This is a genomic window from Kitasatospora sp. NPDC052868 (assembly GCF_044547105.1).
Lineage (GTDB): Bacteria > Actinomycetota > Actinomycetes > Streptomycetales > Streptomycetaceae > Kitasatospora.
Genome location: NZ_JBITZW010000008.1, coordinates 63,793 through 121,055 on the forward strand (window position 1 = coordinate 63,793; position 57,263 = coordinate 121,055).

The window sequence follows — 57,263 nt, forward strand, 5'->3', positions numbered from 1 at the left end:
TACGGCGCTGGCTGCGCCGCAGCCCGATTCCCCTGTTCGGCGACCGCAGTGGAAGCGGTCCGGCCTCCCCTCGGGCAATTAGGCAAGGTTTACCTTACATCCCTACTTCGACCCCGTCACGACCGCTGCCCCGACGAACCGGCCCGGCCGCGCGGGGGACGACGGAGGCCCCCGCCCGACCGGTCACCCGGTCGGACGGAGGCCTCCACCGGGCTCGGCCCGGGTTCGGTGCGGGGTTCGGTGCGGCCGGGCGTCAGCCCCAGTTGCCCACCAGCGGGCGGTCGCCGGTGTTGCCGAAGGTCGCGCGGTAGACGGTCAGGCCGCCGCCGGCGTCCGACCCGAAGAAGGTCCGGTCATCCGGCCGGTAGACGCCGACGGTGTCGATGCCGGTGCCGTCCCAGTCGCCCTTGATCGGGGTGTCCCCCGGGTTGCCGTACTTGACGGCCCGGACGTTCTCGGTCCGGTTGGAGTCGTTGAGGTAGAAGTACTGCGTCGTCGGGTCGTAGACGGCCACGGTCGTCGTGCCGTTGCCGTCCCAGTCGCCGACCAGCGGGGTCCAGCCGGGATTGCCCAGCTTGATCCAGTCCGTGACGGAGGCGTTGTCGTCGCTGAGGTAGAAGGTCTGGTCGCTCTTCCGGTAGACCCCGATCGTGGTCCGCCCGTCCCCGTTCCAGTCGCCGGCCAGCGGGACGTCGCCGACGTCGCCGAACGTCACCGGGGCGGCCGGGGTGCCGTCGGCGTTCGCCAGCACGAACTCCCGGGTGTCCGGCCGGTAGACGCCGACCGTGTCGACGCCCGGTCCGTTCCAGTGGCCGGTGAGCGGGATGTCTCCGGCGCGGCCGAAGACGGCCCGGGCGATCGTGGCCCCGTTGTGCGAGCCCTCGGCGAAGAGCTGCTCGGACGGGCGGTAGACGCCGACCGAGGAGGGGCGCCGGGTGGGCGTGGCGTTGACGACCTCCCTGCCGGTCGCCTGCTGGTGGGCGACGGTCAGCGGCACCCGGGCCGGTATCGCCGCACCCGTCCAGCGGAAGGGGTGCAGGTAGACGAGGCGCGGGTCCTGCGCGGCGGCGGCCCGGTACTCGGCGTTGAGCTTCACCAGCGGCCCGTCGGTGACGGCCTCGCAGTTGTCCGAGCCCCCCGGCCCGACGAGCGTCTCCGGGTAGAGCATCAGGTGCTGGTCGGGCGAGGCGAGCTTGGTCTTCAGCAGGGCCAGCAGGTCCTGGACGTTGCCCCGGCCCAGGCAGTACTGGTTGGCGCTGATGATGTCGACGCCCCGGGGGGCGGGGTTGGTGCCCGTGCCTGCGGCCCGCAGGCTCCCCGCGTCGTAGTCGAAGATGAGCAGCTTGCCGGGGAAGGCCGCCCGGATCTGGTCGGCCTGGGTCTGGACCTGCTGGGGGGTCATCTGGCGCCAGTAGGCCTCGTCGGTCAGGTAGACCGCGCCGATCTTGTCCAGGTTGGACCCGATCCTGTCGACCAGCCCGGCGAGGTTGGCCGCGGCGTCCGGCTTCGGCTCGACCCGCTGCCAGTCGACCTTCGAGACGACCTCGTGGTTGACGTCGATGACGCAGGAGGCGGGCAGGCAGCGGTCCAGGAAGTCCAGCCGGGGGTCGTCGCCGCGCAGGTAGCCGTTGAAGTTGGTCCAGGAGGCCACCTCGGCGGTGTGGTCGGCGCCGTTGTCCTCATCCGGGTCCCGGATGTCGTAGTACCCGTAGTAGCCGAGCCCGCCGAGCATCGACACCCGCAGGTCGTCCACGGTCGTGACCTGGCCGGCCGCCGACTGGTGCGAGCCCAGCACGACGTACCCGTCGCGCGGCAGCTCGGCCGCGGTCGGACCGGAGAACACCGTCGTCCCGTTGACCGTCACGGTCGCCCGCTCGGCCGACCCGCTCGCCACCGCGACGGACACCGCGTAGGAGGGGGCCGCCGGGACACCCGGCAGCGCGGTCGCGGCGCCGCCCTGGTAGAGCGCCAGCCCGCCGTCGGCCCGCACCCGCAGGCCGAGCGCAACGTCGGGCGCGTCCACCGCGCCCGTCCCGTTGGAGGCGCGGCTGACGGCCAGCGAGGCCCAGTCGGCGCTGGTGGTGCTCCCGACCACCGGCGTCAGCACCGCGTGCACGGTGTAGCGGCCGTCGAGGTCCGCGGTGGCCGGCTTGGTGAGGCGCACCGCGGCGGTGCCCCGGGGGAAGGAGAGCACGTTCGGGTGCGCGGGGGTGTTCACCTGCACCGCGCCCGGCGCGGGGTCGGCGACCAGGCCGTCGATGCCCGACTCCGCGGAGTAGTTCGCCGAGACCAGGCTCGGCTGACGTGCGCTGAGGCCCTGGTTCAGCCCGAAGTCCGCGGCCGTGGCGGACGCGCCGTCGAAGGTGTCGACCAGCGGCTTGGCGCTCGCGCCGACGGCGGTGTCGACCCGGCTGACCGACAGGCCGTTCCCGGCGCCGTCGCCGAAGGTGGTCACCTTGGCGGTGCCGGCGTCGAGGTAGGCGCCGAGGTACAGGAACGCGCTGCTCGGCCAGCGGGTGACCCCGGCCGGGGCGGTGGCGTTCAGGGTGGTGCCGTTCACGGTCAGCGCCACCGAGCGGTCCGCGCCGGTGGAGACGGTGAGGGAGACCGCGTAGTCGGCGGCCGGGGCGACGGTGCCGCTCCAGAACGGGGTCTCCCCGCCTCCCCCGTGAAAGAGGCTCAGCCTGCCGCCCGAGGTGACGGTCAGTCCGAGGTCCACGTCGGCGCCGGTCACGTAGCCGGTGCCGCGGTGGCCGCGGCTGAGCACGATCGAGGCCCAGTCCTGGCTGGTGGTGTCGCCCACCGAGGGGTCGACCACCGTGGAGACGGTGTAGTGGCCGGAGTCGTCCGCGACGGCGGGCGCGCCGAGCATGACGGCCGACAGCCCCTTCGCGAACACCATCCGGTCGGGGTGGTTCGGGTGGCTGACCTGGACGCACCACGGGTCCGCCGGAGCGGCGTCGTACCAGTTGCCGGAGACCCGGGTGTAGGAGATCGGCCGCTGTCCGGCCGGCGGCGACTGCCGGGCCTGCAGGCCGACGTTGAGCCCGTAGAACGGGTCGGTGTCGAGCGAGGGGTCCTGGTGGAAGGTGTCGGTGAAGGCGCGGGCGGCGGTCAGGTCCGCCGGTACCGGTCCGTCGGCGGCGGCGGCGGCCGAGGCGGTGCCCGGTCCCGCGGGTATCAGGGCCAGGGTCAGTGCCGAGGCCGCGGCGGCGAGCACGCGGCGGGCACGTTGGGCGAGGATCACCGAGTCTGTCTCCCGATCATCGGAGCGTCCGGTCGGCGACGCACCCGCGCCGCCGACGGGGGCGGGCACGCTGGCGCACCACGACGCGCCCCTCCCCCGCGCCGGATCATAGAGGATGGACGCGAACGGCCCTTGCCACCAAAGCAATCCGGGCCCTTGGCGCACCGGCATCGGTCCAACGGGAGGCACCTCCGACGGGTCGTCGGCCGCCTGCTGCGGAGCCCGGCCGCCACTGCCCCGGCCGGCTCACCCCCGGCCGGTGGGCGGCGCTCCGGGGCCGCCGCCCGAGGCCCAGGCCCGGTAGGCGGCCACGGCGGTGGGCAGGGTGGGGTAGATCCGGTCCGCGCCGACCGAGTCGGTCAGCCCGTACGCGTCGAGCTCGCTCCGCAGGTCCTGCTTGACCCGGGCCAGCGCGAAGACCACGCCGCGGGCGGACAGTTCGGCCCGGAGCTCCTCCACCGCGTCCAGCGCGGTGATGTCGACCTCCACGTTGGCCTCCGCGTTGAGGACGAACCAGCGGACCGGGTCCACCTGTTCGGCGACCGCGGCCAGCGCCCGGGTGCGGAAGTCCGCCGCGTTGGCGAAGAACAGCGGCGAGTCGTAGCGGTAGACGACCAGCCCGGGGATGGTCCGGGCCTGCGGGAAGTCGTCGACGTCGTGCATTCCGGCGACACCGGGCACCAGGCCCTGGACGGCGTCGTGCGGGCGGGCCACCCGGCTCAGCAGCTCCGCCACCGACAGCCCGACGGCCACCAGCACCCCGTACAGGATGTCCAGCGCCAGCACCCCGACCAGGCAGCCGATCGCCAGCAGGAACTCCCGGCGCCGGAAGGCCTTCAGCCGGCGCAGCCCCGCCAGGTCGATCATCCGGAGCGCGGCGAAGACCACCAGCGCGCCCAGCACCGCGGACGGCGTGTACGTCAGCAGCGGGCCGAGGAACAGCAGCACGGCGAGCACGGCCACCCCGGCGGCCAGCGCGTACACCTGGGTGCGGCCGCCGGCCGACTGGGCGAGCGCGGTGCGGCTGGCGCTGCTGCTGACCGGGAACCCGTGCAGGAGTCCGGCGCCGAGGTTGGCCCCGCCGAGGGCGAGCAGCTCCTGGTTGGCGTCCAGCTGCTCGCCCTCGTCGCGGGACTCGAAGGCCCGCGCGGTGAGGATCACGTCGGTGTAGCCGACGAGCAGCACCCCGAGGGCGGGCAGCGCCAGTCGGCGCACCTCGCCGAGGTCCGGCAGGGAGGGGCTGGGCAGTCCGGCCGGGATCTCGCCGATCACCGCGATGCCGTGGTCCTGGAGCCCGAACGCCGCCACCACGGCCGTGCCGGCGACCAGGGCCAGCAGGGGGCCCGGGAGCCCTGGACGGAAGCGGTGGAGGGCGAACAGGAAGAGCAGCGCCGCCGCGCTGAGGACCATGGTGGCGGTGTCCGCCTGCGACAGGTGCCGCACGAAGTACCCCAGCTGCGGGCCGAACCCCTCGCCCTCCACCTCGACGCCGGTGAGCTTGGACAGCTGGTCCACCATCATGATCAGTGCCACCCCGGCCAGGTAGCCGATCAGGACGGGGCGTGAGAGCAGGTCGGCGACGAATCCCAGCCGGGCCAGCCAGGCCAGCACGAACAGCACGCCGACCACCACCGCGAGTGTGGCGGCGAGCACCGCGTAGCGCTCGGCGTCCCCTCCGGCCAGCGGCCCGACCACGGTGGCGGTCATCAGCGCCGTCGTCGACTCCGGCCCCACCGACAGCAGCCGGGAGGATCCGACGAAGGCGTACACGGCCAGCGCCGGGAGGATCGCCCAGAGCCCCGCGACCGGCGGCAGGCCCGCAACGCCCGCGTAGGCCATGACCTGCGGAACGAGGTACGCCGCGACGGTCCCGCCGGCCAGCAGGTCACCGCGCAGCCAGGCCTTCCGGTAGCCCCTGAGCACGGTGAGCCCGGGGAGTGCGGGAACGGAGGGGCGCCATCCGCCGCTCCGCGGGACAGGCTGCGGCACGAGTCTCCTTCCGTCCCCCCGGCCCATGATGCGCCAGCACCCCCCGCCCCCCGGGGAGGCCCCGCCCGGCGCGTCCGCACCGGGCTCTCCTGGCCGGGCTCCTTCGGACGGGCGGGTGCCGGCCCCGGCGTGATCCGGTGGGGCCGGCACCCACCCCCACCGGAGCGGCCCGTCAGGCCGCCGTCAGTTGGCCAGGCTGAAGACGATGGGCCACCGAGCAGGAGGTGGAGCATCACCAGCCGTCGGCTTCACCCCATGCCATCACCGCGGCATGACCACAGAGCGGATCTCTCGGATGCGTCGCACCCGGCGCCGCGCCCCCACGGGTCGGCGCCCCCGGACGCGCACCGCCGGCCGTACCCGGGGAGGTACAGCCGACGGCTCGTCGGGCGGTGTCGCGGCAGTGCTCAGTCGCCGGGGGCGCTGAAGCGCTGCGCGTCGCCGCCGTTGCACTGGTACATCTGCAGCTGCCGCTGGTCGGTGGTGTCACCGTTCGGGATGTCCAGGCAGTACGACCACTGCGCGTTCCGCAGCTGGCCGTTCTCGTAGTACCACTGCTGCGGGGGGGTGCCGTTGCAGTCCCACAGCCACACCAGCGCGCCGGCCGAGGCGCCGTTGGCGTCGAGGCACTTGCCGAGGGCCTTCAGGGCGAGCCCGTCCCGGTTCCACCACTGGGCGTTGGTGTTGTTGCAGTGGTAGATCTGGACGGGCGTCCCGTTGCCCGTGCCGCTCGCGCGGACGTCCAGGCACTTGCCGTCCTTGCCGATCACCGGCCCGCCGGGCAGGCGGTAGAAGTTGACGTTGCCCCCCGAGCTGTTGAAGCGTCCGTAGAAGCCCCAGTTCGTCCATCCGCCGTCGCTGCGCAGCGTGAACGTGCCCTGGTCGAAGATCCAGAGGTTGTAGCGGATGCCGCTGCTGTAGGTGAGGATCGCGGAGGCCCGGACCGTGCTGAAGTTCATGGAGAACTGGGCGTCGGCGCGGACCAGGAGCAGGTTGTAGTGACCGCCGGTCAGGTCGGCGCCGTGTGCCACGAAGCCCTGGACGAGTTGGTCCGGCGGAAAGATGAAGGACGGGTACTGGTCGAACAGGGACTGGATGGCGCCGCCCACCGAGATGTCGTCCTTGGTGATCTGGACGCCGGACGAGGCGAGCTGCGCGCGCGGCGCCGCGTGCGCGGGTGTGGACGGGGACGCGGACGGGTGAGCGGTGGGTGCGGCGAGCGGGATGCTGCCTTGGTCGCTCGCGGCGGCGATCGCGGGCAACGGTGCCCGGTCCGGTGACTGCGCGGCCGCGGTCGGCCCGAGGGCGAGGACGGTTCCCGCGGCGAACAGCAGGGCGGAGCCCAGGAGGGTTCTCTTCATGGGGGTGCACCTAGAGTCGAAGTCGGTGGTGGCCGGGCCGGGCCGGGGCGGCCGGGCCGGTGCGAGCCCTCGTCAGGGGAGGGTGAAATGCTGCGTGCTGCTGCCGTTGCAGGGGTACATCTGCAGCCGGTTGCCGTTGCCCAGGTTGCTGTTGGGGATGTCGAGGCAGTACTGCCACTTGGCGTTGCGCAGCGAGCCGTTGTCGTAGGACCACTGCTGCGGCGGGGTGCCGTTGCAGTCCCAGAGCTGGACCTTGTCGGTCCAGCCGCCACCGCCCGCGTCGAGGCACTTGGTGACGCCGCTGATGCTGACCTTGAGCGCCGGCCCGTCGCGGTACCACCACTGCGGGTCGGTGGTGTTGCAGTCGTAGACCTGGATGGGGTTGCCGTTGCCCAGGCCGCCCTGCTGGTCGTCGACGCACTTGGCGTCGTTGGCGGCGCTCCTCATGCTGTCGCCGGGGGACTTGTAGAACGTGAGTTCGCCCGAGCTGGAGCTGTAGCGGCCGTAGAAGCCCCAGTTGCTCCAGCCGCCGTCGCTGTGCAGGGTGAAGTGTCCCGAGTCGAAGATGAAGAGGCGGAAGAGCTGGCCGTCCTTGTACTTGATACGGCCGTCCCAGACGGTGTGCGCGAAGGAGGCGTCGAAGTGGGCGTCGTCGGCGACCAGCATGATGTTGTAGTGGCCGCCGGTGCGTGCGGCGGTGTCGTTGACGACCGCCTGTACGAAGGATCCCCGGTCCGGCTTCTCCATCGCCTTCTGGATGATGTCGATGAGCTTCTCGACGATGTCGATGAGGGACGAGATGATGTCGGTCACCGGGTTGCCGACCCGTGGTTGGACGGCCTTCGGGGCCACGCCCGCCTTGGAGTTCGGCTTCAGGTCCGTGCTCGGCGGCGCCGGCGGCTGAAGCGGGACCTCCTGGTCCCCGGAGGCCAGGCGGGGCGGCGGGAGGTGCAGCGGTGCGGCGGGGGCGGGAGCCCCCTGCGCCGTGATGCGGGGGCCGGTGGCGTGCTCGTCGAGGGCGGGCGCGGCGAACGCCGTGCCGGCCGCCACGAGGAGGGCGCCGGCCGCCAGCAGGGCTGTGGAGCCGAGGCGGTGTACTCGTGTCATGTCGTACCGGTTCTCCTTCCGGGAGGCCGGGCTGGTCCCGACCTCGCGGACACGCTCCGGCAGTCCGATACACATCGCGTAGACGGCGCGTGTACACGCCGGCTGAGCGGCCCCGGGCGGAAGTCCGTACGCGCCTGTGGGCTCCGTCCGCACGGACGGAGCCCACAGGCGCGGACCGGCCAGGGACGGTCAGGTCAGGGTCAGGTCAGCTTCACCGACGCTTCGTCGACCAGGAAGGCGGTCTTCTCGGTCAGAGCACCCGAAGGAGGAGGAAGCCCCTGGCCACGGCCTCGGTCACTCAGCGGGGCTCAGGAGAACTCGCGGGATGTCGCACAGCCTGGCGGGTCAACAGCATTGCCTCCAACGCCGGCGACCGGACCGCCCGCACCTCGTCACGGGCCGCCTGCGCGGCGATGACGGCGTCGCGCAGGCGGCCGGCGCCGCGGGCGGTATCGTCCGGACGGCCTCGGGTGAGGCGGCGGCGCTCGAGACGGCACAGGGATCAGCATGGGCAACCCACTTCAGGACCCGGGGTTCTTCCGGGACCCGTACCCCGCCTTCGCGGCGCTCCGAAGCGTCTCGCCGGTCCAGGAGGTACCCGGCGCAGGAGGGCGGTCGAGCTATCTCGTCACCGGGTACGCCGAAGCGCGGGAGGCGTTCACCGATCCGCGGCTGTCCAAGGACACGGCGGCGTTCTTCGCCGGCAAGGACACCGGTCGCAACCTGCACCCCGCCGTGTCCCGGAGCATGCTGGCCACCGACCCGCCGCAGCACACCCGGCTGCGGAGCCTGGTGACGAAGGCGTTCACACCGGGCGCCGTTGCGCGGCTCCGCCCCTACATCGCCACCGTGACGGACGAGCTGCTCGACGCGTGGGTGCCCGGAGAGCCGGTCGACGCCATCGAGGGGCTCGCCGTCCCGCTGCCCGTCACCGTCATCTGCCAACTGCTCGGGGTCCCCGACGCCGACCGCGCGGCGGTGCGCACCTGGTCCAACGAGCTCTTCGCGGCCGGGCAGCCCGACCGGATCGACTCCGCCTCGCACGCCGTCGCCGGATTCATGGCCGACCTCATCGCGGCCAAGCGCCGCACCCCCGACGACAGCCTGCTCGACGACCTGATCCGAGCCCGCGACGGCGAGGACCGGCTCGGCGAGGACGAGCTCGTCTCCCTCGCCGTGCTCCTTCTGGTGGCCGGGCACGAGACCACCACCAACCTGATCGGCAACGGCCTCCTCGCCCTGCTGCGGACGCCGGATTCCCTGCAGCGCCTGCGCGATGAGCCCGGCCTGGTCGACCCGGCCGTGGACGAGCTGCTCCGCCTCGACCCGCCGGTGAGCACGGCCACCTTCCGGTTCACCACCGAGGCCGTCAGTCTCGGCGGCACCGAGATCCCCGCGGGCTGCCCGGTGCTCATCGCGCCCGGCGCCGCGAACCGCGACCCCGCGCGCTTCCCCGACCCGGACCGGCTCGACCTCGACCGGGACGCCAGGGGCCAGCTCGCCTTCGGGCACGGCATCCACCGGTGCCTGGGGGCGCCCCTCGCCCGCGCCGAGGGCGAGATCGCGTTGCGGCGCATCGCCACCCGCTTTCCGCGGCTTCGCCTGGCGGTGCCCGGTGCCGAACTGCACTGGCGCCACACCCGGCTGATGCGGGGGCTTGAGTCGCTGCCCGTCCTGCCGTAGGGGATCCGCAGGCGGGGGCTTGAAGGCGGGCGGGGGGCTTGAAGGCGCGCAGCGGCTTCAGGGCCGACCGGCGGTGGACGCCCGGAGGTTCAGCGCCCAGTCGTGGCGGCGGACGACACCGGGTTCGGCCGTCCCGGCCAGCAGGTCGCTCAACAGGGCCGCGCACGCGCGCCCGTACTCCGCCGCCCGCAGGTCGACCGCGGTGACCTGCGGGCTCGCACCGCGCGCCGCCGCACCGTCCACGCAGGCGGCCACCAGCAGGTCGGTCCCGGCCCGCAGGCCCGCCCGGGCGGCGCCCGCCAGGACGCCGGAGACGGCGCCGTCGGGGGCGCACACCACCGCGTCCAGGCCCGGGACTCCGGCGATCAGCTCCGCGGTGGCGGCCTCGGCCTCGGTCGGCGTGGCGGCGAACGGGACCGTCCGCACGATCACCTCCACGCCCCGGGCCCGGCTCCAGGTCTCGGCGGCCTCCCGCAGCGCGCCGGCCCAGTCGGAGCCCGGGCCGGGGGCCAGGAGGGCGGGGCGCCGGGCGCCGCGATCGGCGAGGTGGTCCAGCAGCGCGGCCAGCGAGGCCGCGTTGTCGCACACCACCGCGCCGCTCGGCGCGACGCCCCCGCCGAGGTAGCGCTCGCCGGTGACCACCGGCACGCCCGCGTCCAGGAGGTCCGGGACCTCCGGGTCGTCGACCTCGGGGTCGATCACCAGCAGGCCGTCCACCCGGGAGGCGAGTCCGCCGCCGGAGGCGGTGCCGGGGGCCAGCAGGACGAGGTCCAGGCCGTCCTCCCGGGCCCGTTCGACCGCGCCGAACGCCAGGTTCATGTAGTAGTCCAGACGGGTCGCGGTGCGCGGCAGGTGCAGCCCGATCGCACCGGTGCTGGACCGCCGCAGGCTGCGTGCCGCGGTGTTCGGCCGGTAGCCGAGCTCCCGGGCCACGTCCTGGATGCGCTCGCGGGTCGCCTCGGACACCCGGCCGGAGCCGCCGAGCGCGTTGGAGGCGGTGCTCTTGGACACCCCGGCCGCCCGGGCGACGTCGATCAGGGTCACGGAGCGGCTGGTCACAGCCCGGAAGTCTAGACGCAGCCCGGCGCCGATCTCCCGGTCCGGTCCCGCGGTCTCTTGCTGGAACGTTCCAGCACTGTTTAAGGTGCACGTGCTGGAACGTTCCAGCACCACCGTTCCAGCATCAGCTGCCCGACCACCTGCCCGACCACCCAGGAGACAGCCGCATGACACGCGGATTCGATGTTGTGGAGACCGGTATCGCCGACCTGCGCGCGGCGCTGGAGAAGGGCGAGACCACCGCGGTCGGGCTGCTCGACGCCTACCTCGCGCGGATCGCCGCCTACGACGGGCCCGGCACCGCCACCGCCCTCAACGCGATGGTCGTGATGAACCCGGACGCCCGTGCCGAGGCGGAGGCCTCCGACGCCCGCCGCGCCCGTGGCGAGAGCCTCGGCCCGCTGGACGGCATCCCCTACACGGCGAAGGACAGCTACCTCGCCAAGGGCCTGACGGCCGCCGCCGGCTCGCCCGCCTTCGAACACCTCGTCGCCCAGCGCGACGCCTTCGCCGTCGAGCGGCTGCGCGCGGGCGGCGCCGTCCTCATCGGCCTGACCAACATGCCGCCGATGGCGAACGGCGGCATGCAGCGCGGCGTGTACGGCCGCGCGGAGAGCCCGTACAGCGCCGACTGGCTCACCAGCGCCTACGGCTCCGGCTCCTCCAACGGCTCCGGCACCGCGACGGCCGCCTCGTTCGGCGCGTTCGGCCTCGGCGAGGAGACCTGGTCCTCGGGCCGGGCCCCCGCGTCCAACAACGCGCTGTGCGCCTACACCCCCAGCCGCGGAGTGATCTCGGTGCGCGGCAACTGGCCGCTCGTCCCGACCATGGACGTCGTGGTCCCGCACACCCGCACCATGGCCGACCTGCTCGAACTGCTCGACGTCGTGGTCGCCGACGACCCGGAGACGCGCGGCGACCTCTGGCGCGCCCAGCCGTGGGTGGAGCTGCCCGCGCCGTCCCAGGTGCGGCCCGCCTCCTACCCGGCGCTCGCCCCCGCCGACGCGCCGGCGGCGCGCGCCGCACTCGTCGGCAAGCGCGTCGGCGTGCCGCGGATGTACATCAACGCCGACCCGGCGGCCGGCACGAACCCCGAGGGCGGCATCGGGGGCCAGACCGGTCAGCGGATCGAGACCCGCGCCTCGGTGATCGCCCTGTGGGAGGCCGCGCGCCGCGACCTGGAGGCGGCCGGCGCCGAGGTGGTCGAGGTCGACTTCCCCGTCGTGTCGAACTACGAGTCCGACCGCCCCGGCGCGCCGTCCCTGTTCACCCGGGGGCTGGTCGGCCGCGACTTCCTCACCGTCGAGATCGAGGACCTCTCCGCCTGGGCCTGGGACGACTTCCTGCGCGCCAACGGCGACCCGGAGCTCGGCACCCTGGCCGAGGTCGACGCCGACCGCATCTGGCCCAAGCAGCAGGGTGAACTCCCGGACCGCTACGCCGGTTTCGACGACACCATCGGCGACTACCCGCGCCTGGTGCGCGAGCGGCCGTACGCCTCCTTCACCGACATGCCGCACCTCGAGGCGGGCCTGCGCGGGCTGGAGGAGACCCGCCGGGTCGACCTGGAGGAGTGGATGGACGGACTCGGCCTGGACGCCGTGGTCTTCCCCGCCGTCGCCGACGTGGGCCCGGCCGACATGGACGTCTCCGAGCCGTCCGCCGACCTCGGCTGGCGCAACGGCGTCTGGGTCGCCAACGGCAACCTGGTGCCGCGCCACCTCGGCATCCCGACCGTGACCGTGCCGATGGGCACCATGGCCGACATCGGCATGCCGGTCGGCCTGACCTTCGCCGGCCGCGCCTACGGCGACAACGCCCTGCTCACCCTCGCCGCGGCCTTCGAGGCCACCGGCACCCGGCGGACGGCGCCCCCGCGCACCCCGCGACTGACCGCCGAGTAGCGCGCTGCACGTCGCGGCACCGCCCAAGGGGGGTGCCGCGACGTGCCGGTGCGGCCTCCCGCGGCGTGCCGGTGCGGCTTCGCCGGGGACCGCGCCTGGCCAGGTGGCCGACGCCCATACCGCGGCGCCCGGGGTATGGGCCGCCGACATAGGGAGGACACTGCGCCGTCCATAGGGTGTCACGCACTGATACCTCGGTGTGGAGGAGTGACGGCGGCATGTGGGGAAGCGGACGTGGTAGGCGGAAGGGCTTCGGCTGGCTGCTCGCGAGCGTGCTCGTGCTGATCGGCGCGGTCGTCCCGGCGGGGTCGGCCTCGGCGGCGGTGCCGTCCAATCTGACGCTGGAGGCGACCTACAACACCGTCGCCAACGGCTGGGACCGCGTCGAGCGGTACGTCGACACCACCACCGGCTTCAAGCAGGAGCAGTACCCGCCGGACGGCCGCGGGAACCAGGACGGCCAGCGGCTCACCTTCTTCGGCGGCGTCAAGCAGCCCTTCTCCGGCCGCTTCCTGCTCTACTCGGCCCCGGGCTGGAACACCGGCGCGCACCAGGTCCCGGTGCTGCTGGTGCACGGCGCCAACGACAACCCCGACCGGGCCTGGGCCAACCCCGGTGAGTCCGGCGGCTACGGCTGCGGCTCCGTCTCCTGCCCGAACACCGGTCTGATGCAGTACCTCTCCAGCCGGGGCTACCGGGTCTTCGCCATCGGCTTCGCGCACAAGCAGGGCGACAACCTGATGCAGGCCCAGGCGGTCGGCGACGCCGTCGCGCTGATCCGCGCCAAGCTCGGCGTCCCCCAGGTGGACGTGGCGGGCTGGAGCAAGGGCGAGATGTCCGCGCGCTCCTACGTGTCCTCGGTCAAGCCCTCCTGGGGCCGCCCGTACGCGGGCGACGTCCGCAAGCTGATCACCATCGGCGGCCCGAACGGCGGCTACGACTACCCCTTCGCCCACGGCTGGGCGCACGACTTCTCCATCTGGCCGCAGTGCGGCGGCCAGGTCAACGCCCCCTCGCCGCACCTTCGGATGACCTGCTACGGCACCTACACCGCGCACCCGGAGTTCTCCTTCACCCCCTCGGGCGGCTACGACGTCTACCCCGGGCAGCGGCAGATGCTGGCCCGCTGGGACTCGGTGTTCGGCCTCGACCAGTCCCAGCAGGACTGGTACACCACCTACTACGGCGGGCAGGGCTTCTACACCGACGGCGGCGGCATCCAGCCCGCGATCAACGCCGGCTCGCTGATCGCCCCACTGCACCAGGCCGGGGTGCCCGCCTCGGTGACGACCTACCTCCTGGCGGGCGGCACGCCGAGCATCGTCGGCATCTTCAACGAGAACCGCGGCCCCAGCGACGGCGTGGTCTTCGTGGCCAGCGCACTGGACACCACCGGCATCGCCACCGTCGGCGGCACCGCGCTGATCCCCCTCGCCAACCACCTGCAACTCGGCTGGGACAGCGCGGCCAACGCGCAGGTCGCCGGCTGGCTGAACTAAGAGGACAGGTCCGATGATCACCGATCGACCGATAGCCACCGACCGGCTGACCGTGAACCACGCCGAGATCGAGGGCCGCACGGGCGAGCCCGTGGTCCTGGTGCACGGCAACGTCTCCTCCGGTGTCTTCTGGCACCCGACCATGGCCGACCTGCCCGACCGCTACCGCCCGCTGGCACCCGACCTGCGCGGCTTCGGCGGCACCGAGCCGCTGCCGGTGGACGCCACCCGCGGCCTGCGCGACCACAGCGAGGACCTGCTCTCCTACCTCCAGGCGCTCGGCCTGGGCCCGGTGCACCTGGTCGGCTGGAGCATGGGCGGCGGGGTGGTGCTGCAACTGCTGCGCGACCACCCGGAGCTGGTCCGCTCGCTCACCCTGGTCAACCCGGTCTCCCCGTACGGCTTCGGCGGCACCCACGGGGTGGACGGGAGGCTCAACTCGCCCGACGGCGCGGGCTCCGGCGCCGGCGGCGCGGCTCCCGAGTTCGTCCGCCTGCTGAGCGAGGGCGAGTCGGGTGCCGACTCACCGTTCGCACCGCGCTCGGTGCTGGACACCGCCTACGTCAGCAAGCCGCTGGCCGAGCCGGACCGCTACGTGGCCGCCATGCTGACCACCCGGACCGGGGACGACCACTACCCCGGCGACACCCGCCCGAGCGACACCTGGCCGGGCTCCGCACCCGGCGACCGGGGCGTCCTCAACTCCCTGGCGCCGACCCACTTCCGGATCGACGACCTGGAACTGGTCGACCCGAAGCCGCCGATCCTGTGGATCCGCGGCTCGGCCGACGTCATCGTCTCCGACACCTCGCTCTTCGACCTCGCCCACCTGGGGGCCCTCGGCGCCATCCCGGGCTGGCCCGGCGAGGCCGCCTGCCCCGCACAGCCGATGGTCTCCCAGACCCGCGCCGCCCTCGCCCGCTACACCGCCGCCGGCGGCCGGGTCCGCGAGGTCGTCATCGAGGACGCCGGCCACAGCGTCCACCTGGAGCAGCCGAAGCAGTTCCTGGCCGCACTGCTGGAAACCCTGGACGGAGCCTGACGGCACCCGCCCAGGCCTGAACGGCGTGTCGGGTAGGTGCGGCCCACCTACCCGACACGCCGTCCCGCATTTCCGCGCAGGGCGGCGTCGTTGCCGTCCTCAACAACCGCCACGCGGTTGGTCCCGACGCCTGGACCCCTGACGATCAACCGCCGGCCTCCGGCCCGTCCCCGAAGGGGAAGCTCACGGCGAACCCCACGACCGGGGTTCCCGGGGCATCGGCCTCGGGGATCGGCGATTCGAGCAGGTAGATGGTCAGCAGTGGTTGGTCGGGGCGCCGTACCGCTCTGACGGCTGGTCCGGCAGGTACCTCGGGAACACTGACAGCACCGCGGTACTCCGCGTTCTCCCGGGTCATCCTCAGTGCGTCGAGGTACTGCTGCTGGTCGAGGTCCCGACTTTCGTCACGCGGGTTCATCAGGGCGTTTACCCTGTAGGAGGCGGCAGCTGCGGGGGGATCCACAGCTCTGCGTGTCACGAGGCCGATGCGATGGCCGGCGATGTCGTGCTCGTGTGATGCCGCCGCCTTACTGATGAGCTGGACGTTCCAGGCTAGGAGCTCGCCCCGGGGCACGCGTCGCCGGATGTAGGCGGCGACGCGTTCAGCCGGCACCAAGGTGCTTTCGGCGCCGGGCAGATAGGTGTCGAAGAAGCGCGAGAGGACCAGCTCGTGCGGCACACCCCGCCACATCACGCTCCCGTTGGTGGGCTCGGCGGTGTGGTGTCCGATCTCGTCGAGCGACCTGACGAAGTCCTCCAGTGTGCGGAGGTTCTGCTGCAGCACCGCGGGCAACAGGCTGAACCGCAGGGTGTCGACACGGGAACCGGCGAAGTCCTGGGGGGTTCTCACCGCGGGCGGTTCGGAGCCGGTCGGCTGACGGGCTTGGCGAACGGGCGCATCGGCCGACGAGCGCGTACTCGAGTAACTGTTCGCCGCGTCCATGGTGGTGTAGTGACGACAGAGCTCTTGATCCCCTTGGAGGGCCCTGAACACCAGCGCCCTCCTCATGTTGTGCGGCAGGAGGTTGTAGCTGATGGCCAAGCCTTCGGGTGCCGGGCCCTGTGCGAGTTTCGTGCCACCGACCACTACCACGCTGAGGACGCCAAGGTGGTAGTCGAGCCGGTCGTCGGAAGCACTGTTCAGCGCCACTACACGAATTCTTGCGGCCTCCGCCGCCAGATGCTCCGCCACCTCGCTCCATGACGTCTCCGTCTGTGCGAAGACGGACAGCCACATCGCTCTGAGGTAGGTCGTCAACTGGGCCGCCCCTTGTGTGCGGTGGTCACGCAGAGCGGATGCGATGAAGTCCAGGCGTGCCGTCACCTGCTCACGCACCAGCGCCTGGACCCTGGTGAAGCGGCTGACGGAGATCGACATAGAGTTGTACAACCGAGGCCAGTTCCGGGCTCGGCGGGCGGCACAGACAAGGACGAAGGCGTTGATCGCCTCCAGCAGCGAGGGGGGCAGTTCCGCCGCCGGTACGGAGTTCGCGGTGTGCCGGTTCGGCAACCACCGCTCGTGGTCCGTGACGAGTTGCACGAGCGCGGTCGGGTCGGCGCCCGTCCGAGTTGGTTCGTCGCCCTGTGACGCGAACAGGCGTAGCTGTGCTTCGAGATCCGGCGACTGTGGAGAGGTGGAGAAGCGGCACGCGAACGTATCCGGGAACCGGTGGAACAGCGCCGGCTCATAGGGTGTGGACGGGTACGCCACCAACGCCGCCTTCTCGAACGACGACACCAGCTTGTAGACGCTGCTCTCGGCGACCAATGGGACGTTCGCCCGTCGTTTGGGCAGGTAGTCGTAGGACATGCCACCACCGTCGATGACGAGCAGCGGAAGGCCGCGGACGACGAGCTCCCCGGTAACCGGGTCGGGCGTACCTCTAGTGTGGGTGAGCCAGTCCCGCAGGGAGTCGATGATCCGGCGGTTCCTCTTGATGACGAGGACTATGGGGATGGTGCCCAGGGAAGGGTTGAGCCTCGCCGCATCCACCCCGGCGAAGTCCCCTCCCATCGTGCTGCTCGTCAACGACAGAATGCTGAGGTGCTCGGCGTGGGCCAGAGCACCGGCGCCGATTCGAAATTCCGCCGCACCGTCCCGGTCCGACCGCTGGAATCCGGTGTCGAAGCCGAGCAGGCCTTCGTCGACCCGGCGTTGGGTCTGAGCCCGAATGACATTGGTTGTACCGCTCAGGAACACGATCAGGCGGTACCCCGCATCGATGGCCTTGGCGGCCAGGCCGATGCCGTGGCTGGTACCGCCCGACCCGGGATGGGTCATGACCAGGCCCGTACGGCGCCAGTTGCCGGGCCGACGCGGATCCTCAAGTCGGCCCAGTACGTCGTCGGTAGACTCGTCGAGGGATCGAACCCAGTCGGTCCGCGCGGATCGGCTCTCTTGAAGGTATCGCAGGTAGCGCTCCCAGAAGCCCTGACTGCGGCCCTCCGTGCGGCGACCCGCCCAGGGGATGTGCGCGGTGATGTCCGGTGGCCCGGGGACAGGCTCCTGATGGATGGTCACCAATGTCTCGAGTTGCCGTAGCAGCTCGGTACGGTCCAGGCGGCCGTACACCCCCAGCTCGGCCGCGACCAGGTCCACCACGGCCGCCAGTTCGTCCGAGCTCGACCGGGCACCCGGCGGCAGCATGGCCAGCGCCAGCCGCACGGCGAAGCCTGCGAGGCCGACGCGGTCCCCGGGTGTCGCGTCGGCGGGCGTATCCGCGGCACCGGTGCTACTCGTAGCGGGGAGCCCGAGCAACTCCCGTGTCCGCTCAAGCGCCTGGCCGAACGGCACCGAGGCCGCAGATACCTCCTGTTGCCCGTTCCGGTGCTGGACCACCGCCGGCAGCCGTCCCCGGCCACCGCTCTGCAAGGAGACGGAGCGGCTCAGCACACGGTTGAGTCGCCACACCTCGTGCTCCGTGAGGTCCTGCCGCAACCGGGCCTGCGCCTGCTGCGGCACGACCACCTGCGCCGAGCCGTCTACATCCGTCTCCCAGGTGAACACGCCACTCGTCAGTACCTCGGCGAGGTCTGCCGTGGTCGCCCGGGGGACGAGTTCCTCGCGGATGGTGTGCAGCAGCCCCAGGCTCAGCCGGTCGAACTGCGAGCACAGGACGGCCAGTCGGGCGGCCGCGGGTGCCGCCGTCCGCAGGAAGCCCTCGGCCCGTTCCGCAGGCCCTCTGGATGCCGCAGGACGCACCTGGACGTGCCGACCCGGCATGCGGCCGCCGGGCGGGACGAGGACCGCGGCACAGCCTTCGGGAGCCGCGAGCACCACCGTTCGCGACCACCGATCAAGCTGGTGCGGTGACAGTGAGACGACGGGGAGGGGGAGCCAACCGCCGTCGGCGCCGTCCCGGTCGGCCTCCGGCAGCAGGAGCGGAAGACGGAAGGAGAGTTGGGAGCTGTCCGCACCCGGCGGGCCGGGAGTCACCCGTACCGTCGGCAGATCGAGGCCGCCGCGGCGCCACAGCTTGGTCGGCAGCGGGTTGAGCAGGGCGACCGGTGTCGTCCGGGCCCAGGCGCGCAGTTGACGCCAGACCTCCGGCGCCCGCCAGGCGTCGGCGGAGCAATCCGAGACGGTCAGCACCAGGCGGCGGCCGTTCGGGGAGCGCAGCTGTCCTGCGGTGCTCGATCGGCCCTGTGGGTCGCGTAGTCGGATGGTGGAGTCGGTGCCGAAGGTCAGGTCACGCACCTGGAGCGTGCGGAACGCTCCGAGGCGGTCCAGCGTCCCGGTCAGGGCGTCAACGGTCTCCCCCCAGACCTGCATCGAGGGCGACCGGTCCACGACCAGGACGAGGTCGAACCACCGCTCCGGTGCCGCGCTGAACACCGGGAGCAGCTCACCGCTGCGCGCATAGCCGTCCACCGTCGCTCCGACGTCCAGGACGTTACGCCGGCCGGTGCGCCAGAGCCGCTTCCACGGACGCAGCGCCCTGCTCACCTCCAGCGCCCGCGGCAGCGCACCCGCACGCGGAATGCTGCTCACATCGCCGCGGACCAGCGAGTCCGACCCGGGTAACCGCTCGTGGAGCGGCGCCGTGGGCGCGCCGCTCTCGGGCACGGGTAGAGGGGCACTCGGCGGTGCCGCCCGGTGTTCCGGGGTGCCCGGAACCTCAGTGCCCGGTGCGTCGGCCGGCGCTCCGTGGTCGGTGCCCACCGGCGGCGGTGTTGCCGGGCCCAGCCGCGCAGCCAGCCAGAGCGACTCCGCAACGGCCGTGGCGTCCAGCTCCGGATCCGCCGCGTGCAGCGCCGCGACAACCCGCTCCAGTGGCGTCACGGCCGGCCCCGTCCCCGGTCGGAACGGTGGTCGACCGTCGTACCAGCGGGCGGCCCTCCCGTCCGAGGCCGACCGGTCAGGCACGGGACAGCTCGTTGAGGACCAGGTCCAGGACGGCCTGAACGTCCTCGTCGGTCGGAGCGCTCGCGCTGGTCACCAGGTGGACGGCGTTCAGCAGTTGGTCCACGGCGAGGCTTTCGCCGGCCGCCAGCCGCTCCACGAAGCCTGTGACGACCGTGTCGACGGAGTCGGACAGGTCGTCGGGGATCTCCAGGTGCGCGGCCACGATCTGGTGCAGCGACTCGGCCGTCGGCTCCGGCATCGTGTAGCGGATGCAGCGGCGCAGGAACGCGGCCGGGAAGTCCCGTTCGCCGTTACTCGTCATCACGATGAACGGGAACCCGCTGCAGCGGACCCGGCCTTTGGTCACGGGATGGCGGGCCTCGCCACCCCACTCGCGGACGTGGACGACCTCCTCGCGGTACCTGGCCAGCTCGGGGACCTCGAACTCGCCCCGTTCCAGCACGTCGAGCAGGTCGCTGGGCAGGTCGAGGTCGCTCTTGTCGATCTCGTCGATCAGCAGTGCACGAGGTCGTTCGGCGGGCAACAGCGCCGTCCCCAGCGGCCCCATCTGCAGGAAGGGGGCGATGTCGTCGCTACCCGTGCCGCCCTCGAGCCGCTGGGCGTGGATCCGGCCGAGCGCGTCGTAGCGGTAGAGCGCCTCCGCAAGCGTGCTGCGGGAGGTGATGTGCCAGCGCAGCACGTCGCCGAGCGTCAACTCGGCTGCCACCTGCTCGATGACCGTGGACTTGCCGGAGCCGGGAGCACCGGTGAGGAGCAGTGGACGACGCAGTGCGAGTGCCGCGTTGACCGCCTCGATGAGGCCCGCCGGCGGTCGGAACTGGCGGTGCAGTGCCGGACGGGGAAAGCTGCGCCACGGCGGCGGGTCTCCGAGGTGCACACTCCGGGGTTCCCCGTCGCCGACATAGAAGGGGCTCCAGGTCATAGCGCGTTCTCTCCATCGGTTGGGCGGGTGTCGAACCAGTCGCAGAAGTCCAGCCAGTCGGTGTCATGCCACACGGACCGGATCCGCGCCAGCGCGGCAGGCCCCTCCGCGCACTCCTGCTCGGCGCGTTCCTTCCAGGTGCTGCGATAGGCGGCGCTGAACTCGTTCGGGAGCCTGCTCCAGTAGCGTTCCACGCTCTCACGGGCTGCTGCGGCCAGTTCGCCCTTGTGCCCGGGCCAGAGCACGATCGGTGCCAGGGCGAGCAGCAGCGGCATGGACTCCTCCATCCGGTTCGGCAAGTGACTGATCGCCAGTGCCCGCGCATGGGCACCGTCCCGCACCCGTCTGGTCAGCTCCTCGATGTTCCCGGCCTCCGACAGGCCGAGCCAGTCCACCGGGGCGCCGTTGCCTTGCTCGGCCGTCATCGCGGCGAGCTGGTCGCGAGCGGCGACGTTGATCCACCAGAGATGGGCTGGCACGCACAGTCTGTCGCTCCACCGGAGCCCGACATCGTAGAGGGCTCCCAGCCGGACCCCGAGGTTCGTCTCCTCCGGTCGCCAGCGCAGCAGCAGGGTCGAGGAAGCCGCGATCTCGACACGCTTGAGGCCGACACCGACCTGTCGGGCATGACCATGGGCCCACGTCAGTACGGCCGCGAGCCGCTGTTCGACCCCGCGCTGGGTGGGGGAGCAGTCGAATTCCTTGTGTTCCACCAGCCGGCCGCCGTCGAGCAGCCAGGCCAGCAGGGTCTCCGGCCACTCGTCGGCAACCGCCGCATGCAGGCTGACCACCAGTCGCAGCCGGGAACCGGCCTGCTGCCTGGCCAGGTTCTCAAAGGCGTCGTTCAGCTCGATGACGGCGTCGGCTTCCTTGGCCCAGAGGGAAAGCGACGGTTCATCAGGCCTCAACCCGTCCTCGACGGCGAGCGTGGCGAGGAACGCGGCCAGCGGTGCGACACGGCTGTCCCCGACCCGCGGAGCCCGGAGCCGGAGTGATTCGACGCAGTCGCGTAAGAGCTCGCTGCCACCGGCCCCCTGGCAGGAGAGTGCGGTGCCACCGACCGCTGACACCGCGCGCCGCAACCGCTCCGACGTCAGCGCCCCGCCGGGCCAGGACCGGAGCAGAGCGGCGGTGCGCGAGGCGTCGACGAGCCCGTCGACGACCCGCAGGGCATAGGCGATGTCGTCGGGGCCTGCCGCCTCGGTTGGTGCGAGAGCCTGGAGCTTCTGCCGAAGGTCCGCCAGGTCCGCCGAACCGGAGACCGGCTTCGGGAGCAGCCTCTCCTCAAGGGGCAGCAACGCTCTGTGCAGGTCCTCCGCGCCGACCTGGCCCAGTAGCCGCTCACCACCCTGCGCGTAGCGGTTGTTGTGAGCCAGCCACAGCCGCCCCCCGAACGGATCGCCGTTCGCCCCCACCACCCGGGCGCTGGTGTTCATCGCCTGGTTGACGGCGTCCCGGAGGTCTTCCGCCGACAGGTACCTGCCGGCCCCTGGGATACCGGCGCGCAGCATTTGCGTCAGGCCTTGAGTGAACGCGAGGCCGTGTGCCCCCTCGTCGACCCCGACCGACATCAGCAGCGCCAGGTTGATCGTGCCCCTGCGGATCCCCGTGCCCAAGGCGGCGATGTCCGGGACGGCACCGCCGGCATGGCAGGTGTCCACCAGTGCGATCACCCCCTGGACCCCTTGGGTGTCCAACGCCTGGGTCAGGAGCTCGCCGACGTCCACATCCGTGGTCGGCTCGTCACGACGCGAGTCGCCCGCCATCATGAACAGCTTGGGAATCCCGCCGTGGGTCATGCCGTGGCCGATGAAGGCGAGCACGAGTTCGGCTCCGGCCGCGCCGGCACGGCGTGCCGCGCCGCGGACCGCCTCCTCGATCTGCGCCTGCGTTACCGACTGGCCGCACAGCAGCGAGGCTGCTCCGGGTACGGGCACGCAGCCGCCCACCCGGTGGTCCAACAGGGTGGCGTGCAGGGAATCCGCCTTCTCCTCCAATCCGGTCAGTAGCCCCATGTCCGGGCACTGCGGTGCGATCACCAGGAGGTGGCGAGGTGACGACAGGGCGGTCATTCGGCCGTGACTGCCTCAAGAGCCTCGAGGATGGGCCCGGCCACGCCGGGCTGTGCGAGGTACTTGAGCGCCGCGTGGGTCAACACCCCGTCGGAGTCGACCCGGCGGCTGACCGGACTGACCGAGGTCCCGTTCGCGGTAATGGATTTCTCCAGGTGAGGGTGCCCGGCGACGAGGTCGTCACGATCCCAGAAGTTCAGCCACTGAGCCACCGGCGCGGGCACCTGTAGCGGTTGCGGACGCATCCGGTGGCGCACCGCCGTACGCATCCCGATCGGCGAGCCCAGGGTGACCAACAGCGGCACGGTACCGGAGTGATCGTGCAGCGCCTCGAAGGTGACCACCGTTCCCAGGGAGTGGGCGACGACGACGGTGGGGCCCGTGGGATTCAGCTCCGTAGCGACTCGGCCGCGAATGCGCTGGTCCAGGCTGAGGCCGGCCCCGTCCTTCTCCTGACGGGCCAGATAGCGCTTGACCTGGCCGAGGTGGCTGACCATGATCGCGGCACTCGCCCAACCGCCGAACGTGCGCAGGCCGGGCAGCGCCAGCAGGGTGTTCGCCGCGTTGAGCGTCCGCCGGAACGCGTCGCCGATCCCCTGCTGCTCTCCCTCGGGAGCCAGTTGAGCCCTGGCTCGCCGCAGCACTCGCGCCTCGTGCTCACTCTGCGGGTCGACCAGCCGCGTGTCGAGTGCGTCCAGCAGCAACTCGGCCAGTGGCTCCGCCTCGGCGCCGGTCACATCCTCCGGGGTTTCCGCATGCTGGGCACCATCCGCGGTGAACAGGTCTGTGTAGTAGGCGAATCGGACATCCACCTGGTCACCCCGCAGCAGCGCTTCGGCCCGCCGGAGATGCCCAGCAGCCCGAGCACCGCTGGTCAGCGCGTCCAGCCACGCGTCCAACTCCGAGGCGGCGTCCCGCGGTTTGCCGATCCCATGCACGAACACCAGACGCGGCTTCATTGCTCCCCCGGACCCCCGCAAGCCTCGCCCAGGCATGTCACTGGGCGAGACGAGGATAGCAGCGGAACTCGCCGGACATCTCGCCCGCGTGAGCCGGGGGGCCCAGCGGATACCCGTCCAACTGTGTTGGTAATGAACGAAGAAGAGCCCGCTCGGGCAGCGGCGCCGTAGGTCAGCGAGCCCGTCCTCGGGCCTTCAACGGGGTGGCGGGCAGCTCCGGCGCCCGCAGGCGGGCGCCGTCGTAGCCGTGCACCTCGCCGAAGCGGGCCGTGGTCATCCAGTCCTCGCGGGCCTGGGTGATCTCCTCGCCGGTGCGGCCGATGAAGTTCCACCACATGACCAGCTTCTCCTCGAACGGCTCGCCGCCGAGGAGGAGGACGGAGGCGTTCGTGCGGGCCTGCAGGGGGAGTTCGCGGCGGCCGCAGCCGAGGTAGAGCATCGAGCCGGGCTCGACGCGGACGCCGTCGACGTCGACGCTGCCGGACATGGACAGCACGGCGTACTCGAAGCCTGGCTCCAGGGGGAGTTTGAGGTCGGCGCCCTCGGTGAGGGCGAGGTCCGCGCCGGTGAGGGGGGTGTAGGCGGTGCCGGGGGAGGTGGCGGTGTCGAGGGTGCCCATGATGACGGTGCCGCGCAGGCCGGGGGCGGTGACGACGGGCAGCTCGGCGTGGTGCTCGAAGGTCGGGGCGGTGTGCCGGTGGGCGTCCGGGAGGGCGACCCAGAGCTGGGCGCCCTCCAGGAAGCGGGCGTGCTCGCGCGGGGACTCCTCGGAGTGGGAGATCGCCCGGCCGGAGGTCATCAGGCCCAGCTCGTAGGGGCGGACGGTCTGGAGGCTGCCGAGGCTGTCGCGGTGCAGCACCTCGCCCTGGTGCAGCCAGCTGACCGTCTGCAGGCCCATGTGCGGGTGCGGCGGGACCTGCATGCCGGGCTCGTCGGCGATGTCGTCCGGGCCGTAGTGGTCGACGAAGCACCAGGCTCCGACCATCCGCCGGCCGAGGTTGGGGAGCAGCCGGCGGACGACCGTGCTCTCGCCCAGCGGGACCTGGCGGCCGGTCAGCAGTTCCTTCACCGGGCCGCTGTCGGCCTCGCCGCCGCAGCGGCTGGGTGCGGGCTTGAGGTCGAGGTTGCTCATGGCGCTGGTCCACCACCGTACGGGTCGGGGCCGGCCGGGGGCCGGGGGTCGTTCCCGATCATGCAGCACCCGGCCGCGTTCTGCGAGCCCCGCAGAACGCGGCCGGGTCAGGATCGAAGCAGGAGCAGGAGCAGGAGCAGGACGGCGCCCCCGCCCCCTCGCTCAGTGCGCGCAGCCCCAGGGCGCGTCCGTCGTGGCCGCGTCGGCGAGCGCGCGCAGGTTGCGGACGGCCTCGGCCGGGTCCGCCGCGCCGTACACCGCCGAGCCGGCCACGAAGACGTCCGCGCCGGCCTCGGCGCAGCGCTCGATGGTGCTCGCGGAGACGCCGCCGTCCACCTGCAGCCACAGCTCCAGGCCGTGCTTCTCGATCAGCTGCCGGGTGCGGCGGATCTTCGGCAGCATGATGTCCAGGAAGGCCTGGCCGCCGAAGCCGGGCTCGACCGTCATGATCAGCAGCATGTCCAGCTCGGGCAGCAGGTCCTCGTACGGCTCGATCGGGGTGGCCGGCTTGAGCGCCATGGACGCGCGGGCGCCCTTGGCCCGGATCTCGCGGGCCAGCCGGACGGGTGCGGCGGCGGCCTCGACGTGGAAGGTGACCGATCCGGCCCCGGCCTCGACGTACTGCGGGGCCCAGCGGTCCGGGTCCTCGATCATCAGGTGGCAGTCGAGGGGGATGTCGGTGGCCCGGGCGAGCGACTCGACGATCGGGACGCCCAGGGTGAGGTTGGGCACGAAGTGGTTGTCCATCACGTCGACGTGCAGCCAGTCCGAGCCCCTGACGGCCTCGGCCTCGTCGGCGAGCCGGGCGAAGTCCGCGGACAGGATGCTGGGGTTGATCTGCGCCATTTCCGTTGCCTTCACACGAGGGTCGGGGTGGCCGGGAGCGGGCACCCCGCACCATCATCTCGCGGGGCGCTGGCGCAAAGTGAACAGTGAGACCTCCCCGTGACCCTCGTCACACCATATGCGCAGTATCGTGACCGCCGCCGTGGTGCCCGTCGGCGGCTCCCCCACGCCCCCGTACCTGCAAGTCCCCGCAAGCCCCTCCGAGTCCCTCCGAGTCCCTCCGAGGAAGGTCTTCCGTTGGCCGATCTGGTCCACCCCGCCCGGGCCCTGTGGTGGCTCTTCGAGCCGGTGCACGCCGTCACCTACTTCTCCCCCGAGGGCCGTGCGGCCTTCGAGGCGGCCGGGCTGCGCGGCGGCTGGCGCGGCTACTTCGCCGGCCGTTCGGCGCCGCTGGGCGCGGTGGACGCGCCGCCGGTGATCGCCGCGTTCTTCAGCTTCGCGCCCTCGATGGTGGAGCGCGCCCTGCCGGACGTGTGGGCGCGGGCCGCACCCGAGGCCGCGCTGGCCGCCCGGGTCGAGGGCGCCTCGGCGGCGCTCGCCCGGCTGCTGGAGCACGTGAAGCCGGAGCAGATCGAGCTGGTGGCGGACCTGTTGGAGCAGGCGGTCGCCCGCCTGGACTGCGGCGGCCGGGTGCTCTCCGCCGCCAACGCCGCCCTCCCCCGCCCGGTCGGCCCGTACGGGCGCCTGTGGCAGGCCGCCACCGTGATGCGCGAGCACCGGGGCGACGGGCACGTGGCCGCGCTGGTCTCGGCCGGGCTGGACGGCTGCGAGGCGCTGGTGGTGCGTTCCGCGCTGGACGTGCGCCGCGAGGTGCTGCAGCCGATGCGCGGGTGGACGGACGAGGAGTGGGAGGCCGCCGCCGCCCGCCTGGTCGAGCGCGGCTGGGTGACCGAGCGCGGCACGATCACCGAGTGCGGCCGGATCCGCCACCAGTCCCTGGAGGCCGCCACCGACCTGGCCGCCGCCCGGGTCTGGGAGGGCTACCCGCGCGCCGAGCTCGACCGGCTGGCCGCCGCGCTCAAGCCGATCTCGGCGCTCTGTCGCAGCGCGCTGCCGCCCATCAACCCGATCGGCCTGCCGGCGGCGACGGCGTAGCGGGGCCGGCTCTTCCGGACCGGTCGAAGCGCGGTCACCGACCGACCGCTACTGCGGGCCCGGGGCCGGGGCCGGGGGACCGAGCACGATCCCCCGGCCCGCCGAGAACCGTTCGAACCGCCGCCACGGCACGTGCGCGTAGTCCTGGGACTCCCCCGCGAAGCCGGACGGGTTGTGGATCACCAGCCCGGTCCCCGTGGCGCCGACCACCAGCACCAGGTGCCCGCCCCGCCGCTCCGGCTCCGGCCCGCGCGGATCCCGGATCGCCGGGTGCACCGACACCATCGCCAGCCGCCCCCGGGCCACCTCCTGCGCGACGGCGGTGGCCGGCAGCTCCGCGCGGGTCTGCGCCGCCAGCCCCCACCGCTGCCGCACGTACCCGGCGAACGGCTCGTGGACCAGGCCCGCCAGCCGGCCCCCGTCCCGTACGTAGGCCCCGGCCTCGACCAGCTCCCCGGCCAGGGCCACCGCCGCCGGCGCGACCCCCCACCAGTAGTCCAGGGCCATCCGCAGGCACGCCACCCCGCACAGCCGCCACGACCAGAACGCGTACTCCTCGGGCGTACTCGCCCCGGACGCCCCCCACCGCGGGTCGTCCTCGGCGTGCACCGCGCCCTCGATGATCTCCCGTACCAGCCCCGCCGATTCCCACTGCGCGTAATACGGCACCTCGTGAATGACCGCCTCACCATCCGCCATCCCCCGACGCTCTCACGGCGAGCGGGCGGGGCCGTCCCGCGACACCTGTTCAGCGAACCGAACCCAACCGGGCCCGGCCGGACCGGGCGCCCCCTCAGCGCCGGTAGTTGGGCGGCCCGGCCTGCGAGACCGCGGCGTCCGCCGCCGCCTGCACCCGCGGCTTGCCGGCCGAGTCCTCGCTGAAGTTGATGAACAGCGCCCGCGTGTGGATCAGGTAGCGGTGGTGCAGACCCCGGTAGCCGGACTCCGTGACGCGGCTGGTGTCCCGGTCGTCGCAGAGCTGCGACCCCGGGCCGTCCTGGGGGCACCACAGGCCCCAGTCATCGGAGGAGGAGTCGTCGAGCGCGTCGTAGGCGGTCTGGGCCGTCGCCTTGTCCGCCATCGGTACGACCCAGACGGAGACCAGCACCTCGTTGGCCTCGTCCACGAAGGAGCCGGTGACGACGATGTCGCAGCCGGAGGCACGCAGGACCCGTTGGACGGTCTCGTCCTGGGAGTCCCGGACGCACGGGTGCGTGCCGGAGGCCTTGCGGGTGTAGCGCACGTTCCGGGAGTCGGTGAAGGAGGTGGGGAGCAGTCCCGCGGGGGTCAGCGCCGTGGTGTCGGTGGACTTGCGGTCGAGACTCGCGGGGTCGAAGACCGGCACGGTCGTCGGATCCGAGGGCGGGGGCGTGCGGGTGACGGGGCTCGGGGTGGTCGGCCCCGGGGCGGGTGACGACGGCGGGGCGGTGTCGTCGACCGGGTCGGGCACAACCCCGGAGGTCGACCTCGATGCGACGCAGAGTCTGGGGGCGGCAAGGCCGCCGGTCCCCCGGATGACCGTACCCCCGGACAGGCCGCAGCCCTGGTCGCCGGAGACGGCGGACAGCACCACCGTGTGGTCGGCGGACGCGGAGAAGCACGGGACCTGCACCCAGGGGTCGTCCACGCCGGCCCGCTTGTCGTGGTGGAGGCAGTCGCCCTGTTTGGCCGACCAGGCGTCGTCGGCCAGCTTCAGCTGCTCCGTGGCGAAGTCCGCGAAGCCCTGGTTCCAGTGGTAGAGCCCCACCGTGAGGGCGGCGGCCAGGGCGAGCACGGTGCCCCAGACGGCCCAGTTGGACGCGGTGGCCGGCGGTCCGGTCGGCGGTCCGGTCGGCGCCGGCGATACGGTCAGCCGGTCGGTCGGCGCGGCGTTCAGCAGCTCCAGCCCGCCGGCGACGTCGGGGCGGTCCTTCGGATCCTTCTGGAGGAGTTCGCCGATCAGCCGTTCGAGACGGCCGGCCCGCCGCATCGCGGGCGCCTCGTCGTACGCGACCGCGTGGAGCGAGCCGAGCGGGTTGTCGCGCAGGAACGGTGAGACGCCCTCGACGGCGTGGAAGAGCGTGACGCCGAGCGAGAACAGGTCGCTCGCCGCGTCCCCGGCCTCGCCGCGCGCCCGTTCCGGGGCCATGTACTCCGCCGAACCGATGATCATCCCGGACGGTGTCAGCGTGTTGTCCGTGTGGTGGACGGCGATCCCGAAGTCGGTGAGGAGGATGCCGCCGTCGGAGGCCAGCATGATGTTGGCCGGCTTGATGTCGCGGTGCACGACGCCCGCCCGGTGGGCCGTGCCGAGCGCGTCCAGCAGCGCTGCGGCGATGTCCACCGCGCGTTTCTCGGGCAGCGGGCCGTGCCGCAGGTGCTCGTGCAGCGAGCTCCCCTCGACCAGCTGCATGACGATCCAGGGCACGCCGTCCTGGATCACGACGTCGTGGACGGTGACGATGTTCGGGTGGTCCCGCAGCCGGGCGGCGTTGCGCGCCTCGCGTTCGGCGCGTTCGAGCCGCTCGGCCCGCTCACCGGCCGAGACCGCCTCCGGCATGCGCAGTTCCTTCAGCGCCACGTCGGTGTTCAGCAGCAGGTCGTACGCCTTCCACACCCGCCCGAACCCGCCGACGCCCAGCACCTCCTGGAGGCGGTAGCGCTCGCCGATCAGCCGATTCCGATGCTCGAATGCCACGCCGCCCCCGGTCACCGCCGGCCGCCCGTTCCCGTGAGCCGGCCGGAATGATTTCTGGATTCCCCTTCTACCACGGCCGGCGCCCCCGAGTAAGGGCGCGACTACCGATCGCGAGAAAGGCGGCGGGGCGGATGTCCGACATCCGCCCCGCGCCCTGGCCGCTCAGATCAGCCGCTTCTCCTTGACCGGCACAGCCTCGACCGGTGCGGCCTCGACCAGTGCGGCCTCCGCCAACGGACAGCCGCCTGACGCCCCCTCATCCGCCTTCCCTTCGCCACCCGCACCCGACCGGAACGCGAGCCGGGCCCGCGCGCTCTTCCCCCGGCTCTCCACCGGCAGCGAGCCGTGGGCCGCCGCCAGCCCGAACGGCGGCATGTCGAAGTAGACCGCCTCGTACGACCCCTCCGGCGCCATGTACGTCTCGTGCCACAGCCCCACGTGCTGCCGGATCCGGCCCTCGCGCAGCTTGCGGTTGGCGATCCCCCACACCGTGTGGTGGAACCCGTCGGGCGCCGACGCGTACGCGTACAGCTTCTCCTTGGACTCCCAGTACTGCACCACGTAGTACGTGCGCGGCGAGGCGGTCAGCAGGATGCGCCCGCGCAGCCCGCGTTCGGGCTGCTTGGCCAGTTCGTACAGCATCCGCAGCATCGCGAAGAACACCGGGCCCCAGTGGTGGACGGCCCAGAACCGGTTGATGCGCATGCCGATCAGCAGGACCACGGCGTCCCCGGTCGCGGCCGCGGTGGTGTAGCCCGGAGTCGGTTTTGCGAACATCGCTGCCTCCAGCTGTCTCCATCCCCCATGTAAGCGGTGATTACATCAGCGCACGGAGACCCGGTCAAGGCTCGTCACACCCCAAAGGCCTTTAAATCAACGGGGGTTGGCGATTCCCTGGCCGAAGGTGTCCAGCACCTGCGCGGCCAGCTTCTCCGCCTCCCCGACCGGCAGGTAGCCGTCGATGATCATCTGGGACAGCCCGTACACCAGCGCCTGCCCGGCCAGCCCCACCATCTCCGGATCCCCCGGCCGCAGCCGGCCGGCCTCCTGGTCGGCCGCGATGAACCCCGCGTACGCCTGGTCGATCCCGGCCAGCCGCTGCTCCAACTCGGGCTGCCGGGAGGTGGCGAACACCCTCGACCGGACCAGCTCGAACCGGTGCGGGTGGTGGATCGCGTACCGGACGAAGCCCAACCCCATCGCCCGAAGCGCCCCGCGCCCGCCCTCGTCCTCCTCGACCTCGGACCGCTGCCACCGCTCGAAGTCCGCCAGCACCCGGTCCGCGACCTCGGTGAGCAGCGCGCCCCGATCGGCGAAGTGCCGAAACGGCGCGGCGGGCGACACCCCCGCCCGGCGCGCCACCTCACGCATCGTCACCTTCTGCTGCCCCTGCTCGTCCAGCAGCCCCAGTGCCACCGCCACCAGCGCCTCGGGCAGCGAACCGTGGTGGTATCCGCCCCGCTCAACCGGCCTGTCCGTCATGCGTGCAGTGCTACCACAGCGCCCCCTGGTGACCGACGAGTACGCCCCAGGCCCACCGAAAGCCCGCAACGGGGAATACGGGGAGACCGCGCCCACCGAGGCCTCCGGGTGAGGCAGCCGACGGCCCCCGGAGCAGAGCCGGCCACGGGTCACAGCGGCGCGAGGACGACACCGTCGACGACGGCGAGCAGGACCCGTCAGCGTGACGCGCACCACTGCCCGGGTGCTACGGGCCGGGCATACGTGATTATGATCCGATGGATGCTCGTTTTCTTGGTATCGCCGAATTGGTCGAAGTCCCGTCCGTAGCGGTCGTTGTCGACGTCATGCGCGCTTTCACCGTGGCCGCCTGGGCCTTTGCCCAGGGGGCGGAGAAGATCGTTCTTGCCGGGTCGCTGGACGAGGCCATGGCACTCAAGGCCCGTCACCCGGACTGGGTGGCGGTCAAGGACGGTCCGGCCACGCCCGGGTTCGACACCGTCAACTCGCCGGGCCTGATGCGGTCGATCGACCTTGGCGGACGGACCGTTGTGCAGAAGACCACGGCAGGGACGGTCGGCGCGCTCGCGGTCAAGGAGGCCTCGCTGGTGCTGTGTGCCGGCTTCGTGGTGGCGGAGGCGACGGCCCGGCTGTTGCGGACCCGCGGGTGCGACAGCGTCACGTTCGTGGTCACGGGCGAGGACGGGCAGGCCGACGAGGACCTGGCGTGCGCCCAGTACATCGCCCGGAGGGCCGCCGGGGCCGAGGTGGATCCGGCCGGGTTCCTCCGCCGCGCCGACGAGTCGCTCGCCGCCGCGGAGCTGAGGACCGGGGTGCGCGAAGGGGTCCATCCTGACGATGTCGCGCTCTGCCTGGAGCTCGACCGGTTCCCCTTCGCCATGGTGGCGACCCTGGAGGACTCGCTGATGGTCCTCCGCCCGTACGGGCCGCGCGGTGGTGCGGCTGCCGCGGCCTCGCCGACCGACGAGGCGTCGATCTGACCGCTGGTGAGGTCCGGCTGCTGCCATGGGACGGCGGGCAGCCGGTCGGGGCACCGGCCGACCGGTGGTCCCATGGCAGGGCAGGCCGGTCGGGACACTGGTCCCGGGACACATCCGGGACCACGGCCTCATGCTCCGGTCGTCGCGAATTCCTAACGTAAGAGCACGCGTTGAGCACTCGGTCCGGGACGCCGGTCGAGGCCTCACGCGCCCGGGCCGGGATCTTCGGCCCGGCTCTGTTGGGACAGCGCACTACTGGAGGATCCAAGATGAGTTGGAACCAATTCACTCTCTCGTCGGCCGACAGCGCGGCGCAGTCGAGCCGCCTCGCGGCGGTCTCGCGGATCGACGGCAGCATGGAGGTCTGGTGGGTCGCCTCGAACGGATCGGTGCAGGGGGCGTACTGGTACGACGGGTCGCCGTGGAAGCGCTATGAGGTGGCGCCGCCCGGCAGCGCCTCCACCAACGGTGGCATCGCGGCCGTGTCGCGCATCCCGGGCAGCATGGAGCTCTGGTGGGTCGGCGCCAACGGCTCGGTCCAGGCCGCGTACTGGTACGACGGATCCCCCTGGAAGCGCTACGAACTCGCGCCGCCCGGCAGCGCCTCCACCAACGGCGGAATCGCCGCCGTCTCCCGCATCCCCGGCAGCATGGAGCTCTGGTGGGTCGGCGCCAACGGCTCCATCCAGGCGTCCTACTGGTACGACGGGTCCCCGTGGAAGCGCTACGAGCTCGCGCCCCCCGGCAGCGTCTCCACCAACGGCAGCATCGCCGCGGTGTCGCGTATCCCCGGCAGCATGGAACTCTGGTTCACCGGCGCCAACGGCTCCGTCCAGGCCGCGTACTGGTACGACGGATCCCCCTGGAAGCGCTACGAACTCGCGCCGCCCGGCAGCGCCTCCACCACCGGCGGCATCGCGGCCGTCTCCCGGATCCCCGGCAGCATGGAGGTCTGGTTCACCGGCGCCAACGGCTCCGTCCAGGACCGCTACTGGTACGAGGGCAACGCCTGGCAGGCCTTCGAACTCTCGCCCGCCGGCAGCGCCTCCACCACCGGCGGCATCGCGGCCGTCTCCCGGATCCCCGGCAGCATGGAGATCTGGTTCGTCGGCGGCGACGGCTCCGTCCAGGACCGGTTCTGGTACGACACGTCGAGCAAGAACTTCGACCAGAATGTCACCACCGACATCGCCATCGGAGGCTCGGCGCACGTCGTGATGCGGCAGGACGGCTTCTTCTCGTTCAGCACGCACGCCCACGACAGCGGTTTCGACAACATCGACTACACGATCACCGCCGCCGTGATGACGCCGGACGGAACCGTGTTCACCTTCCAGCACTCCGGCCACACCGAGGGGACCGTCGCCGGTCTGCCCTTCGGTACCCCGGACCGCAACGACGACTTCACGTTCACCGGCAACAACCCGAAGATCACCGAGAAGTGGGACGGCATCCTCAACGGCACCTTCAAGGCCGACCTGGACGCGACGGACACCCTCGCGGCCGGCGTCACGGGAGCGCTCGGCGACCTCGTGAAGGCGATCGTGTCCGCGGCGGGCAAGGCCGCGGCGGAGGCGGTCATCAAGCTGGTCTCCTGACCCGTGACCCCGGCGGCCCGGCTCCTCCCCAGGGAGCCGGGCCGCCGGGCTGCGGGCGGGTCCAGGCCTCCACCGACCCGCCCGCAAAAACCGTTGGGCGGACCGCCGCGGCCACTGCTACCTTTCCGGAGGCCGTGCGAGAGAACGAGGAGGTGGTACCCGTGAACATGTTCACGTTGGTGCTCTCCTCCGGGGTCACGGTCGGGCGATAGGTCGTCCGGGAGCGCCGTTCAGCAGCACTCCCGAAAGGCACGACCCATGCAGTTCACTTCCGAGCAGCGCTTCGACGACGGCGTCATCGAGCGCGAGTTCACCCTCGGCGAGATCCCCGGCACCCTCTGGACGCCCGCATCCGCCGACCCTGCCGAGTCCACCGACCCTGCCGCACCGACCCCGCTGATCCTGATGTCCCACAACGGCGGTCTGCACCGGCGGGAGCCGCGGCTGATGGCCCGGGCCCGTCAGTCCGCCGCGTGCGGCTACGCGGTGGCCGCCATCGACGCCCCCGGGCACGGCGACCGGCCCCGTTCCGCCGCCGACGACCAGGCCCGCGCCGAACTCCGCCGGGCCATGACGGCGGGCGAGCCGGTCGACGAGATCTTCGAGTCCTTCATCGGCCCGCTGGTCGAGAAGACCGTCCCGGAGTGGCAGACCACCCTGGACGCCCTCCTCGCCCTGCCCGGGATCACCGGCCCGGTCGGGTACGGCGGGTGGACCGCCGTCGGCATCCGGCTGGCAGCGGTCGACCCGCGCATCACGGCCGCCGGCTTCTTCGCCGGGGGCTACGTGCCCCGCGCCCAGCGCGAGGAGGCCCGACAGGTCACCATCCCGCTGCTGTTCCTGCTCCAGTGGGACGACGAGGGCAACCCCCGCCAGCGGGCCCTGGACCTCTTCGACGCCTTCGGCAGCAGGGAGAAGACCCTGCACGCCAACCTGGGCGGCCACACCGGCACCCCGTGGTTCGAGGTCGAGGACGGAAACCGCTTCTTCGACCGCCACCTGAAGTAACCCCACCCCGGCAGGCAGGCGGCAACCGACCGCCTGCCTGCCGGGCGGTACACCTGGGCCACTCCGCCGACGGGCGGGCTGCGGTGGACAGGCTTCACGCAGCAGCCACCTGGGTGCCACCCCACGGACACCGGTTGAGCCGTGGCCAATGGCTGGATGTGCGCCAGCAGCGATTGCCATCGGCCGCCGACCCGCAGGAGAACCCATGAGCACCGGCCCCGCGCCGTCCCCCCAGCACCGTCGCCCGGGCCGCGGGGTGCTCGCCGCCGCAGCGGCCGGCGTGCTCGCGCTCGGCGGCCTGGCGGGCCTCGCCGGCCCGGCCGCGGCGGCCACCGCGCCCGCCCCGGGTGCCGCCCTGCAGGCCCGGCCCGGGGATCTGCTGGACGTGACCCTCGACCAGCTGCGTCCCACCCAGTCCTCGGTCGGCTACGACGAGGTCTTCTACAAGCTCGGCCGCTACGCCTCCCCCAAGGACGAGCTGAACGGCTCCGTCAACAAGCGCTTCGACGACTGGTGCGAGACCAACGGCCAGGGCGTGGCCGCCACGGTGCAGCCGGGCGCGCGCCTCTCCGACCCGTCGAGCTTCACCTGCACCATCCCGCTGGGCCAGGAGACCGACGCCAGCCGCGCCGAGATGAAGACCGTCGTCGTCGGCCCGGGCGGCGCGCTCTACCTGACCGACGGCCACCACACCCTGACGTCCTTCCTGGAGACTCCGGACGGCGGGCCGCGGCTGCACATCCGGCTGATCGTCCAGGCCAACCTCGGCGACCTGTCGCCCGCCGCCTTCTGGCAGGCCATGCAGGCCCGCAACTGGGTCCGCCTGGTCGACGAGCGGAACCAGCCGGTCACCGTCGAGCAGCTGCCGCAGCACCTGGGCCTGGCGTACTTCCACGACGACCCGTACCGCAGCCTGGTCTACTTCACCCGCGACATCGGCTACTCGGTACCGGACGACGCGGCCGAGTACCTGGAGTTCCTCTGGGGCGACTGGCTGCGCGGCCAGGGCATCGGCCTGCCCGGCTCCTACGACAGCACCGACGCCGCCTCCTACCTGGCCGCGGTCCGGACGGCCTCGCAGGCCATGTCGGCCCTGCCGGGCGCCGCCGTGGTGGCCGACGGCCGCACCGCCGACCAGCTGGGCCGGCTGAACCCGTGGAACGCGGGCAAGAAGCCCACCGGCGGCGAGTTCGGCAAGCTGAGCACGCCGATCACCGAGGCCAAGCCCGGCAAGCTCGCCTACGCGCTGGACTTCCGTGCCAAGGTGCCGACCGGTCCGGCCTGCACCACCACCGTGACGGGCCGCCACACCGGCCCGCTGGTGGTCGCCGCCGGTACCACCTGCCTGACCGACGCCCGACAGACCGGCCCGATCGTGGTCCGCGCCGGGGCGAGCCTGGTCGTCAGGGGCTCGGACCTCACCGGCCCGGTCCAGGCGGTGGGCGCCGGCACGGTGCAGTTCTGCGGCACCGTCCTGACCGGCCCGCTGAGCGTGGTGAACACCCGCGACCACCTGACCCTCACCGGCCCGGGCTGCACCCCCAACACCCTGAACGGCCCGCTCCAGCTGGTCGGCAACCCGGCCTCCTGAGCACAACACCGCAGCCGGCCCGGCGACTTGGTGGCTGCCCCTTGTCGACAAGGGGCAGCCACCGGAGCCACGCCGGGTAACGGAGTCCGGTCCTACCAGGCGTAGTCCTCCGGGGCCGGCTGGTGGCCGGGGAAGATCTCGTCGAGGCGGTCGAGGGTCTTCTGGTCGAGCGTCACCTCGAGGGCGCGCAGGGCGCCTTCGAGGTGGGCGAGGGTGCGCGGGCCGACGATCGGGGCGGTGACGGCGGGGCGGGTGAGCAGCCAGGCGAGGGCGATGTCCGCCGGGTCCTCGCCGAGTTCGGCGGCGAAGTCCTCGTAGGCCTGGATGCGTTCGCGGTTGGCGGCCAGGATCTCGCTGGCGTGACCCATCGCGCCGCGGACGCCGGTGCCCTCGCGCTCCTTGCGCAGGACGCCGCCGAGCAGGCCGCTGCGCAGCGGGGACCACGGGAGCAGGCCGAGGCCGTAGTGCTGGAGGGCGGGGATGACCTCCAGCTCGACGGCGCGGTCCAGCAGGTTGTAGAGCGACTGCTCGCTCACCAGGCCGAGGAAGTGCCGGGCCCGGGCGGCCTCCTGGGCCTGGGCGATGTGCCAGCCGGCGAAGTTGCTGGAGCCGACGTAGACGATCTTGCCCTGGGCGACCAGGACCTCCATCGCCTGCCACGCCTCCTCCCACGGCGTGTCCCGGTCGATGTGGTGCATCTGGTAGAGGTCGATGTAGTCCGTGCCCAGGCGGCGCAGGCTGGCGTCCACCGCGCGCCGGATGGCGAGCGCGGAGAGCCGGCCGTCGTTGGGCCAGTCGCCCATCGGGGCGTAGGCCTTGGTGGCCAGCACGGTGCGCTCACGGCGGCCGCCGCCCTGGGCGAACCATCTGCCGATGATCTCCTCGGTACGGCCCTTGAGGTTGCCCTCGGGGTCGCGTCCGTACGCGTTGGCGGTGTCGAAGAAGTTGATACCCCGCTCGTGGGCGGTGTCCATGATCAGATGGGCGTCGGACTCCTCGGTGTGCGGACCGAAGTTCATGGTGCCCAGGCAGAGTCGGGAGACGGTCAGGCCGGTACGGCCGAGATGGGTGAACTCCATGCCGCTCACCCTCTGCCGCACCGGCCCCGGTGTCCAGCACATTTCGCCTGCGGCGCAAGGACTCGGCGCAAGGACTCGGCGAACCGCCGGGCACCAGTCAGACCATCACCGCCCGTGCGTGGCGAACTTCCGTACCGCCAGCGGGCCGAACACCGCCGCCAGCAGCGCGCACCAGAGCAGCGCGGCGGGCACCGCGTGCTGCAGCGGCCACGCCGGCCCGACCGCCGCCGGGTTGCCGAAGAGCTCACGGCAGGCCTGGACCACCGCGCTCACCGGGTTCCAGTCCGCGATCAGCCGCAGCCAGCCCGGCATCCCGCCGGTCGGCGTGTACGCGTTGGTGACCATGGCCAAGGGGAAGACCATGACGGCGAGTTGGCCGGCCGTCTCCTCCTTGCCGACGATCAGGCCGAGGCAGGTGCCGACCCAGGTCATCACGAAGCGGAAGAGCAGCAGCAGCGCGAACGCGCCTGCCGCGTCGGCGAGTCCGCCCCTGATCCGCCAGCCGGCCGCCAGCCCGACCCCGACCATCAGAGCGAGGACGCAGACGCTGACCAGGAGGTCCGCCAGGGTCTGGCCGAGCAGAAGTCCGGTCCGGGACACCGGCATCGAGCGCAGCCGGTCGGTGACGCCGCGCCCGATGTCCCGGGCGGCGCCGACCATGGTCGGCATGATGCCGTTGACGGCCACCATCGCGAACAGTCCCGGCATCAGGAACTCGCGGTAGTTTCCGCCGGGCACCTGCATGGCGCTGCCGAGGACGTATCCGAAGACCACCACCAGCACCACCGGGACCGCCAGCGAGGCGACCACCAGTCCGGGTGAGTGGCGGTAGGCGAGCAGTACCCGAAGCGCCGAGGAGCAGGTGTCCGCGACCAGTCGGCCGATCCCGCCGGCGGCACCGGCGCCGGCACCCGGGGTCAGGCCGGGAGTGAAACCAGGGGCGGACCCGGAGGTGGACCGGGCGCCGGACCCGGCAGGCGGAGCGGTGTAGGCGGCCATCAGGCGGCCCTCCTCGGGGAGTTGTCGGCGGTGAGCGCGAGGAAGACGTCGTCGAGCGACGGCGGGCGCAGCGCGACGTCCTGCGCGACCACCCCGACCGCGTCCAACTCCCTGACCAGCGCGGGGAGCAGGATGGTCGACCCGGGCTGCGACACCACCGAGACGGTCCGCTCGAACGGGTCCACCGCCGCGTCCCCGCCTGCCAGCCGCGACAACACCACGACGGCGGTGCCGAGTTGATCAGGGTCCGCGAGCGTGACCGAGAGCCGGGTGCCGATCGCCGCCTTGAGCCGGTCCGGCGGTCCGGTGGCGATGGCGGCGCCCTGGTCGACCACGACGATGTCGTCGGCCAGCCGGTCCGCCTCCTCCAGGTACTGGGTGGTGAGCAGTACGGTCGTCCCGCCCTCGGCCAACTCCCTTACGGTGGACCAGATCTCCTGGCGGCTGCGCGGGTCGAGCCCGGTGGTCGGCTCGTCCAGGAAGAGCACGGGCGGGCTGGTGACCAGGCTGGCGACCAGGTCGAGCCTGCGCCGCATGCCGCCGGAGTAGGTGCGCACCAGGCGTCCGCCGGCCTCGACGAGGTCGAAGCGCTCCAGTAGTTCGTCGGCCCGTGAGCGGGCACCCCGGGCTCCGAGGCGGTGCAGCCGCCCGAACAGCCGGAGGTTGTCCCGGCCGGTGAGGCCCTCGTCGACGGCGGCGTGCTGTCCGGCGAGTCCGATCCGGCGGCGGACGGCCTCGGCCTCGCGCACCACGTCGTACCCGGCGACCCGGGCGGTGCCCCGGTCGGGGGCGGCGAGCGTGGCGAGCACCCGGACGGCGGTGGTCTTGCCGGCGCCGTTGGGGCCGAGCAGGCCGCAGACGGTACCTGCGGGGACGGCGAGGTCGAGGCCGCGCAGCGCCTCGGTGGCGCCGAACCGCTTCACCACGCCCACCATCTCGATGGCGGGCCGACTGCCGTCGGGTGCGGGCACGGCGCCGGAGACAGCTCCGGACATGGTGCCGGACATGGGCGTGCCGGACCTGGGCGTGTCGGAGATGGTGCCGGACATGGGCGTGTCGGACATGGGCGTTCCCTTCTCTAGGTACAGCGTACGTAGAAGTGCGCGCAGCCGCATCGTACTACGTACGCCGTACGTATCTAAGATGGGGGCGAGGTGATCGTTCCGTGCCGTCCAAGAAGCCCCCAGCACCCGAGCCCGCCGCCGCCCCCGAGTCGGCGGCGCCCGGTCCGGTTACGCCCGGTCCAGCCGCGCCCGAGTCGACTCCCAGACCCGTCGCCCCCGAGGCGCCCGAGCTGATCTGGCTGCGCCCGGAGCGCACCGGCCGCGGCCCCAAGCCGGCCCACAGTCGCGCCTCGATCGCCGCGGCCGCCATCGCCATCGCGGACACCGAGGGCCTGGAGGCGGTCTCCATGCGACGGGTGGCCGCCGCGCTCGGAGCGGGCACGATGTCGCTCTACAACTACGTCCCGAAGAAGGAGCACCTGCTCGACCTGATGCTCGACGCGGCCGCCGCCGAGTACGAGTTCCCCGCCGAGCCCACCGGCGACTGCCGCGAGGACCTGCGCCGGCTCGCGCACCAGCAGTTGACCGTGCTGCGCCGCCACCCCTGGCTGCCCGCCCTGGTGATCGCCCGGCCGGGCATCGGCCCGAACGGCCTGCGCTACACCGAGCACTTCCTCGCCGTCACCGCGCCCAGCGGCCTGGACGGCACCTCCCGAATGGAGGCGATGTCGCTGCTCAACGGGTTCGTCTGCCAGTACGCGCAGTACGAGCAGACCGCTTCCGCCGGGGCCAAGTGGCAGGCGGAGCTGGTGGGTTACCTGTACACGGCGGCCATGAGCGGCGAATTCCCGCACCTCGCCGAAGCGTTCGCCACCTCCGGCCCACCGGGCGATCCGGATGCCACCTTCGACCGCGCACTGGACCGCGTCATCACGGCGGCGCTGGCCCCCTGAGGCCTCCGGACGCCGCTCCGCAGGCCGCCGCGAGGCCAACCGCCCCAGACCCGGCCCTCACCCCCGCCCGGCGGTCACAAGCCGGCGCGGCCGGAAAGCCGTCGAAAACCGTTCGTGCCGGGAGGCACACCACCGTACCGTGACCCGGTCAACCGGTACGGACCTCGCGCCGCACCTCCGCACGCCAGGAAGAGAACGAACCAGCCATGCAGCAGCACAGCGGATGGGCCGACGAACGCTTCGGGGCCGTCGCCGACGCGTTCGCGCAGAACTTCGCCGACTTCCCCGAACTCGGCTCCGCCGTCACCGTGTTCGCCGACGGGCGCAAGGTCGTGGACCTGTGGGGCGGAGTCGCGGACGAGCGCACCGGCCGGCTCTGGGAGCAGGACACCGTCGTCCCGGTCTTCTCCTGCGCCAAGGGCATCGTCAGCCTCTGCGTCCTCCTGCTCGCCCAGCAGGGCCGGCTCGACCTCGACGCCCCGGTGAGCCGCTACTGGCCGGAGTTCGGGCAGCACGGCAAGGAGGCGATCACCTCCCGGATGGTCCTCGGCCACCGCGCGGGCGTCCCCGTCCTCGACCGGGTGCTCACCTTCGAGGAGATCGCCGCCTGGACCCCGGTGGTCCGCGCCATCGAGGAGCAGAAGCCGATCTGGGAGCCCGGCGCCACGCACGAGTACCACGGCCACGTGTTCGGTTTCCTGCTCGGCGAGGTCGTCCGCCGGATCACCGACCTCACCCCGGGCGCGTACTTCCGCCAGGCCGTCGGCGACCAGCTGGGCCTGCGGGCCTGGCTCGGCCTGCCCGTCGGCGAGCTCGACCGACTGGCCCGCCTGGTCGAGGCCGAGGGCCGCCGTCCGATGCCGGGCCCCGAGCACCTGCTGACCCGCATCGTCACGATGAACGGCGCGCTCGTCTTCCCCGGCCTGGACGAGCCGCACGGCTGGAACGACCCTGCGCTGCACATGATCGAGCTGCCCGGCGCCGGCGCGGTCGCCTCCGCGAGCGGACTGGCGGGCCTGTACGCGGCGGCCGTCACCGGCATCGACGGCCGGGAGCGGCTGCTGAGCCCGGACACCGTGACGGACGCCGTCCGCGAACTGTCCTCCGGCCCGGGCTGGCTCGGCTTCGACCTGGGCGCCCGCTGGGGCTCGGGCGTGCTGGTCGACTCGGCCGCGTTCCGCCCGATGCTGGGCGCCCGCAGCTTCGGCAACGACGGCGCGGGCGGCCAGTTCGCCTTCGGCGACGACGAGTTCGGCATCGGCTTCGGGTACGTCGCCAACCGAATGATCGGACATGGTGACGCGCGCGCCAACCGCCTCGTCGCGGCGGTCCGCGACTGCCTGGGCGGCTGACGCGCGCTCCGCGGGTCGGCGTGACGCCTGCGTGACGCCCACCCGCGGATGCCCATCCGCGGACGCCCCCGCGGCGCCCCCGCGCCAGGAGCCGGGACCTTTGCCCCATTGTTTGATGGCATGGACATGCCTAGGCTGGCCGCCAACAGCCGTCGAACCGAAGGGCAGCAGCACAGCCATGGACAGAAGACCCGGCTCCTCCCCCGCCGCGTTCCGCTCCCCCGCCTCCCCCGACCCCGCAGGGGCGCCGCGCGCCACCGGCGCCGACTGAGCACCGCGCCGACGCGCCACCCGCCCCGCCGCCGACTCCTCGGAGCGACCCCGGCAGCCGGCGTGGGAAGTCGGCCGGTCCGACTTCCCGCGCCGCACCGGGCCCGCGTGGGCCAGCACACGGAGCCCCAGATGGGCGCGAGCCTCCAGGTTCACGCCCCAAAGCCTCGGCCACGCCCCCTCGCACTCCACAACACCCCCCACCCCGACAGCACCAACCGCCCCACCGTCCCATCACCCTGCGTCACCAAACCTCGACCCAACCGCCTCCTATCCACGAGACCGTCCGATCATCGGACGAACACCTCTGTAGGCTCACCCGCATGTCAAGAGTGACCCGTGACGACGTGGCCAGGCTGGCCGGCACCTCCACCGCCGTGGTGAGCTATGTGATCAACAACGGCCCGCGCCCCGTCGCCGCCGCGACCCGGGCGAAGGTCCTGGCCGCCGTCGAGGAGCTGGGCTACCGGCCCAACGGCGTCGCCCAGGCGATGGCCCGGCGCCGAAGCAACCTGATCGGCATGGTCGTCCCGGACGCCCGGCAGCCCTTCTTCGCCGGGCTCGCGCACATGGTGGAGCAGGCCGCCACCGAGCGCGGACGACTCCTGCTGATCGGCAACTCCGACTACGCCAACGAACGCGAGGCGCACTACATCCGCGCCTTCCTCGGCATGCAGGTCGACGGCCTGATCCTGGTCACCCAGGACCCGTCCGCCCCCGGCATCACCGGCTTCGACGCGACCGACGGCACCCGCGTCGTCCTGCTCCACCACCGCGCGGAGAGCCCCGACGGCGTCGCGGTGGTCGCCGACGACGAGGGCGGCGCCCAACAGGCCGTCCGCCACCTGCTCGACCACGGGCACGCCGAGGTGCACTGCTTCGGCGGCACCTTCGCGCTCAGCCCGAGCGACCCGGTCACCTCCCGCACCGCGGGCTGGGCCGCCGCCCTGGCCGATGCCGGCCTGCCCGCCGGCGGCCGCCCCATCGAGGAGCAGCTGACCACCGCGCCGTTCGACCGGGTCCGCGCCCACGCCGTGGCACGCACCCTGCTCGCCCGCCCCGACCGGCCCACCGCCGTCTTCTGCGCGACCGACGACCAGGCGATCGGCCTGCTCCGGGCCGCCGACGACCTGGGCATCCGCGTCCCGGAGGATCTCGCGGTCGCCGCGTTCGACGACATCGCCGAGGCCGTCATCGCCGGGCCCGCGCTCACCACGGTGGGCTCCCCGCAGGACGCCATGGCACGCACCGCCGTCGACCTGGTCCTGGGCATCGAGCCCGAGGCCGGCGCCGGCGCCCGGACCTTCCCCGCGCACCTGGTCGTCCGCCGCTCCTGCGGCTGCGGGAAGCCGCGCGCGGCCGCCGCCAGGAGCTGACCCCTCCCGCCGGCCCGACCGCACCCGAGCAGCCGAAGGCCCGGTGCGGCCACCTCCCGAGGTGGCCGCACCGGGCCTTCGACACATCCACGCCTGCGCGCATCCGCACCATCGCACAGTCACGCCTTCACACAGTCACGCCTTCACGCCTTCACGCCTTCACGCAGCCAGCCGGCCAAGATCCCGCCGCCCAAAGAAACATATGGTGCTATGTTCACTAGCACCATGTTGCTGAAGCTGGACACCACCGACACCCGCCCACTGCACGAGCAGGTGGCGGGAGCGATCCGGCGCGCGATCGCCGAGGGCGAATGCGCCCCGGGCGACCGGCTGCCCCCGGCCCGGGACCTCTCCCGGGCACTGGGCGTCAACGCCAACACCGTCCTGCGCGGTCTGCGCACACTGCGCGACGAAGGGGTACTGGAGTTCCGCCGCGGCCGCGGCGTGACCGTCGCCGAGGGGGCCGACCAGCGGTCCGACCTCCTCGCCCGGGTCCGCCTGCTCGTCGACGACGCGGCACTCCAGGGCTACAGCAGGGCCGATCTCATCGAAATGATCAGGGGGATAGCGTGAACGACCGACCGGTTCCCAAGACCCGCGCCCGATGGGGCGCCGCCGCCTGGGCAGCCGGGGTGACGGTCATCCTGGCCGTGCTGCCCTGGATCGCCGCCGACCGGCTGCCCGACCCGGTCGCCACCCACTGGAGCGGCAGCTCCCCCGACGGCTCGATGCCGCTCTGGGCGGCGTCGCTCGGGCCCGCCGCGATCTGGGCGGTCCTCGTTCTCACGGTCGCGGTCATCGGCCGACGCGCGACCCAAAGCCCGGGCACCGGCACCGGCACCGCCACCCCCCTCTGGACCGCGCCCGCCCTGTTCTCCGCCGGAGCCCTCCTGACGGCCGCTCAGATGTCCATCGTCCGCGCCAACCTGGACCGCGCCACCTGGCAGGACGCCCGACCGGTCGGCCTGGCCGTCCTGCTCGCCGTGGCCGCCTCGGCCATCGCGGGCCTGCTCGCCTGGCTGATCGCCCGCCGCAGCGCCCACCCGACGCCCGCTCCCTCCCCGGCCACCCCGGCGGCCACCCCGCCGGCCGACGGCCCGCACCTCGACATCCCCGAAGGCGCGCGCTTCGCCTGGCTCTCCCGCACCACGAACCCCTGGCTCGCCCTGATCGCCGCCCTCACCGGCCTCACCGCCGTGGCCGCCCTCCTCGCCGCCGCCGGGGGTCTGACCGGCCTCCCCTGGGGGCTGGTCCTCCCCACCGCGTTCGCGTCCGTGGCGGTGCTCTGCTGCTCCACGGTCCAGGCGGTCGTCACACCCGCCGGCCTCTCCGTCGCCTTCGGACCGCTCGGCTGGCCGGTCCGCCGCTGGTCCGCCGAGGACATCGCCTCCGCCCGCGCCGAACACCGCACGCCCGCCCAGGCCGGCGGCTGGGGCTACCGGCTGAACGGCCTGGGCACGACGGTGATGCTGCGCAGCGGCGAGTGCCTGGTGATCCGCCCCCGCAAGGGCGCCGACTTCGCCGTCAGCGTCGGCGACGCCGAACGCGGCGCGGCCCTGCTGAACTCCTTGGCCGCCCGCCGGCCGAGCTGAGCCGGACGGGACCTCGAACCGACCCCTACCCCTCCCGCCCGAGCACCCACGGCAGGGTGACGCTCACCCACTGCTCCGGCTGCGAGAGGTGCGGAGCGTGACCGGCGCCGGTGTACAGGTGACGCTCCGCCTTCGGCAGCGCCAGGTCGATCAGGTCCAGCACCTCCCCGTACATCGGCGCGCTGTCGTCGCTCTGCGTCAACAGGGCCGGTTCGCCGTACTGGGTGAGCAGGTTGAGGTCCAGGTCCAGCGCGTCCGGGTCGCGCAGCTCGTCCAGGTACGTCGGCGCGTTCCGGACGTAGGTGTGCCGGATCGGCGCGGGCAGCTGCGCCCACGCCCCCGGGCCGAAGGCGAGCGACTCCACGAACAGCTCGGCGGCCGCCGCCGACTCCGCGTCCTCCAGCAGCTCCCGGACGGCGGCGATCCGGCCGGCGAAGGCGGTGCCGATCGGTCGCAGGTCCGGGTCGGCGAGCAGCATCGCCGTCCCGGGCGGCTCGTGGACGGCCAGGCCGCGGAAGAGGTCGGGGCGGGCGGCGGCGAGGCGGAGCGTGACCAGCGAGCCGTAGGAGTCCCCGCAGACGAACGCCGGGGCCAGGCCCAGCCCCTCGATCAGGCCGGCCAGGTCGGCGGCGTCCTCGTACACCGAACCCTGGGTGAGCAGGTCCTCGCTGCGGCTGTGTCCGCGCCGGTCGTACGCGACCACGGTGGCCTCCTCGGCCAGTCCGGGCATCACGCGCGACCAGCTGTCGGCGTCGCTCCACGAGCCGTGCACCAGCACCACGCCGGGCCCGGCGCCCTGGGCCTCGTAGTACAGCGACACCCCGTTCACCCTGATCTCGGCCATCTCGGGGCCTCCCGACCTCGGTCGCTCCCCCGCTCTCTGCTCCCCACCGCCTTCCCATCCAGACTGACACATCCGGGCGCCCTCGGGCCTGCCGCGCCCGGCCCGCCCGTACGGGACTTCAGACCAGCGGCCCGAACACCCCGCGCTCCCAGTGGCCGAGCCAGGAGGCGGTGTCGGACGGTTCGGCCTGGCCCTCGGTCGACTCGTCGTAGGGCAGGACGGCCGTCGGCGCGAGGAATCCCTCCCCGGGCTCGATCCGCAGCCGCAGGACCCGTAGCGGGCGGCGCAGGATGACGAAGTACCGCAGGTCCTCGGTGTCCGGGTGGCGGTTGTCGTACCGCTCGTGGATGGTGCGGCAGACGGACTTGATGTCGGTGTCGGCGAGCAGCAGGTAGCGGGTGCCGGGGCCGAGGTTGACGCAGAGTCGTCGGCGGGCGGTCTCCCGGGCGGCGTACGGCAGTTTCTGGTGGTTGTCGACGTGCAGGCCGAGCCGGCGGCCGGTGTCGGGGGCGGTGTGGGTGGTGAGCGCCTCGGCGGGGTCGCTGGTCTCACCGAGGGTGACGGGGTACGGGTCGCCGAGGCCCGCGACGATCCCGGCGAGCGCGTCCCGGCTGTCGATGGCGGCGGGCAGCCGGAACAGTTCGACCAGGCCGCTGTCGCGGTTGAAGATGCCCGGCGTGAACCGCTCGACGTAACCGTCGGGGGCGGGCTGCCAGCGTCCGTCGGGGATCACGGCGGTGTTCTCGTACTGGGGGTCGAGGTCGGTCGTCCAGCGGACGCCGGCGACCTCGCAGCGCGCCTGGAGCGCGGTGGCATCGCGGTGGGCGATGGCGGCGGGGTGCATGTCGGGTTCCTCTCGGGTGGGTCTTGGGCTGTCACTACTCGTTACTCGTTCTTGTCGGCGGAATCTCGACGGCGGTGCCAGCGGTCGACGGCGCGGTCCGACCAACCGACGCCCCGCATCAGGGCGGCGGCGAGGGTCGTCCACCAGACCACCCGGGCGGCGGCCGGCTCCCCAGGGGCGACGAGCGCCGCGGCGACGAAGGCGAGCGCGAGGCTCACCGCGAACACGACCGCTGCAGCGACCAGCTCGGCGCCGGTGGGGCGGTTCGCGGGGCGGCCGGTGGGGCCGCCGGGCCCCGGGGCCGGATGACCTTCGCGCGGGGCGTGATCACGTCCGACCGGACGACTGCGGGCCATTGCTCTCAACTCCTCGTCGGTACGGGCTGGTTGTCCTCGGCGAGCAGGACGCGCACCCAGACGCGTTTGCCCGCACCTCGCCGTATGACCACACCGAAGTCGAACGCCAACTCCCGGACCAGCTCGATCCCTCGCCCACCCTCGCCGAACCGGCGGGGCCGGCGTTCCTGCAACGGCAGGTCGAAGCGCGGGTCCCACACCTCCAGGCGGCAGTCACCGCCGAACTCCTGCAGGTAGAGCCGCACTTCGCCATCACCCCGACAGGCGTGGACGACGGCGTTGGTGACGAGCTCGGAAGTGATCAGGACGAGATCGTCGACACGCTCGCCCTGCCACCCCCACTCGGTGAGTCGCTGGCGGACCTGGTGACGGGCGGTACGCACCGAGCGGTCGTGCTCGGTGAGGATCGCCTCCCAGGAATGGAGGACAGGCCTGCTCACAGTGGACATGGTTCGCCCCTCTTCGCATCTCGACGCCCCATCAGGAGCGTGTCTGTGCGGTCACGTTGAGTGTGGAGCATGAGAAATCGAACCTGCAACACGAACACAAAAACAAATCCGCTGATCTTGAAACGGCTTGAGTCAGAGACCGTTCTGCGGCAAGACTGGTCGTCCACACCCGGAGGGAGGGGCGCCACTTGAACACGGACCTGTCAGCGATCAGGCAGATCCGCCTCGGCGATGAACTGCGTGCCTGGCGGCTGGAGAACAACAGAACCTTGGTCGACGTCACCGCCGGACTGAAGGGCTGGAACGCCGCTCGTCTCAGCAGAATCGAGCGCGCCCACCAGTCGATCAGCGCCGCAGACCTGGCAACGCTGCTCGACCACTACGGCGTGGCCGGGAAGGAGCGGGAAGATCTGGAAGGCCTGCTCGGGGATGGTCCGTCGAAGCGCTGGTGGCGCAGTCTCGACTTCGCGGACAGCATCACCGCGGCGTTCGCGGAGTACCTTGACCTCGAAGCCGATGCCTCACACATCTCAGAGTACTTTCCTGCGGCCTTCCCTGGACTGCTCCAAACCGAGGGCTATGCGACGGAGATGATCGCGGCAAGCCTCAGCGCTCCCAACGACGAGCAGATCGAGGCAGCGACTGAACTCCGGCTTCGTCGGCAGAGCAGGCTCACCGACGATCGACCACTCAACTTCGAGGCCTACTTCGGAGAGGTGGCGCTGCTTGTGGCGGGAGACAAGGGGATTCTCGCTGATCAGCTGCGTCACGTGATCAAGGTGTCCCAGTATCCGAACGTCACGGTCCGCATGGTCCCGCTCAGCGCCGGACGGCCTGGCATTCTGGCGTCCGGCGTTGTACTGATGCGCTTCCCCGGGGACCCTGAAGATGGGTTCGTCTTCATTGAAGCCGTCGGCGGTATGCTCCCGCGTAGAACGGGGCGCGACGTACGGCGAGCCGAGCGGGCCATTGCCCGCGTCACGCGATGTGCCTTGTCTTCCGAGGACACCATCACAGCCCTTGAACGCAAGTTGGAAGAGTTGACGTGAGCGAAAAGCGCGACCCCTACGACCACAACCCCGCCGACGCCAACTGGGCCAAGTCCCCCTTCTCTGCCGACGACAACGGCAGTTGCGTGATCATTGCTCGGTTCTCCAACGGCGACGTCTGGCTCGGCGACGACAAGGACCTCACCCGCCCTCACCTCGCCTTCGACCAGGCCGAATGGACCGCCTTCGTCCAAGCCATCGAAGCCCGCGACCCCCGCTTCACCGCCTGACGCCGAACGGCCCTGCCCCGACAATCCCCCGGGCAGGGCCGCTTCACCGCCACGGCGCCGGGTGCGAGACGATCACGGCATGCGAATCACCGCCCGGGAGCTCAACCGCTCCACACTCGCCCGGCAGTTGCTCCTGCAACGGGAGCCCCTCGACGTCGCCGAAGCAGTCCGGCGCGTGGTCGCACTGCAGGCCCAGCAGGCCGCCTCCCCCTACATCGCACTCTGGAACCGGGTCACCGACTTCGACCCGGCCGACCTCGACGACGCCTTCACCACCCGGACCGTCGTCAAGTCGACCCTGATGCGGATCACCCTGCACGCCGTCCACGCCGACGACTACCGGGCCTTCCACGAAGCCGTGCAGCCATCCGTACGCGCCTCCAGACTCGGCGACCGCTTCACCGCCTCAGGGCTGACCGCCGAGGACGCCGACGCGCTGGTCCCGGAGATCCTGGCGTTCGCCGACCAGCCCCGCACGAACGCGGACTACGAGGCCTGGCTCGAACAACGGCTGGGCGCGCCCCCGCAACCCGGAGCATGGTGGGGGCTGCGGCAGATCGCGCCGCTCCTCCACGCCCCGACCAGCCCACCCTGGTCCTTCGGCCACCGGCCCTCCTACATCGCGCCGCGGGTCCGCCCGACACTCGCAGATCCAGCCGTCTCCGCCACCTCCCTCCAAACCCTGGTCCGCCGCTACCTCGAAGGCTTCGGACCGGCCTCGGTGGCGGACATCGCCCAGTTCGCCCTGGTCCAACGCGCCAGGGTGAAGAAGGCACTCCAAGCCCTGGCCGACGACCTCGAACAGCTCGAAGGGCCCAACGGCGAGGAACTGTTCGACATCCCAGGAGCCCCCCGCCCGGCCGAGGACACCCCGGCCCCACCCCGCCTGATGGCCATGTGGGACAGCGTCCTCCTCGCCTACGCCGACCGCAGCCGCGTCATCCCACCCGACTACCGCACCCTCGTCATCCGCCGAAACGGCGACGTCCTCCCCACCCTCCTGGTCGACGGCCACGTCGCCGGCGTCTGGCGCCCCACCGAACAAGGCATCGAGGCAGCCGCCTTCCACGACCTCCCCGACGACACCTGGACCCAACTCGCCACCGAGGCCCACTCCCTGACCACCCTCCTCGCCGACCGCGACCCCACCCCCTACCGCCGCTACGACCACTGGTGGACCAAACTCCCCACCACCACAACCCGCTTGCTCCCCGGGACCTGAGCGCGCGTCCCGCCGGGGGGCGCAAAACGACCGTCGGGGCAGTGCGGATCCGGCCGTTCGAGGCCGCAACAAGAGCTGTTCACGTGCGTTCCGTGACGACGGTTAGTCGTGTGAACGGTCAAAATCTGTCATCGGCCCAGCCCTTCGAAGGTGCGGGCACGCCACTGTCACATGCCATCAGCTGCCTTGCAGCATCGGACGCCGACGATGGTTGGTGTCCGCCCGAGTGGCGTCCGGAACCCCGCCGCGCGCCGCCGGGGCACCGGTGGCGGAATGTGCTGCGGCGCGCGTGCGCCCCCGTTGGCCGGTGCGCGGCCGCGCTGGTTGGATGACGCCCGGTCGGCCAAGCAAATCGCATGTCCCCGTCAAGCGAGAGGAACTGTCATGAGTGACATCTACGAGCCCCCGATGCTGATCGAGCTGGGCGACTTCGCCGAGCTGACCCGCGGCTTCATCATCGGCGACGTCTTCGACGGCCACGGCTTCTACCTCATCTGAGCAGGTCGGACGATGAGTGGCCACCCGAGGACCTGGTTCGTGGTCCTGCCGGACACCGAAGCGCCCTCGGCCGTGGCCGTGGTGCAGGAGACGGGCGCCGCCCGTGTCCTGCACCACCCGTCGGGCCGGCCCTGGATCATCGGGGACTGGCCGGCGGCGGAGCTCGTCTCCGCCCGCGTCGGCGAGGTGCACCTGGCCGTTCTCGGCCACAGCAGCGCCGACACCGCCACCCTGCGCCGCCACGCCGAACGGCCGGACGGCGCCGACCTCACCGCGCTGGCCGACCGGTTGGACGGCAGCTTCCACCTGCTGGTCAGCGCGCACGGCACGGTCCGCGCCCAGGGCACCCTGTCCGGACTGCGCCGGCTGCACCACGCACGGGTGAACGGCCTGCCGGTCCTCGCCGACCGGGCGGACGTCCTCGCCGAGCTGACCGGGCAGGCCGTGGCAACCGAGCGGCTCGCCCTGCGCCTGCTGCACCCGCTGCCCCACCCGCTGGGCCTGCTCTCCCTGTGGACCGGCGTCGAGTCCGTCCCCTACGACCACAGCGCGCTGCTCGCACCGGACGGGCCCGTTCGCACCGTGCGCCGCTGGCGTCCGCCCGCACCCCGGCGCCCACCCGCCGAGGCCGCCGAGGCGGTCGGGGAGGCGCTTCGACTCGCCGTCGCGGCCCGCACCGCCCCCGGCGGACTGATCGCCAGCGACCTGTCCGGCGGCCTGGACTCCACGCCGCTGAGCTTCCTGGCGGCGCGCGGTCCGGGCGACCTCCTGACCGTGACCTTCGGCTCGGTCGACCAGCTGCACGGCGACGCCCCGTGGGCGGCGGCCGCCGCCGCCGAACTGCCCGGCGCCCGACTCCTGGTAGGAGCCGAGACGCTCCCCGCGATGTTCGCCGGACTGGAGCATCCGGGCGAACAGGGCGACGAACCGTTCGCCTGGACCAGGACCCGGGCCCGCGACGAACACGTGGCCCGCGAACTGGGCGCCCGCGGCGCCCGGCTCCGGATCAGCGGCGAGGGCGGTGACGAGGTGCTGCAGCTCATGCCCGCCTACCTGCGCGCGATCGCCCGCCGCCACCCGGTGACGGCGGCGCGGCATCTGCACGGCCACCGGGCGCGGCTGCGCTGGCGGCTGGGGCCATCGCTGCGGGCACTGGCCGACCGGCGGAGCTACCGGATGTGGCTGGCCGACGCGGCCGAGCACCTCGCGGCCACCACCCCTCCGCACGGGGCGGCGCTGCTGGGCTGGGGCGTGCCACCGCGCCTCCCCCCGTGGGCGGACTCCGAGGCGGTCCACACCGTCCGGGCCCAGCTGCTCGCCGCCGCCACCGGCGCCGAGCCGCTGGCTCCCGTGCACGCGCAGCACCAACTGCTGCACATGGTGCACCACAGCGCCGGCGCGATGCGGCAAGCCGTCGAGCTCACCGCCCGGGTCGGCACGCCCTACACCGTGCCGTTCCTGGACGACCACGTCCTCGAGGCCTGCCTGGCCGCCGACCCCGCGCTGCTCGGCACCCCCTTCGCCTACAAGCCGCTGCTGACCCTCGCGATGGCCGGCGTGGTGCCCACGCACCTGCTGCGCCGACCGGGCAAGGGCGACTTCAGCCCCGACGCGTACGAGGGCCTGGCCCGCCACCGCCGCCAACTGGCCGACCTCACCGAACAGAGCGCGCTGGCCGCGGCCGGACTGATCGACGCCGCCGCGCTGCGCCGGGCCTGCGTCGGCCTCTACCCGCCCGGCACCTCCTACGCCGCGCTGGACGCCACCCTCGGCTGCGAGCAGTGGCTCCGCGCGCGGACCACCCACCGCACGGCCCCCACGCCCGCCCCCGCCCCCGCGGACGGCGGACACCGCAACACCGGCACCTCACCGACCCCTGGAGGGCACTGATGGCAGCGAAGCTGCGCGCGGACGTGACGCTGACCGAGACCGAGGCGGGGGGCGTGCTGCTCGACGAACGGGCGGGCCGCTACTTCCAGTTGAACCGCACGGGCGTCCTGATCCTGCGCACGCTGATCGACGGGCGCTCGGTGGAACAGGCCGCCGACGTCCTGGCCGAGCGCTACCCGGTCACCGCCGACCAGGCCCGCACCGATGTGGAGAGCCTGCACCGGAGCCTCACCGCCGCCGGGTTGATCACCGAATGAGCCTGCCGCACGCGGAACCCGTCGCCCGGCCGCCCTGGCGCAGCCGCCCTGCCGCGCTCACCGCGATCGCACTGGCCCGGCTCCTCGAAACGCTGCCGCCGCACCGGATCCGCCGCCTCCTCCTGCACCTACGGCGCGGCGCACGGCCCGCCACCCCGGCCCAGGCCGCCGCAGCCCGGCAGACCGTGGTCGCGCTCAGCGTGCGCTGCGCCGGCCAGGGATGCCTGCAACGCTCACTGGCCGCCGCCCTGCTCTGCCGACTGCACGGCAGCTGGCCGACCTGGCGCACCGGCGTACGACTCGCCCCCTTCCGCGCACACGCCTGGATCGAAGCCGACGGCACCCCGGTGGGCGAGCCCGCCGAGCTCGCCCACTTCCAACCCATGATCACCGTCGCCCCGGTGAGCCACGGCACCGACCGACAGCCGGCCCGGTAACCCCTCCCGACTCCTAGGTATAGAACTGCCAGACGTTGGTGACACATGGATTTCCGACTACACAGGAGTCCTGTCATGCCCCCTTCGCCGCAACAGCAGCAGGATCGCCAGGCCCGGCGACGCCTGGCAGTCCTGCGACACGACGAGGAGTTCTATCGCATGCTCGCCGGTGTCGTCGTCGACGACACCGGCATCCTGAACGACAAGCTCCGAGAATGGGAGGACTACTACAACTTCCACCGCCCCCACGGAGGTCTCGGCGGCCAGGCGCCCTACGAACGCCTCAAGCAGAAGACCGAGACCCACGTGTAACCGAGCTCCGGCAGATGCACATCTAGGCCTTGATTGGTGCGGCCGACCTGGCGGCCTGCTCGATCTTCGCGCAGTGGGCTGCGCGGGCCTCCTCGTCGATCTGCTTCTCGCTCTCGGCGCGCACCCCGGTCCGGCCGTCGAGGCCCTCGCGCAGGATGTCGGCGTGCCCGGCATGCCGGATGGACTCGCCGAGGACGTGGACCATGATGGCGAACAGGTTGGTGTTGGGATAGGGCTCCGGCCACCACGGCACGTGGCCGGAGGCGTCAAGGGGAAGCTCGTTGATCGTCGCGTCCGAGTGTTCCCACGTGCGCCGGTAGAACCCGATGATCTGATCGCGGGTCTCGTCCTCGGTCGCCCACAGATCGCTGCCGTCGGAGTCCTGCCACCGGGCCAGCAGTTCCGGGGAAGGGCGGTCGAAGACCTCGCCGAAGTACCTGGCCTCCACGGTGGCCACGTGTTTGACCAGACCGAGGAGGTTGGTCCCGGTCGCTGTCAAGGGTCGGCGGGCGTCATATTCGGACAAGCCGTCCAGCTTCCAGAGCAGCGCCTCTCGGTCCCGCCGCAGTCTCCCGTGCAGGTTGTCCTTCGCGAATTCATCGATCATGAGGCACGAGCCTGCCACGGACTGCTCGTGACACCGAGCCAACGCCTTCCCCTCCGGCTCGGGGAACGTCCACGCCGGCGGCGGAACGGCGACCCGTCATCGCCAACGCGACCGCCCCGCTTCCGGGCAGGCCGAAGGCCTACTGGATCAGCATGTCAGTCCATGTCGATACAACGTCATATGGACAGGCTCCGCCCATGACTGATGTGACAGTAGGCGACGACTTGATTGCACTGCCAGACCGTTCGGCCGCCATGCATGCGATGTTTACGCATTCTTGACCTAGCGATCTCACACATTCCGGACATGTCCAGGCAAGGCGACAAACAGTTTGACCCGCCTGCACGTCAGGGCCCATCGTTCCGACCCGAACAACGCCTCAGGAGTGGGGCCACGACCCCGGAGGGATCAACTCATCGACATGTCCGCTACATCACGCCCAACTACCGACACATCCCCGCCGCCTCCGACCCGCGCGCGGGCATCCAGGATGATCGCGCTCGGGGCAAGCTGCGTCCTCGGCCTCGGGCTGCTGACCACGCCGGTCGCCGCCGCAGCCGACACCACGCCGCCGACAGCGCACGGCCCCGTCGGCGGGGTGCCGCCGCTCGTCCCGTCGTCCCCGGCGCCGCCCCGCACACCGGTCCAGCAGGCGATGATCGACGCCGTCGCCAGGGCCAAGTCGACCGGTGCGCCGGTCGTCGTCGACGCGATGACCGGCGAGGCGTCCAAGACCATCGCGAACCCCGACGGAACGCTGACCACGACCGACAACTCGCAGCCGGTCAGGACGAAGCGCGACAACGCGTGGACCGACCTCGACGCCACACTGAGGGCGAACGCGGACGGCACCGTGAGCCCGGCCGTCACGAGCATCCCCGTGGCGTTCTCCGCCGGCGGCAGCGGGCCGATGGCCACCATCTCCACCACGGACGGCAAGTCGCTCTCCGTCGGCGCCCCGTTCGCCCTGCCCAAGCCGGTGCTCGACGGCGCGACCGCGACCTATGTGAACGTCCTGCCCGAGGTCGACCTCCAGCTGACCGCCCTGCCGGTCGGCGGGTGGCGTGACGTGATCGTCGTCCACACCCCGCAGGCCGCCGCCAACCCGGCACTGAAGAACCTGCGCTTCCCCATCACGGGCCAGGGGCTGACCGCCACCTCCGACGACCACGGGCGCATCGACGTCAAGGACGACACCGGCGCGGTGCGCTTCCGCTCACCGGCACCGCTGCAGTGGGACTCCTCCGGCCCGGCGTCCACCTCCGTCGCCGCCGCTCCCAAGAACACCAAGACCTCCAAGACCGCCGCAGCCGCACCGGCAGCGGAGCCGCAGCCGGCCAACGGCGCGCCGTCCACTGCGGAGAGTCCCGGGGACGGCGCCATCGTGGCGGCCATCGGCAGCAGGGTGTCCGGCGGCGCCATCGAACTGACCCCGGACCAGAACGCCCTCGGTTCCGGCACCGGGCCCTGGTACCTGGACCCGACACTCACCGCCGTCACCAGCTCCGCCGAGGGCTCGGTCGAGGTCCAGGAGAACCACCCGGGCACGCAGAACTACAACAAGAAGTCCAACCCCTCCACCGGCTACTGCGGCTACCGGAGCAGCGATCCGAAACTGGACTGCAACCCCCTCGGCCGCCAGCGCGCCTACTTCCAGTTCAAGGTCAACCCGGCGATCCACACCACGGTCCCCGGTGCCGAGTACCCGCCCACACTGTTCAGCTCCACCCTGTACGGCGATGTCACCGGAGCATCCAGCCCCGGCACCCCGACCGAACTCGGCGTCTTCTGGGCCCCGAGCGGCATCGGGGAAGGCACGACCTGGAGTTCGCAGCCGTGCGGCACGAACGGCAACGTCGTCATGGAGGGCTGCTCCTTCGTCGGGAGCCAGAACATCACCGGCGTCGGGCCGCTGAGCGTCGACGTCACCGACATCATGAAGCAGGCGGCGGCCGCCACCTGGCCGACGTGGACGATAGCGATCGCGCCGCGCGCCAACGAGTGGGAGAAGCTCTACCGCCACGCCCTCGCGAGCAACCCGAGCGTCGTCACCACCTACGACATCACCCCCACCGTCTGGTACCCGCGCACCAGCCCCGCACCTGGCTTCGCCAAGACCGGGGCCACGGCCGAGTGCAGCAGCGGAGGCGCCTACCCCTGGGACAACCCCGGCTGGGTCGGCAACAACCTGAACCTCAGCCTGACCGTCAACAGCTACTCCCCGGCCGGGCAGTCGCTGTTCACCGGCTACATCATGTGGGACGACAACGACCCCAACTTCCGCATTGAGAACGGAAGCTGGGGAGGCTCCCTCAACAACCCGGGGCCGTCCCTGAGCGTCGGCTCGCTGTCCGACGGCCACCAGTACGGTTGGCTCGCCCGCTCCACCGACACCATCCTCACCTCGCCCAACAGCAACATGTGCTTCTTCCGGGTCGACCGGACGAACCCCCGTCTGAGCATCAGCTCCGGCGACTTCCCGCCCTCCGGCACCCCCAACGACCACCCGGCCAAGTACGCCGGTGACCTGGGCGCCTTCACCGTCAACGCCGAGGACCCGGCTCCCGCCGCCGGACTCCAGGCCTCCGGCATCGCCTGCGTCCGCGTCAGCTCCGACCCCACCCCGGTGACCGGCTGGCAGTGCGGGCAGCCCGGAACGTACGGGCCCGGTGAGGCCGTCACGCACAGGCCCACCAACTGGGGCACCAACTTCGTCTACGCCTGGGCGATGGACAACGCCGGCAACTACAGCCAGCCCGCCTCCTACAGCTTCTACGCCCCCTGGAAGCCCGGCACCCTGCTCCCGTTCGGCGACGTCGACGGCGACCAGAAGCCGGACATCGTCACCGCGGACGGCAAGGGCGACCTGCGCGTCATCGGAGGCACCTCCGACCCGGTCAACTCGAAGGCCGCCCCGGCGGCTGCGGCCCCGGGCAGCAGGGAGTACGGCACCACCTGGTCGGACTTCCAGCTCAGCCACCACGGCACCCTGGCCCCCGGGCAGGCCGTCGACCAGATCGTCGCCCACTACACCAAGGACAGCCCGGCCGACCTCAAGAACGTCCTCTACCTGATCCACAACGACGGTACGGGTGGCTTCGCCAAGCTGACGCCCACCGCCCTCACCCGACCCGGCAGCTGCACGACGTACGCCACCGGTGCCTCCTGCCCTGACTACACGCCGGGTGTCTGGAGCAAGGTCTCCCAGGCTGCGGCCATCGGCACCCCCGAAGGCGAGGCCGTCGGACGTGACATCAAGGATCCGAACCGCAAGGTCGTCCTGAGCCAGACCTCCATCCTCACCCTGGAGCAGGAGGGCGCGAACCGGCCGCCCAGCCTCTACCTCTTCCAGTCCGGAGGCCTCGCCGACGAGCTCAGCTCGGCGACCCTGATCCCCACGACCAGCGGCAGCTGGGCGGACTACGAACTGCTCACCCCCGGTGCCGCCAACGGCGCCACCACCAAGCCCGGGACCACCACCCCCGTCAACCAGACCACCATCTGGGCCCGGCACCGCACCAACGGCAACATCTACTCCTACGCCCTGGGCTGGAAGGCCGACGGGACGGTCGACTACTCGTCCCTCACCAAACCCGACCAGGGGTTCCTCATCCTCTCCGGCGCCGACTGGACCGCCGCCGCCCAGCCGAAGGTCGGCGCGGCGGACCTCAACAACGACGGCCTCCCGGACGTCTGGGCCATCGACAACAACAACGCCATCACCGTCTACCCCGGCATCAGCAAGACCGGCACGCCCAACAAGGTCGACGGCTTCAACCCGATCCAGTACCTCGGCTACGCCAACGCCGGTGTGTCCATCCGCTCCAACCTCACCGGACTCTGCGCCGACGCCGAGGGCGGGCCCCGCGACGGGGCGGACGTGGCCGTCTACGGCTGCTGGCAGACCGCCAACCAGCGCTTCAACTTCGTCACCGACGGCACCGTCCGGGCCGGCATCTACTGCCTCTCCACCAAGAACAACGCGCTCGGCAACGGCACCCCGGTCATCCTCTCGCTCTGCAGC

At 72.2% G+C, this 57,263-nt stretch carries 46 protein-coding genes (1 of these 46 running past the window's edge); 23 read left to right on the forward strand and 23 right to left on the reverse strand.

Annotated elements, in window-relative coordinates; all coding sequences use genetic code 11:
* Positions 1–253: 253 nt before the first annotated feature.
* The 4 genes from ACIGZJ_RS15575 to ACIGZJ_RS15590 form a co-directional block, all read right to left on the reverse strand.
* Positions 254–3,247, reverse strand: a complete 2,994-nt coding sequence (locus ACIGZJ_RS15575) for a hypothetical protein (RefSeq protein WP_396457704.1) — start codon at positions 3,245–3,247, stop codon at positions 254–256.
* 246 nt (positions 3,248–3,493) lie between these two features.
* Entirely contained in the window at positions 3,494–5,263 is a 1,770-nt protein-coding gene (locus ACIGZJ_RS15580; RefSeq protein ID WP_396457705.1) for a SulP family inorganic anion transporter, read from the reverse strand.
* 380 nt (positions 5,264–5,643) lie between these two features.
* Positions 5,644–6,597, reverse strand: a complete 954-nt coding sequence (locus ACIGZJ_RS15585; protein ID WP_396457706.1) for a ricin-type beta-trefoil lectin domain protein — start codon at positions 6,595–6,597, stop codon at positions 5,644–5,646.
* Between the two features lie 72 nt (positions 6,598–6,669).
* Complete coding sequence (locus ACIGZJ_RS15590) at positions 6,670–7,704, reverse strand: ricin-type beta-trefoil lectin domain protein (RefSeq protein ID WP_396457707.1); 1,035 nt, start codon at positions 7,702–7,704, stop codon at positions 6,670–6,672.
* A 507-nt stretch (positions 7,705–8,211) separates the two neighbouring features.
* Here ACIGZJ_RS15590 and ACIGZJ_RS15595 point away from each other — a divergent pair.
* Positions 8,212–9,387: a cytochrome P450 gene (locus tag ACIGZJ_RS15595; RefSeq protein WP_396457708.1), complete on the forward strand. Its 1,176-nt coding sequence runs from the start codon at positions 8,212–8,214 to the stop codon at positions 9,385–9,387.
* 57 nt (positions 9,388–9,444) lie between these two features.
* Here the strand turns inward: ACIGZJ_RS15595 and ACIGZJ_RS15600 are convergent, their stop codons facing one another.
* Positions 9,445–10,446 carry a LacI family DNA-binding transcriptional regulator gene (locus tag ACIGZJ_RS15600; RefSeq protein WP_396457709.1) on the reverse strand — a complete coding sequence of 334 codons (1,002 nt, stop codon included), beginning with the start codon at positions 10,444–10,446 and terminating at the stop codon, positions 9,445–9,447.
* Positions 10,447–10,613: 167 nt separating this feature from the next.
* Between ACIGZJ_RS15600 and ACIGZJ_RS15605 the strand changes: the two genes are divergently transcribed.
* The 3 genes from ACIGZJ_RS15605 to ACIGZJ_RS15615 all read left to right on the forward strand — a co-directional run bounded on the left by ACIGZJ_RS15605 (position 10,614) and on the right by ACIGZJ_RS15615 (position 14,891).
* Positions 10,614–12,350, forward strand: coding sequence for an amidase (locus ACIGZJ_RS15605; protein WP_396457710.1), 1,737 nt, complete (start codon positions 10,614–10,616; stop codon positions 12,348–12,350).
* A 218-nt stretch (positions 12,351–12,568) separates the two neighbouring features.
* Positions 12,569–13,849, forward strand: a complete 1,281-nt coding sequence (locus ACIGZJ_RS15610; protein WP_396457711.1) for an esterase/lipase family protein — start codon at positions 12,569–12,571, stop codon at positions 13,847–13,849.
* Between the two features lie 13 nt (positions 13,850–13,862).
* A complete protein-coding gene (locus ACIGZJ_RS15615; protein ID WP_396457712.1) occupies positions 13,863–14,891 on the forward strand; it encodes an alpha/beta fold hydrolase in 1,029 nt (342 codons plus the stop codon).
* A 145-nt stretch (positions 14,892–15,036) separates the two neighbouring features.
* On the opposite strand, the gene ACIGZJ_RS15620 is transcribed toward ACIGZJ_RS15615, so the two are convergent.
* The 6 genes from ACIGZJ_RS15620 to rpe all read right to left on the reverse strand — a co-directional run bounded on the left by ACIGZJ_RS15620 (position 15,037) and on the right by rpe (position 25,188).
* Entirely contained in the window at positions 15,037–19,173 is a 4,137-nt protein-coding gene (locus ACIGZJ_RS15620) for an SAV_2336 N-terminal domain-related protein (RefSeq protein ID WP_396457713.1), read from the reverse strand.
* A 76-nt stretch (positions 19,174–19,249) separates the two neighbouring features.
* Positions 19,250–20,179: an AAA family ATPase gene (locus tag ACIGZJ_RS15625; protein WP_396457714.1), complete on the reverse strand. Its 930-nt coding sequence runs from the start codon at positions 20,177–20,179 to the stop codon at positions 19,250–19,252.
* Positions 20,176–22,251: a hypothetical protein gene (locus ACIGZJ_RS15630; RefSeq protein WP_396457715.1), complete on the reverse strand. Its 2,076-nt coding sequence runs from the start codon at positions 22,249–22,251 to the stop codon at positions 20,176–20,178. Before ACIGZJ_RS15630 ends, ACIGZJ_RS15625 begins: the two co-directional genes overlap by 4 nt.
* Positions 22,248–23,210, reverse strand: coding sequence for an alpha/beta hydrolase (locus ACIGZJ_RS15635; RefSeq protein WP_396457716.1), 963 nt, complete (start codon positions 23,208–23,210; stop codon positions 22,248–22,250). The genes ACIGZJ_RS15630 and ACIGZJ_RS15635 overlap by 4 nt, the downstream gene beginning before the upstream one ends.
* Positions 23,211–23,382: 172 nt before the next feature.
* Positions 23,383–24,342 carry a pirin family protein gene (locus ACIGZJ_RS15640; RefSeq protein WP_396457717.1) on the reverse strand — a complete coding sequence of 320 codons (960 nt, stop codon included), beginning with the start codon at positions 24,340–24,342 and terminating at the stop codon, positions 23,383–23,385.
* 162 nt (positions 24,343–24,504) lie between these two features.
* A complete protein-coding gene (gene rpe, locus ACIGZJ_RS15645) occupies positions 24,505–25,188 on the reverse strand; it encodes a ribulose-phosphate 3-epimerase (RefSeq protein WP_396457718.1) in 684 nt (227 codons plus the stop codon).
* A 237-nt stretch (positions 25,189–25,425) separates the two neighbouring features.
* On the opposite strand from rpe, the gene ACIGZJ_RS15650 reads away from it, so the two are divergent.
* Positions 25,426–26,283: a hypothetical protein gene (locus tag ACIGZJ_RS15650; protein WP_396457719.1), complete on the forward strand. Its 858-nt coding sequence runs from the start codon at positions 25,426–25,428 to the stop codon at positions 26,281–26,283.
* Between the two features lie 48 nt (positions 26,284–26,331).
* Here the strand turns inward: ACIGZJ_RS15650 and ACIGZJ_RS15655 are convergent, their stop codons facing one another.
* The 4 genes from ACIGZJ_RS15655 to ACIGZJ_RS15670 all read right to left on the reverse strand — a co-directional run bounded on the left by ACIGZJ_RS15655 (position 26,332) and on the right by ACIGZJ_RS15670 (position 30,442).
* Positions 26,332–26,982: a C39 family peptidase gene (locus tag ACIGZJ_RS15655; protein WP_396457720.1), complete on the reverse strand. Its 651-nt coding sequence runs from the start codon at positions 26,980–26,982 to the stop codon at positions 26,332–26,334.
* Positions 26,983–27,076: 94 nt separating this feature from the next.
* Positions 27,077–28,960, reverse strand: a complete 1,884-nt coding sequence (locus ACIGZJ_RS15660; protein WP_396457721.1) for a serine/threonine-protein kinase — start codon at positions 28,958–28,960, stop codon at positions 27,077–27,079.
* Positions 28,961–29,122: 162 nt separating this feature from the next.
* Entirely contained in the window at positions 29,123–29,737 is a 615-nt protein-coding gene (locus ACIGZJ_RS15665; protein ID WP_396457722.1) for a DUF4188 domain-containing protein, read from the reverse strand.
* A gap of 96 nt (positions 29,738–29,833) precedes the next feature.
* Positions 29,834–30,442, reverse strand: coding sequence for a TetR/AcrR family transcriptional regulator (locus tag ACIGZJ_RS15670; protein WP_396457723.1), 609 nt, complete (start codon positions 30,440–30,442; stop codon positions 29,834–29,836).
* 257 nt (positions 30,443–30,699) lie between these two features.
* On the opposite strand from ACIGZJ_RS15670, the gene ACIGZJ_RS15675 reads away from it, so the two are divergent.
* From ACIGZJ_RS15675 to ACIGZJ_RS15690, 4 genes are all read left to right on the forward strand, one after another.
* Complete coding sequence (locus ACIGZJ_RS15675; RefSeq protein ID WP_396457724.1) at positions 30,700–31,422, forward strand: 2-phosphosulfolactate phosphatase; 723 nt, start codon at positions 30,700–30,702, stop codon at positions 31,420–31,422.
* 269 nt (positions 31,423–31,691) lie between these two features.
* Positions 31,692–33,020: a hypothetical protein gene (locus ACIGZJ_RS15680; protein ID WP_396457725.1), complete on the forward strand. Its 1,329-nt coding sequence runs from the start codon at positions 31,692–31,694 to the stop codon at positions 33,018–33,020.
* A 258-nt stretch (positions 33,021–33,278) separates the two neighbouring features.
* Positions 33,279–34,028, forward strand: coding sequence for a dienelactone hydrolase family protein (locus ACIGZJ_RS15685; RefSeq protein WP_396457726.1), 750 nt, complete (start codon positions 33,279–33,281; stop codon positions 34,026–34,028).
* 205 nt (positions 34,029–34,233) lie between these two features.
* Entirely contained in the window at positions 34,234–35,619 is a 1,386-nt protein-coding gene (locus tag ACIGZJ_RS15690; RefSeq protein WP_396457727.1) for a ParB/Srx family N-terminal domain-containing protein, read from the forward strand.
* A gap of 92 nt (positions 35,620–35,711) precedes the next feature.
* On the opposite strand, the gene ACIGZJ_RS15695 is transcribed toward ACIGZJ_RS15690, so the two are convergent.
* The 3 genes from ACIGZJ_RS15695 to ACIGZJ_RS15705 form a co-directional block, all read right to left on the reverse strand.
* Positions 35,712–36,698: an aldo/keto reductase gene (locus tag ACIGZJ_RS15695; protein ID WP_396457728.1), complete on the reverse strand. Its 987-nt coding sequence runs from the start codon at positions 36,696–36,698 to the stop codon at positions 35,712–35,714.
* Between the two features lie 105 nt (positions 36,699–36,803).
* The gene (locus tag ACIGZJ_RS15700) at positions 36,804–37,697 is read right to left on the reverse strand and encodes an ABC transporter permease (RefSeq protein WP_396457729.1); all 894 of its coding nucleotides are present in this window, start codon (positions 37,695–37,697) and stop codon (positions 36,804–36,806) included.
* The gene (locus ACIGZJ_RS15705) at positions 37,697–38,632 is read right to left on the reverse strand and encodes an ATP-binding cassette domain-containing protein (protein WP_396457919.1); all 936 of its coding nucleotides are present in this window, start codon (positions 38,630–38,632) and stop codon (positions 37,697–37,699) included. Before ACIGZJ_RS15705 ends, ACIGZJ_RS15700 begins: the two co-directional genes overlap by 1 nt.
* A 230-nt stretch (positions 38,633–38,862) precedes the next feature.
* Here ACIGZJ_RS15705 and ACIGZJ_RS15710 point away from each other — a divergent pair, with 230 nt between their 5' ends.
* The 5 genes from ACIGZJ_RS15710 to ACIGZJ_RS15730 all read left to right on the forward strand — a co-directional run bounded on the left by ACIGZJ_RS15710 (position 38,863) and on the right by ACIGZJ_RS15730 (position 44,244).
* Positions 38,863–39,654, forward strand: coding sequence for a TetR/AcrR family transcriptional regulator (locus tag ACIGZJ_RS15710; protein ID WP_396457730.1), 792 nt, complete (start codon positions 38,863–38,865; stop codon positions 39,652–39,654).
* A 206-nt stretch (positions 39,655–39,860) separates the two neighbouring features.
* On the forward strand, positions 39,861–41,006 hold the full coding sequence (locus ACIGZJ_RS15715; RefSeq protein ID WP_396457731.1) for a serine hydrolase domain-containing protein: 1,146 nt from the start codon (positions 39,861–39,863) through the stop codon (positions 41,004–41,006).
* A gap of 593 nt (positions 41,007–41,599) precedes the next feature.
* Entirely contained in the window at positions 41,600–42,652 is a 1,053-nt protein-coding gene (locus ACIGZJ_RS15720; protein WP_396457732.1) for a LacI family DNA-binding transcriptional regulator, read from the forward strand.
* A gap of 225 nt (positions 42,653–42,877) precedes the next feature.
* Positions 42,878–43,225 (forward strand): GntR family transcriptional regulator, encoded by a 348-nt coding sequence (locus ACIGZJ_RS15725; protein ID WP_396457733.1) that lies wholly within the window; start codon positions 42,878–42,880, stop codon positions 43,223–43,225.
* Complete coding sequence (locus ACIGZJ_RS15730; RefSeq protein ID WP_396457734.1) at positions 43,222–44,244, forward strand: DUF1648 domain-containing protein; 1,023 nt, start codon at positions 43,222–43,224, stop codon at positions 44,242–44,244. Before ACIGZJ_RS15725 ends, ACIGZJ_RS15730 begins: the two co-directional genes overlap by 4 nt.
* A 25-nt stretch (positions 44,245–44,269) precedes the next feature.
* On the opposite strand, the gene ACIGZJ_RS15735 is transcribed toward ACIGZJ_RS15730, so the two are convergent.
* The 4 genes from ACIGZJ_RS15735 to ACIGZJ_RS15750 all read right to left on the reverse strand — a co-directional run bounded on the left by ACIGZJ_RS15735 (position 44,270) and on the right by ACIGZJ_RS15750 (position 46,728).
* A complete protein-coding gene (locus tag ACIGZJ_RS15735) occupies positions 44,270–45,088 on the reverse strand; it encodes an alpha/beta fold hydrolase (protein WP_392934092.1) in 819 nt (272 codons plus the stop codon).
* 118 nt (positions 45,089–45,206) lie between these two features.
* The gene (locus ACIGZJ_RS15740; RefSeq protein WP_396457735.1) at positions 45,207–45,932 is read right to left on the reverse strand and encodes a hypothetical protein; all 726 of its coding nucleotides are present in this window, start codon (positions 45,930–45,932) and stop codon (positions 45,207–45,209) included.
* A 41-nt stretch (positions 45,933–45,973) separates the two neighbouring features.
* Positions 45,974–46,288 carry a hypothetical protein gene (locus tag ACIGZJ_RS15745; protein WP_396457736.1) on the reverse strand — a complete coding sequence of 105 codons (315 nt, stop codon included), beginning with the start codon at positions 46,286–46,288 and terminating at the stop codon, positions 45,974–45,976.
* A 5-nt stretch (positions 46,289–46,293) separates the two neighbouring features.
* Positions 46,294–46,728 carry an ATP-binding protein gene (locus tag ACIGZJ_RS15750; protein ID WP_396457737.1) on the reverse strand — a complete coding sequence of 145 codons (435 nt, stop codon included), beginning with the start codon at positions 46,726–46,728 and terminating at the stop codon, positions 46,294–46,296.
* 197 nt (positions 46,729–46,925) lie between these two features.
* Here ACIGZJ_RS15750 and ACIGZJ_RS15755 point away from each other — a divergent pair, with 197 nt between their 5' ends.
* From ACIGZJ_RS15755 to ACIGZJ_RS15790, 8 genes are all read left to right on the forward strand, one after another.
* Positions 46,926–47,786, forward strand: coding sequence for a helix-turn-helix domain-containing protein (locus ACIGZJ_RS15755; RefSeq protein ID WP_396457738.1), 861 nt, complete (start codon positions 46,926–46,928; stop codon positions 47,784–47,786).
* Positions 47,783–48,016 (forward strand): DUF397 domain-containing protein, encoded by a 234-nt coding sequence (locus ACIGZJ_RS15760; protein WP_396457739.1) that lies wholly within the window; start codon positions 47,783–47,785, stop codon positions 48,014–48,016. Before ACIGZJ_RS15755 ends, ACIGZJ_RS15760 begins: the two co-directional genes overlap by 4 nt.
* A 79-nt stretch (positions 48,017–48,095) precedes the next feature.
* Positions 48,096–49,238 (forward strand): winged helix DNA-binding domain-containing protein, encoded by a 1,143-nt coding sequence (locus ACIGZJ_RS15765; protein WP_396457740.1) that lies wholly within the window; start codon positions 48,096–48,098, stop codon positions 49,236–49,238.
* A gap of 384 nt (positions 49,239–49,622) precedes the next feature.
* Positions 49,623–49,736 (forward strand): lasso RiPP family leader peptide-containing protein, encoded by a 114-nt coding sequence (locus ACIGZJ_RS15770; protein ID WP_380571953.1) that lies wholly within the window; start codon positions 49,623–49,625, stop codon positions 49,734–49,736.
* A gap of 12 nt (positions 49,737–49,748) precedes the next feature.
* Complete coding sequence (locus tag ACIGZJ_RS15775) at positions 49,749–51,626, forward strand: asparagine synthase-related protein (protein WP_396457741.1); 1,878 nt, start codon at positions 49,749–49,751, stop codon at positions 51,624–51,626.
* On the forward strand, positions 51,626–51,883 hold the full coding sequence (locus ACIGZJ_RS15780) for a lasso peptide biosynthesis PqqD family chaperone (RefSeq protein ID WP_392934069.1): 258 nt from the start codon (positions 51,626–51,628) through the stop codon (positions 51,881–51,883). The genes ACIGZJ_RS15775 and ACIGZJ_RS15780 overlap by 1 nt, the downstream gene beginning before the upstream one ends.
* Entirely contained in the window at positions 51,880–52,320 is a 441-nt protein-coding gene (locus ACIGZJ_RS15785) for a lasso peptide biosynthesis B2 protein (RefSeq protein WP_396457742.1), read from the forward strand. Before ACIGZJ_RS15780 ends, ACIGZJ_RS15785 begins: the two co-directional genes overlap by 4 nt.
* Before the next feature lie 159 nt (positions 52,321–52,479).
* Positions 52,480–52,632, forward strand: coding sequence for a hypothetical protein (locus ACIGZJ_RS15790; RefSeq protein ID WP_396457743.1), 153 nt, complete (start codon positions 52,480–52,482; stop codon positions 52,630–52,632).
* Positions 52,633–52,654: 22 nt separating this feature from the next.
* On the opposite strand, the gene ACIGZJ_RS15795 is transcribed toward ACIGZJ_RS15790, so the two are convergent.
* The gene (locus ACIGZJ_RS15795; protein ID WP_396457744.1) at positions 52,655–53,239 is read right to left on the reverse strand and encodes a DinB family protein; all 585 of its coding nucleotides are present in this window, start codon (positions 53,237–53,239) and stop codon (positions 52,655–52,657) included.
* Positions 53,240–53,729: 490 nt separating this feature from the next.
* Here ACIGZJ_RS15795 and ACIGZJ_RS15800 point away from each other — a divergent pair, with 490 nt between their 5' ends.
* Positions 53,730–57,263: the 5' portion of a ricin-type beta-trefoil lectin domain protein gene (locus tag ACIGZJ_RS15800; protein ID WP_396457745.1), read on the forward strand. It continues 207 nt past the right edge of the window; 3,534 of the gene's 3,741 nt are visible here — the first part of the coding sequence; it begins with the start codon at positions 53,730–53,732; the stop codon falls past the right edge of the window.

What these genes read in the sequence shown, in the direction of transcription:
- ACIGZJ_RS15580 (WP_396457705.1), bottom strand. Translation starts at nt 5,263, where the DNA reads ATGGGCCGGGGGGACGGAAGGAGACTCGTGCCGCAGCCTGTCCCGCGG.
- ACIGZJ_RS15585 (WP_396457706.1), bottom strand. Translation starts at nt 6,597, where the DNA reads ATGAAGAGAACCCTCCTGGGCTCCGCCCTGCTGTTCGCCGCGGGAACC.
- ACIGZJ_RS15590 (WP_396457707.1), bottom strand. Translation starts at nt 7,704, where the DNA reads ATGACACGAGTACACCGCCTCGGCTCCACAGCCCTGCTGGCGGCCGGC.
- ACIGZJ_RS15595 (WP_396457708.1), top strand. Translation starts at nt 8,212, where the DNA reads ATGGGCAACCCACTTCAGGACCCGGGGTTCTTCCGGGACCCGTACCCC.
- ACIGZJ_RS15605 (WP_396457710.1), top strand. Translation starts at nt 10,614, where the DNA reads ATGACACGCGGATTCGATGTTGTGGAGACCGGTATCGCCGACCTGCGC.
- ACIGZJ_RS15610 (WP_396457711.1), top strand. Translation starts at nt 12,569, where the DNA reads ATGTGGGGAAGCGGACGTGGTAGGCGGAAGGGCTTCGGCTGGCTGCTC.
- ACIGZJ_RS15615 (WP_396457712.1), top strand. Translation starts at nt 13,863, where the DNA reads ATGATCACCGATCGACCGATAGCCACCGACCGGCTGACCGTGAACCAC.
- ACIGZJ_RS15625 (WP_396457714.1), bottom strand. Translation starts at nt 20,179, where the DNA reads ATGACCTGGAGCCCCTTCTATGTCGGCGACGGGGAACCCCGGAGTGTG.
- ACIGZJ_RS15630 (WP_396457715.1), bottom strand. Translation starts at nt 22,251, where the DNA reads ATGACCGCCCTGTCGTCACCTCGCCACCTCCTGGTGATCGCACCGCAG.
- ACIGZJ_RS15635 (WP_396457716.1), bottom strand. Translation starts at nt 23,210, where the DNA reads ATGAAGCCGCGTCTGGTGTTCGTGCATGGGATCGGCAAACCGCGGGAC.
- ACIGZJ_RS15640 (WP_396457717.1), bottom strand. Translation starts at nt 24,342, where the DNA reads ATGAGCAACCTCGACCTCAAGCCCGCACCCAGCCGCTGCGGCGGCGAG.
- rpe (WP_396457718.1), bottom strand. Translation starts at nt 25,188, where the DNA reads ATGGCGCAGATCAACCCCAGCATCCTGTCCGCGGACTTCGCCCGGCTC.
- ACIGZJ_RS15655 (WP_396457720.1), bottom strand. Translation starts at nt 26,982, where the DNA reads ATGGCGGATGGTGAGGCGGTCATTCACGAGGTGCCGTATTACGCGCAG.
- ACIGZJ_RS15665 (WP_396457722.1), bottom strand. Translation starts at nt 29,737, where the DNA reads ATGTTCGCAAAACCGACTCCGGGCTACACCACCGCGGCCGCGACCGGG.
- ACIGZJ_RS15670 (WP_396457723.1), bottom strand. Translation starts at nt 30,442, where the DNA reads ATGACGGACAGGCCGGTTGAGCGGGGCGGATACCACCACGGTTCGCTG.
- ACIGZJ_RS15675 (WP_396457724.1), top strand. Translation starts at nt 30,700, where the DNA reads ATGGATGCTCGTTTTCTTGGTATCGCCGAATTGGTCGAAGTCCCGTCC.
- ACIGZJ_RS15680 (WP_396457725.1), top strand. Translation starts at nt 31,692, where the DNA reads ATGAGTTGGAACCAATTCACTCTCTCGTCGGCCGACAGCGCGGCGCAG.
- ACIGZJ_RS15685 (WP_396457726.1), top strand. Translation starts at nt 33,279, where the DNA reads ATGCAGTTCACTTCCGAGCAGCGCTTCGACGACGGCGTCATCGAGCGC.
- ACIGZJ_RS15690 (WP_396457727.1), top strand. Translation starts at nt 34,234, where the DNA reads ATGAGCACCGGCCCCGCGCCGTCCCCCCAGCACCGTCGCCCGGGCCGC.
- ACIGZJ_RS15695 (WP_396457728.1), bottom strand. Translation starts at nt 36,698, where the DNA reads ATGGAGTTCACCCATCTCGGCCGTACCGGCCTGACCGTCTCCCGACTC.
- ACIGZJ_RS15700 (WP_396457729.1), bottom strand. Translation starts at nt 37,697, where the DNA reads ATGGCCGCCTACACCGCTCCGCCTGCCGGGTCCGGCGCCCGGTCCACC.
- ACIGZJ_RS15705 (WP_396457919.1), bottom strand. Translation starts at nt 38,632, where the DNA reads ATGGTGGGCGTGGTGAAGCGGTTCGGCGCCACCGAGGCGCTGCGCGGC.
- ACIGZJ_RS15715 (WP_396457731.1), top strand. Translation starts at nt 39,861, where the DNA reads ATGCAGCAGCACAGCGGATGGGCCGACGAACGCTTCGGGGCCGTCGCC.
- ACIGZJ_RS15720 (WP_396457732.1), top strand. Translation starts at nt 41,600, where the DNA reads ATGTCAAGAGTGACCCGTGACGACGTGGCCAGGCTGGCCGGCACCTCC.
- ACIGZJ_RS15725 (WP_396457733.1), top strand. Translation starts at nt 42,878, where the DNA reads ATGTTGCTGAAGCTGGACACCACCGACACCCGCCCACTGCACGAGCAG.
- ACIGZJ_RS15735 (WP_392934092.1), bottom strand. Translation starts at nt 45,088, where the DNA reads ATGGCCGAGATCAGGGTGAACGGGGTGTCGCTGTACTACGAGGCCCAG.
- ACIGZJ_RS15740 (WP_396457735.1), bottom strand. Translation starts at nt 45,932, where the DNA reads ATGCACCCCGCCGCCATCGCCCACCGCGATGCCACCGCGCTCCAGGCG.
- ACIGZJ_RS15745 (WP_396457736.1), bottom strand. Translation starts at nt 46,288, where the DNA reads ATGGCCCGCAGTCGTCCGGTCGGACGTGATCACGCCCCGCGCGAAGGT.
- ACIGZJ_RS15765 (WP_396457740.1), top strand. Translation starts at nt 48,096, where the DNA reads ATGCGAATCACCGCCCGGGAGCTCAACCGCTCCACACTCGCCCGGCAG.
- ACIGZJ_RS15770 (WP_380571953.1), top strand. Translation starts at nt 49,623, where the DNA reads ATGAGTGACATCTACGAGCCCCCGATGCTGATCGAGCTGGGCGACTTC.
- ACIGZJ_RS15775 (WP_396457741.1), top strand. Translation starts at nt 49,749, where the DNA reads ATGAGTGGCCACCCGAGGACCTGGTTCGTGGTCCTGCCGGACACCGAA.
- ACIGZJ_RS15780 (WP_392934069.1), top strand. Translation starts at nt 51,626, where the DNA reads ATGGCAGCGAAGCTGCGCGCGGACGTGACGCTGACCGAGACCGAGGCG.
- ACIGZJ_RS15785 (WP_396457742.1), top strand. Translation starts at nt 51,880, where the DNA reads ATGAGCCTGCCGCACGCGGAACCCGTCGCCCGGCCGCCCTGGCGCAGC.
- ACIGZJ_RS15790 (WP_396457743.1), top strand. Translation starts at nt 52,480, where the DNA reads ATGCTCGCCGGTGTCGTCGTCGACGACACCGGCATCCTGAACGACAAG.
- ACIGZJ_RS15795 (WP_396457744.1), bottom strand. Translation starts at nt 53,239, where the DNA reads ATGATCGATGAATTCGCGAAGGACAACCTGCACGGGAGACTGCGGCGG.